This is a genomic window from Flavobacterium filum DSM 17961, assembly GCF_000425465.1.
GTDB lineage: Bacteria > Bacteroidota > Bacteroidia > Flavobacteriales > Flavobacteriaceae > Flavobacterium > Flavobacterium filum.
Genome location: NZ_AUDM01000006.1, coordinates 45,184 through 100,310 on the forward strand (window position 1 = coordinate 45,184; position 55,127 = coordinate 100,310).

Below are 55,127 nucleotides of genomic sequence, written 5' to 3' on the forward strand. Positions count from 1 at the left end.
TTGACGAATTGACGAATTGACGAATTGACGAATTGACGAATTAACATGCTACTCAACACTACCCACAACGACAAAAAAATTATCACTCAAATCAATGATTTAGTTGGAAAACCTTATGGATTATTGGACAATTTTAAATTGAAAGGAATTGGTTCCCCCCGATTAGATATTGTGAAAGCAAGTAATGAAATCGAAAAACTTCTGAACCGAGACAATCATCGAAACTATGGCAATATTGAGCTTCGCCCAAACGGAATTCTTTTTCGGTTCCATACGCGTTTAGAAACATATGCGTTGGTTATTCCTTACTATAAACTGGTTATTTTTAAACCAGGCAACAGCTATACTTTGCACATTGACCAACATTTTGTTAGTTTTGAAGCTTTGCCAACCCATAAATCTATTCATCGTTTTGTTGAAAAAATAATGGATTTTCAACTTAAAAGCAAACCGGATAACTTTGTTGAAATTTCCTAAAATTGAGTTATTATTAGCATAACTTCCATTCAAAACTTTTTAAATACCTTTGTAAAAAAAAGATGGAATTATTCATTTATATATTCGCAGCTTTATTTTCTGTACTTAATCCGTTGGGAGCAGTTCCTATTTTTGTGGGATTAACCCAAGATTATACTAAAGCCGAACGTTCTAGGGTTTCACTTTTAACTGCATTAAACGTTTTTATCATTTTAATCATTTCTTTTTTTATTGGTGAATATGTGTTGAAATTCTTCGGCATTAGTATCGACGCCCTTCGTATTGCCGGTGGTTTAATCATTGTAAGTTCCGGATTTTCATTGCTCACCGGAAACTTCAATAAAACCCGTGGAGTGAACAAAAAAGTAGAAAGCGATGCTCAAACACGTAACCAAATTGCTCTGACTCCATTGGCGATTCCGATGTTGGCAGGACCGGGTTCTATCTCTCTACTAATCGCTTTTTATCAAGATTATACCAAAATCAGCGAAAAAATAATTGCTGTAATTTCCATTTTTGCAGTAGCCATTGTGATTTATTTTATCCTAAAAAGTGCTCACTATCTTTCCAGAATTTTAGGAGCTTCCGGAATTGTTGTGATTTCCAGAATTATTGGCTTTATTGTAATTGCCATTGGCGTGCAATATATTAGTAGTTCCATCGTCAATATCTTTAAACAAATTTAACGAGTGTTCAATCGCTTTTCTGATTACCTTTAAAAAAAAAAGCGAGATGAAAATACTGCTTACAGGAGCAAACGGTTATGTAGGTAGAAGACTCCTTCCGGAATTATTATCACAAAACCACGAAATCATTTGTGCGGTTCGCGATAAAAACCGTTTGGGTTTAGATAAAGCGACACTGCAATCCGTGACCATCTGGGAAGTCGATTTTTTAGAAGAAGTGTCATACGAAAATATACCCCAAGACATCGATGTAGCGTATTACTTGATTCACTCCATGTCAGCCTCTACAGAAGTGTTTGATACGATGGAAGCAAAAGCCGCCGAAAATTTTAACCACTACATGAAGCATATCGGCGTAAAACAAGTAATTTACCTGAGTGGTATTGTCAACAACAATACACTTTCCAAACACTTACAATCCCGCAAAAATGTAGAAGATATTTTATACCAAGGAAACGATAATGTAACCGTTTTAAGAGCCGGAATTATTGTAGGTTCCGGCAGTTCTTCCTTTGAAATCATTCGGGATTTATGTGAAAAATTACCCGTGATGATTACGCCTAAATGGGTACTCACCAAAACACAGCCAATAGCCATACGGGATGTCATTCAGTACCTGATAGGCGTGTTACTGAAAGAAGAGTGTTACAATGAATCGTTTGATATTGGCGGACCCAATGTGCTCACCTATAAACAAATGATGCAATTGTACGCCAAAACCCGAGGATTCAAAAATTGGATTTACACTGTACCGGTTATGACTCCAAAATTATCATCGTATTGGTTGTATTTTGTTACCTCTACTTCCTATAAATTAGCTATGAATTTAGTAGATAGCATGAAAATGGAAGTCGTTTGTAATGACAACCGTTTGCAAAAAATATTGGGCATCAAACCCATTTCCTATACCGATGCTATCAAATTAGCCTTCATTAAAATCGAACAAAACTTGGTCATTTCAAGTTGGAAAGACAGCTTAGTGAGTAGCGAATTTCACCATAACTTATCAGAATTTATCCAAGTTCCTACCTACGGTTGTTTAAAAGATAACCAAAAATTAAAAATAGAAAATCCGGAAAAAGTATTGGAAAATATTTGGACTATTGGTGGCACCAAAGGCTGGTATTATGGCAACTGGATGTGGCAGTTACGGGGATTTATCGATAAATTAGTGGGTGGCGTTGGTTTAAGACGGGGAAGAACCCACCCCACCCATCTGGACAATGGTGATTCACTCGACTTTTGGCGGGTGATTTTAGCCAACAAAGAAGAAAAACGATTACTCTTGTTTGCCGAAATGCGACTCCCCGGCGAAGCATGGCTGGAATTTAGAATTGATGAAAAAAATGTTCTACACCAAATTGCTACCTTTCGTCCCAGAGGACTTTTCGGAAGATTGTATTGGTATAGTTTGGTTCCTTTTCATTTTTTTATTTTCAAAGGAATGATTAAAAATATGGCTCGGGGTTAATCATTAAAAAAATATCTATTTATACTTTGTTTTTCAAAGTACTTTTTTATATTTGCATCAACAATCAAAATAACAAATCCAATGAAAACGAATTTTCAAATTTCACCCAATCAAAGACTATCTGTAATTGTCACAGTAGTAGGCATAATTCTTCTCATCCCTATGATAGCGATGCAATTTACAGACGAAGTAAAATGGACAATTTCTGATTTTATAATAGCAGGTATTTTATTGCTTGGAACCGGTTTAGCTATTGAATTCGTGTTGAGAACCATTCGGTCAACACAAATACGACTTCTACTCTGTGGTTTTATTTTGTTTGTATTATTTTTAGTTTGGGCTGAATTGGCAGTGGGCATTTTTGGTTCACCATTTGCTGGCAATTAAATACCTAAAATAATAGATATATCATTCCCATCCCAATCAAAAAAGCTAAAGGAGCAATACATTGAAGATAAACCGGCTTTAACTTTTCTGCAAAACCCAACGAAAGTTGATGGTGTACTTTTCGGGGAGTGGCATACAAAACCAACGAAGTGACTATCATAATCCATCCGAAAAGTTGGAAAAACAGTGGCAATTTAGTTTCGGGAGCCACATACACCATTGCCATAGCGGGAATCAACCGAATGGTAATTTCACCATAGTTAATCAATGGTGTACTTCCGGCTTTGGCTATCCAACTGCGAAAAAGCAAAGGTCGAATGAACATGATCCCTCCGGCTAAAAGGAAAACAATAGCAAATAGAATGACAATACCTTTTGCAACTACCAAAAACATACATACAAAATTAAATCTCTAATTTTCCTCTGAATCCTCTGGCTGCATAATAAGACTCTGCTCCGTTATGATAGATAAAAACTCTACTAAATCGATTATCGCCAAAAATAGCTCCTCCTTTTTCCCTAATCGAAATGGGTGTGGACAACCAGCTCGAAGTTTTCAAATCAAATGAAGCTAACGTTTGCAATTCTATATAATCTTGCTCAGTCAGTAATTCTATTTTCATTTGTTGACACATCAACTCAACACTTGCCTTGGGCTTATTTTCTTTTCTGGAATGCCATGCTGCTTCATCATAACACAGACTTCTTCTACCAATGGGACTTTCTTTAGAACAATCACAATAGAGTAAGGCATTTGGATTGCTTTTAAAAAAAACAACATCCGGTTCGCCTCCACTCACTTCCATTTGATACAATACTTCCAATTTATCCAGTTGATTCAGCAACTTTGCTTTTACATCATTCCAAGATACACCACTATGCAAATGTTGATTTAAAATGAATCGTTCTTCTAAAATGGAAATAAATGAGGTTCGTGCTGATTCAGTCATCATAGTAAATAAATGATGTTATTTTTTGTGACAACTACACTCGTGATGTTCTTCCAAATACGCAATCGAATCGCGACACATTGCTTCCAAAACAGAAATATCAATATCCGCTAATTTTTTGATATAAATACAGGCTTTTCCCATTTTATATTTCCCAAAGTTTTCCAACAAATGTTTGTTGTCCTCTCTGGGAGAGTAAATATATAAAGAAAATTCAGCCTTTCGAGGAGAAAAACCAAGCATAGGAGCATCGCCTTCATGTCCGCTGGCATACTTGTAGTGGTAACTGCCAAAACCAATAATAGTTGGTCCCCACATTTTGGGTTCAAAACCCGACCATTGCTGCATCAATTCGATAAGCCGAAAACTATCGGCCTTCTTTTGATCATTATCAACAAACGATTGAATAAAATCAGTTACACTGACTTGGGTTGCTGTGGTTTTATTGGTTGCCATAAAAAAGTCTTTTGAACCAAAGATAAAAATTTATTGAATTGAATTTTAATTCGCTAAAGATTTTTGATTTTCGGCATTACCATACAACTTCTTCCGAAACCAAAACGCCAAATTCACCAACGCAATTAAAGCCGGAACTTCTACTAACGGACCTATCACTCCAGCAAATGCTTGACCACTATTGATACCAAAAACACCTATAGCCACCGCAATGGCCAACTCAAAATTATTACCGGTAGCCGTAAACGCAATAGAGGTAGCTTTGGAATAATCGGCTCCAAAATACTTGCCAATGAAAAAACTGATTACAAACATCACCGCAAAATAAATCACTAACGGAATCGCAATTCGGACAACATCCAAAGGAATGTGAACAATCAACTCCCCTTTCAAACTAAACATCAAGACAATCGTAAACAACAAAGCAATCAAGGTGATCGGTGAAATAAACGGAACATATTTCGTTTGAAACCAGTCTTCTCCTTTTATCTTAATCAATACATACCGACTCAAAAAGCCCAAGGCAAACGGAATACCCAAATAAATCCCCACACTCTCCGCTATTTGTCCGATGTGAATATCAATAATAGAACCTTCAAACCCAAAATAGGGTGGCAAAACCGTGATAAAAATATACGCATAAACGCTGTACAACAAGACTTGAAAAATACTGTTTAAAGCAATCAATCCGGCGGCGTATTCTCGGTTTCCATCGGCTAAATCATTCCATACGACAACCATGGCTATGCATCGAGCCAAACCAATCAAAATAACGCCTATCATGTATTCCGGATAACCATTCAAAAAAAGTAAGGCCAAGAAAAACATCAAAACGGGACCAATTACCCAATTCAACAGTAAAGAAGCTCCCAAAACTTTTGTATTCTGAAACACCTCACCCATTTTACTGTAATTCACTTTAGTCAAAGGCGGATACATCATCAAAATCAATCCGATTGCTAAAGGAATATTGGTCGTACCGGAGGAAAACGAATTGATAAATCCGGAAGAACCGGGAATAAAATACCCCACTCCAACACCAATCAACATCGCCAAAAATATCCAAAGCGTTAAATAGCGATCTAAAAAACCTAATTTTTTTCGGTTGACAACGGGGGAACAATTGGTTACTGACATAGTTTTTTATTAAAAATTGAAAAACTTTTTTAACTTCTACTTAAATAATTTTTAAATAAATATTGATGTAATAGAATCCTGTAATGATGAATGTAAGAGCTGCGATAATTCGCATTACTTTTTCAATTTTTGTGATGGTTTTAAAATAGTTACCAAGTTTTTCCATGCTAAAAGCAATCACCAACGCAAAGAAAATAACGGGTAAACCTGTACCAATAGAGAAAACAACAGGTAATATCAAACCTTCACTCGAAGCCAAGGTCATTGGAATTAACATGGCAAAAAACAACGCACCGCTATAAGGACAAAATGCCATGGCAAACAAAGCTCCTAATAAAAATGAGCCGAGTAAACCTTTGGTTTTGAACGTATCAGATAATTTTTCGGTGAAATTTAATCCTTTGATGAAGTTCAACTTTATAACATCCAACATTATTAAACCAATGATTATCAATACATAACCAATATACTTTTCTCCATTTCCTTGAAATAATTTTGCTACTTGAAATTTACTAGCTCCAAAATAAATCAAAGCACCAATTAAGGTATAAGAAAACATTCTTCCTAAAGTGTAAAGCAGTCCACTCAACACTACTTTTCTTTTGTTATTAATGGTCTTGGCAATAAAAGCAGTTGCTGTGATATTTGTCGCCAACGGACAGGGAGCAATGGCAGTGAGTAATCCCAAAGCAAATGCTGCAAGAATAGGAAAGTCTTTATTTTCGGCAAATATTTGAATGAAATCCATAATTATTGGAATGTAGAAATTTCCTTTTGAAGTTCGGTTTTAAACTTTTCGCCTTCGTTTTTGGCATACATAAAAGCCATTTCGGTTAAATCTTTAGTCACTTTAGTTTTGCTATTATACAAGTATAAAGACGTTCCGGTTGCTTCAAATTGTTCTGCAACTTTTGCATTTTTCTCATCGTCAACATTATACAAAACAAACGAAATAGCTTCATTTTTACTAATAGTTTCTCTGCTTAATTTTTCAATATTATTACAAGTTATACAACGATGTTCGGTGTGAAATTGAATCAATTGAATTTCGGTTTGAGCGGTGTTTTTTGTATTTGTATTTGCTTCCTCTTTTACTTCGTTTTTACATGAAATAAATAATAAACTGAGTAACATAATTTTTAAAAATATTTTCATGATAAATTATTTTGATATATATATTTTTAATTTTTGGGATGTAACAACATTTTCTAAATGTCCCATATTCTTTTCAGCATTATCTATAAAATGGGTGTGAATATAATGACCTCTATGGGTAAAAACGCCTTCATGTTCTTTAGAATAAAAACCTAATAATTGACCTTCAACTTTATTTAAATGGAAATGTTTTTTGGCTTTATCATGCAAATCGTGGTTGTGTTCTTTCTCCTCTAATGGCTTTGAAATGATATGATAATCAACCTTATCAAAGCTTCCTACTATTTTAAAAACAAAAGGTTTAGTGGTTTTAATGCCCATTTTTTCGGCCGCACTTTCTATAACGGTTTGCAAATCTTCCTCACTGGAAATGGGTTGATTAATTTCAATTTCATGCCAAGAATTGACATACGAAAATACCGCAAAAGGGGAAAGCACGTTCCAATTGTTTTCAATGATGATCATATTATTTACATCAACAGTTGATGTAAACATTTTTCCATCAATAATGGTTACTTCACCTTGAATCCTACCCAAAGGACAAACAGCATATAAATTCTCTTTTGGAATCGTATCCCAAAGAATATGTGCCGATAAATCTTCACCCATCATCACTTTTTTCATGGCACTGACGGTTTTGATTTCGGTTTCTATTTCTACTGTTTTGACATTTTCAGCCTCCTCAATTTTACCCTCCTTTTTACATGAATATAAGCAGGTGAAGATTGCCGCTAGAATAATAATTTTTGACTTCATTTTTATAAAATTAAATTAAACATATAACCTGAAAGGATGATGAAAAAAGCAACAACCCCAAAGAATATTGCAATCAATTTCCATGTCATCACTTTCTTAAGCATTGTAGCTTCCGGAATCGATAAACCTACAACTGCCATCATAAACGCAATCGCAGTTCCGATAGGGATTCCTTTTTGAACAAAAACTTGAATAATTGGTAATACTCCAGCAGCATTACTATACATTGGAACGCCCAATATAACGGCAATTGGCACTGCAAAAGGATTATCTTTACTTATATAGTTTTCAAAAAAACCTGTTGGTATAAATCCGTGCATCATTGCTCCTATTCCTATTCCGATAATAATGTACCAAAAAACACCTTTGATGATGGAAAGTGCTTCTTTAAAAATGAAAGGCAAACGTTGAGAAAAAGTTTGTTTTTCTTCTTCCAAATCATCTTCTTTGCTTGCATTTGCTAAAACTCCTTGCACCCATGGCGATAAGTATTTTTCTAACTTGAGTTTTCCCAATATAAACCCACCAAACATTCCTAAAATGATACCACTTGAAACATAAATTAAGGTAGCTTTTAAACCAAACATTCCGATAAATAGAGCAATTGCAACTTCATTTACCAATGGTGAAGTAATTAAAAAAGCAAAAGTTACACCAAGTGGAATGCCTCCTTTTACAAAACCAATAAATAACGGAACCGAACTACACGAACAAAAGGGTGTGATGGCTCCAAAAGTGGAAGCAAACAAATATTCTAAACCAAAAAGTTTATTTCGAGAAAGGTAATTTCTGATTTTATCTACCGGAAAATACGAGTTGACAATGCCCATAACCGTTGTGATAAGAAACAATAAGATTAAAATCTTTATCGTATCATAAACAAAAAAGTGAAGTGCATCGCCCAATTTTGAACTTTGAGCAATGGTAAAAACCGAATAAATCAGCCAATCAGAAAGGTCTTGTAGCCAATCAAACATGTTATGAAAGTGCTTCTACAATTTCGGCTTCGCTTGGAACTTTTCCTTTTATTTTCACTATTTCATCTACCACAACTGCTGGTGTAGACAAAATATTATATTCCATAATTTGTTGAATATCTTCCACTTTTTCTACCGTTGCATCAATATTGTTTTTTGCAATTGCATCTTTAACTGCTTGTTCGGTGGCTTTGCATTTTGCACAACCCGTTCCTAAAATTTTAATTGTTTTCATGTTAATTATTTTTAATTTGTGAGAACACAAAACACATTTCGCTGGCAATTTGCAAACTGCGTTCTGCATATTTTTCATTCATAAGTTCCGTTCCGTCAAAAGCTTTTGGGTCATCGTATTTGATGGGAAATCGAACTTCTGCTCCCAAAACCAATGGGCAACCTTCATCCGCATTGTTGCAAGTCATGATGGCTCCAAACCCACTTTTCGGATTAAAATCATCAAAATAGGTTTTGGAAAAACAGATAATCGGATGCTGATTGTCACCGAATTTCACCGCATAAACCGGATTTTCGGTTTCACTTAGTTGCTGAATTTGAAATCCTTGATGCACTAATGTTTCGGCTACTTTGGGAAACATGGCCGTAGCTTCTGTTCCGCCGGAATAGCAAAAAACATTGTTTATCCCAAAATGAAACGCCATCGTTTGTGCCCAAATTTGCGACAAATGACTTCTCCGTGAATTGTGGGTACAAATAAAATTCAATCGAATTTCTTCGTTAGCATCCACTTTTTGTTGAATGTAATCCACTAAGGATTGTAAAACTGGTTTTCGTTCGTTTGGAACATCAATAGATTGGATGTTTTCGATAGTAATTGATAATTTTTCTAACATAAAGATTTAAGGAATAAAATGAAATAAATAGCCCAATAACGAACCGCCTAACACCACAAAAGCACTGTTCAATTTTTTGTAGTTAAATAATAAAACAATACTCAGCACTGCTATCAAAATGGTTTTCCAATCGGTTATGGTTTCTGTTCCCATAGCGATACACACCGAAATAATGATGGCGACCGATGCTACATTTACAGCATCAAGAAAAGAGGAAAACAACTTCGAATTTCTCATTTTTTTCACCAAAGGATTGAGTAACGCTACAAACGCAAACGAAGGAAGAAAAATTCCAATTGTTGCCACAATCGCTCCTTGCAACCCATCAATTTGATAACCAATAAATGTTACAGATGAAAAGACCGGACCCGGCGTAAACTGCCCCACCGCAATGGCATCAATCAATTGCTGACGGGTTAAAAGACCGGTAGCCACTAATTCGGTATCTAAAAAAGCAAACAAAACATATCCGCTTCCATACAAAATAGAACCTATTTTTAAAAAGATCCAAAACAGTTGCGTTTGCGTTGCTGATAAAAAGGGAATCGGAGAAAGGGTCAAAAATGAAAGAGGGACAAAACCGGTAACAGAGTTATTTCTCCTAATATATGCTAAAAACAAGGCTAAAAAACCAGCTCCAAACATCAAGTAAATTTCATATAAACCAAATAATGAACCGATTAACACTACCATTCCAATGAGAGTCAATTCAATTGTTTTGAAGGATTTCTTAGCCAAAGGAAAAATTGCAGCCAATATAATCGCAATGATAGCAGGTTTTATTCCGTACACAAAAGGAGCTACTTCAGGAAGTTGACCATAGGTTTTGTAGAGCCAAGCTAAAATACCGGTAATCAAAACAGCCGGTAAAATAAAACACAATCCGGCGATAATTAATCCTTTCCAACCTCCTTTTTCATGACCAATGTGCATAGTCATTTCTGTACTATTGGGTCCCGGAATAAGGTTGGTGGCACCAATTAAGTCTAAAAAATGTTGCTCAGAAAGCCATTTACGTTTCACAACAACTTCTTGTTGCATCATGGCAATATGAGCAGCCGGACCACCAAATCCGATGATGCCGAGTTTCAAAAAGAGTTTTGCAATGTCTTTTAAGGCTGCTTTATTTTCCATTTTTTCATAATTTTAGCATCAACTGACCAATAACCACTTCCTTTGATAACTAGAAAAATACTTCCTAAAAGCATGGACCAATCTGTTCTACTACCATGCAATAATTCCCAAAATCCTTTTTCTAAAAAAACTTCTGATTTTGTAGTGACTATAGCAACTAACATAATTATAATTAACGGTAAACTTGCAATTCTTGTCATGAATCCTATCAAAACCAAAATTCCACATAAGATTTCAAAAAAACCAACAAAAGATCCTAAAAATTCCGGATCGGGCAATCCTATCTTTTCAAATCTTCCGCTTCCCCGGAGGGCAGGGAAAAGAAATTTTTGTATTCCTTCAGATAAAAAAACAAAACCAACAATAAATCGAATGAGAATTGTTGTTTTTGATAAATCAGTATTTATAATTTTTTTTAGCATAATTTATTTTCTAACGGGTGATTGTCTAACTTCCGGAATCTGAATATTGAAAAAAGGCACTTTTTCCAAAGCATGACATGAATTACAACTTATTGTTAGATGCTGAAAAGCTTGATTAAAATTTTTCAAATCTCTATTTTTCACAACCTCTTGCATTTTTGGTAAATCATAAGTCAAAAAATATTCTGCAGATTTTGATCTCTTGGGTCTTCGTTCCAAACCATTTTTAATTGCTAATTGCATCTTTGTTATTTGATAATCGGCATATTCCCAATTCTCATCTTGACCTGCCCAAAATAGCTCTTGATACCTATAACCCGTTTCTAACATTGCATTATCAAAACCTCTAAAATGATTTTCGATAATCGTAATTTGTTCCGTTTCTGTTCCTTTTATCCATTCTCCTTCTACTGTCTTTGAATGTTTTCCACATCCAAAAAACAAAAAGGGAATTAAAAAACTAATTATTTTATTCATCTTATCGCTTTTTATAATGACAAAAAATAAAATTCTGAACCGTATCAAATGGTGTTTGATGATCTTCAGTTAAGCAATTTTCCAATTCAAATTCTTCTCCAAAAACCGCTTCCATTTTTTCAACTGAATATTGCGTTATCGGTAAACCACTGCATTTTAAAGGTCCCTCTTCTGAGAAAGTGCCAATGATAACCTGTGCATTTTCATTGGTATTTGAAATTACATTCTTTTTGTATTGCTCTATATCATTTGCTGCTGTAAAAAAATGAAACGAAGCCCGGTCATGCCAAACGTCAAATTTATCTTCCGAATTAAAATGCAAACTGTCAGAAACGACAAAAGTGACATTTTTACCTTCCTCTCCTAATCGACTTTTTGCTCGTTCAATGGCGGCGGATGAAATATCAAGCAACGTTAAATTGGTGTAACCCAACTCCAATAAATGATCAATCAAATAGCTGTCGCCACCACCAACATCAATAATTCTGGCCGCTTTGGACACTTTACATGCTTGAATGAATTGAATAGAAGTGGTGGGTTTGGTTTGATACCAACTTACTTCTGTTTCTTGTTTGGTGGAAAATACAGTTTCCCAATGTTGTTTTTTTTCTGTCATTTTCATTACTTTACCACGAAGCACACAAAGGAGACACTAAGTTCACAAAGAATTTATTTTTAATTTTTTTGATTGTTTTTATTCTTTCGATTCTTTTGATTCTTAATTTAACAACACCCCGAATCAGGAGTACAACAAGCGTTAGCTTTTGGTTTCCACTCGCCTATTTTTACTTTTAGTTTTTCCGGTGGAATACCACATTTGTCTTTCGCTAAACAATCGGTTAGTTTGGAAGTCAATATGAAATTGGTTCCGTCAAAATCCAAATCAAATTTACCGATGGTGGCTGCCATTTGGTATTCCACTTCAATGGCTGCATCGGGAAGGTTTAATGTTTTTTCGGATAATTCAATAATATGTAACAGTTTCTCAGGATGCAAACGATGATCGTAATCATTCGCTTCCCAAAGTTGAAAATTAACAACTTCCTCTGAGCGAACTGTTCCACCACAATCGATGAAATGTTTCGTTACTTTTCCCACTTCCGTCACATGAAAATGACCGGGAACCATTTCGCCACTGGGCAATTGAAAAGCAATGGTGGATAATTTTTGTAAGGCTATTTTAATTTCTGATAGTTTCATTTTTTTAATATTTGGTGATTGATAATGGGTAATGGGTGATTGGTTAACAACATTTGTTCTTCAATTTTTGACGAATCGCACCAAAATGATGTTCTATTTTATCAATCGTTTCCGGATTAAGGCAATAGCAAATTGCTGTTCCTTCAATCGTACCTTTGATAATATTGGCATTTTTGAGTTCTTTTAAATGCTGTGAAACCGTGGGCTGAGCCAAAGGCAAAACCTCAACTATATCGCCACAAATACACGTATCTACCGACAATAAATAATCTACAATCGCAATTCTGGCCGGATGAGCCAAGGCTTTGAACAAATTGGCCATTTCATTTTGCTCCACCGAAAAGGATGCTGTTTTTGATGCTCCCATATTATTTTATTATTATATTGCAATATTACGATATTATAATAAAAGAAACAACATTTGATATCCTAATTTTCATTTTTATCAATATACGTATTTCTACGTATGGTACGAATTATTAAAATCACACAACTTTGCCCTATAACTTTTAAATCAATAAAAAATGAAAAATCTACAAAAAGCAATGTTCATGTTAGGATTAGCCCTAACAACTACTTTCTTCTCTTGCAGCAGCGATAGCGACGGAGGCGGAAATGGATTTAGCGGTCCAAGCACAGGAACCTTCGTTAAAGCAAACATCGGTGGCACCAATATGTTAGCCCAAGGTGAATTTGCCAATGGAGGGTATAATGGAGGAAATTTAGTCCTTCAAGGGTTTGATATCAATGGTAAATCGGTGGGCATTCAATTATATGCTAACGATGGCTCATTAGAGGTTGGCACCTATGACATGCACAACGAAAACAATGAAAATTATGTGGGCAGTTTAACCTTAATTGACATCAATACGAGTACTATGGTTACCACTACTTACAATTCATCTATTTGTAGCGACTCTAATGGCACGCTTGAAATTACCGCAATTGACAACACAAAAATAGAAGGGACGTTCAATTTTAAAGGAAAAGAAATTAGGGATGGCGATGATTGTTCCGGCGGAACAAAAAACGTAACCAGTGGTTCATTTAGATTGGTATTGTAGGCTGATTTTTTATTTCTGGAAAAGGCTATTCTTCGGAATAGTCTTTTTTTTATGCATATAATTTATCCTAAAAAAAGTAAAACTGCCAATACACAAAAAATCCAATCAAAACCGTATACGCCAGAAGATTCAGAGTCACCAAACCAATAGACCATTTTCCCCAATTGGATTGCCGAAATAATTGGAAAGTTAAGTACCAAAACGGCAAAATAATCAACAATAACAAATAGGGAAAATAAGAGGTTAAGGTAACCGTCCAACGCGTAGCATCCTGATACGGTGCGGGAAAATAAAAAATCGCCATGTTGGTAACCAACACAAACATGTAATACGTAAACAGTAATCCCAATACAATCAGTATTACAGGCAAAAAACGATAGGACTGAACTGAATTTTTTACCACCATTTGCACCAAGAAAAACAAAGCGGTCACAAAAAACAAGCCCCCAAAACCCACCAACATCAACCCTATTTTCATATTGTTCTGCGGAATTTGATAGGCTTCTAACTGCTTAAATGATTTGTTAGGTGGAAATAATTCGGGTAAAGCAATAATATGATCACCTTTAGCCAATTCGGTTTTTAAATCATACGAAATAGAATGTTCGTAATCATGATAAAAATACAATTGAAAGGTGAGGTCATTCAAATTCCAATTGGAGGTTAAGAGCGTTCCATCTCCAATTTTGAGTCTGGAAACATGCATGGCTTTTGACAATTCTCGGCAATAAGCAAATGAGGTTTCGAATTCTTTTTCAATAAACTCCACGCCATTGCGGTACCTGTCCATTCGAAATGCTTTTTCTTTATCGGTAATAGACGGACAAAAATTAGCAATTACATAGGTTGGTTCGTTCCCAATAGTCAATTGATAGGGTTCTACAATTAAATATTTTCCGGTGGAATCAACATAAATAAAGACATCTTCAATAAAATAACTGTGGTCATATTGACTGTAAAATGCTTTGACTTCTTCAACAGTTTTACATCGTTTTAAAACTTCTTTTAAAAAATTGGTGGGCTCCGTAATCGGTTTTTTATTTCCAGTTGCTTTTTGAACCGGATGATAAGAAGCCAATCGTTCAAAAGCTAAACCCACTTCATTCATACCGGTTTGAGGAGCATAACCATATTTTCCATCCCACCGCGAACCGGTGAACGCCGCACCATAAGTATCAGCTGTTTTAGCCGTTTCAAACCACAAATGAGGCGTTAATCGCCAAGCATCTTCATTACTACCAAAAAATGTCTTTCCGTTTTTAGTGATTTTATAGCCGCTGCAGGCAAAGACTTGATTCACATTTAAAAAAACGAGGAGAACAATACATCCAAAAAGAACAATGTGGCGAAATGAAATCATATTCATATTTTGAAAACCAAACGGCTTATTATTCCATTACAAACAAAAAAAAGAGCGGTATATTGTGTAAGATGAATTGTGTAAGATGACTGGAAACAGTATGGATTGACTTCGAATAGGAGGAAGTTTTGGGATTATATGGTTTGGATGGCCAATGATAAAATTGCTCTAAAAAGCTTTCTTCTTGTTTTTTGAAGTCGATACTTCCTTGAGCCATTTCACTTGTGCTCTTGCTTCTTCTAAAGTAACGGGCGGCTGCTTGGATAGTTGCTCCAAACTCAACTTGGCTCTTTCCTGAAAGGATATTTTGTAGTTCATGCTTCAAGGAGTTTTGACAAATATAAAAAATTGTCGTGAAATGGAGTTGACTATCATACCCTAACCCTCGAAGGATTTTTAACCCTTCGAGGGTTTACCTGAGCTTGAAAGCCACAAAAACTGAATACGATTCACAACAATAACGCCTTACTTCGCATAATTGCTTCTATTTTTAACATACTGTTCAAAGGCTATAGATAGGAAAAGACTTTTTGAAAAAAAAGAAGGTATAAAACAAAAAATCCCCGAAAATTAAATTCTCGGGGATGGTTTATTTCACAAAAATGTCTTTCAACTGTCCGATAATGTTACCACTGCCGGAAACGGTAATTTCACCAATTCTATCAGCAATTTTCTCTACATATTCCATCTCCTTCAATTTCCATAACATTTCGTTGTCCTCCATTAATTTGGCGGTGTTCAACATACTTCTCATGGCAGCAGTTTCCTCTCTTCTCATGATGCTGTTGGCTTGGGCTTTCTTTTCAGCCACTAATACTTGGTTCATGATTTCTTTCATATCACCGGGTAAGATGATATCCCTAATACCGGCATCTAAAATTTTCAAACCCAAGGCTTCACTTCTATCCACAGTTTGCTCTAAAATAGCTTGTGCAATACTGTCTTTTCTGCTCAACAATTCATCTAAGGTAAAACCACCCACAAAGGCTCTTAAGACCAACTGCATCATCACATACAATTGCTTGTCAAACGCTTTGTTTTCCACTAAAGCTTTGGTCATATTCACCAATTGATAGCTCACAAAGAAGTTGATTCTCAAGGTTGCTTTGTCTTTTGTCAACAATTCCTGACCGGAAATTTCCATTTGTTGCATTCGGATGTCGGCTGTTTTAACCTCAACTGCAATAGCATTGTTCCAAAAGTAATAACTACCCGCTTGCAACTCTTTTACAAAAGCACCGTTCACAAACAATAAACCTTTTTCATACTCCATCACCTGAAATCTTCTGGTGTAGGGTCTTAACTTACTGTTTTCCAAAAGTGCTTCATTGACAGCTTCTGTGATGGTTACTTTTGATAAATCCACTTTTATGAAACTGTTTGTTTTGTAACCTTTCCAAAAGGCATATCTACCGGTTGTCAATACTTCACTGAAAATACCGTTTACAAAGTACAACGCAATTTGAGCATCGGCTACTTCCACCACTTCCAACATAGAAGCTAAGGTTTCATTTTGTAGCAAAAGGGTTAATTCGATGGGGGCTACGAAAGATTGTCTCATTTCATACACCCTAATTTCTCTGTTGCCAAAAATCCAGTAGTTGCCTTCTTGCAACACGCTTTCTAATTTTCCGTTTTTAAATACCAAACCCACTTGGTAGGCATTCATTGTAATTTTTCTGATCATTTTGATTTTGTTTTACTGTTATTTTTAACCCCATAATTATTCGGCATAAGGCTCAAATTGCCTGATTGCTATACCGCTTCATTTCTTTTTTTAAACTATGGTTTTCTCTAAATAAGTGAAACGCCTTTATAAGCCCAAAAAACTATGTTACTATGTGGTTAATTCTTCATTAATTGTTTTTACTAATAAAAAACCATTGGTCTATGTCCTCAAAAAAAAGGACGGAATAAAGGAGGTTAGCCCAAGTATTTGAATGGTTTCTGACTTATTTTCCGAAAGAAATAGCTTCTCTTTCAGGCAAAGCAAAAAGCAAAAAAACAGTTGCGAAAACGTCGTCTTCATGCAGGTCTTTTTTGGAGTGTGATGGGTTTACGAATAAACCCATCACCAACAAAGACCAATCGTTTTTTTTCTGTCATTCTTTTGGAGAGTGAATGGAACTCTGAATTACTACATTAATAGTGTAGTGCTCTACCCACTGAGCTAACGCATCGGTATGCGTACGGGAATCGAACCCGCGACAACTGATAGTCTACAAGAGCCTAAATCTTGTGCGTTTGTCCACTCCGCCATACTACTTTTGTAGCAACAGGATTCGAACCTGTGAGACCTTGTCGGCAATTTTTTGGAAAACCACCTAAACCTCCAACTCAAGTTGCACAGTACAACATCATTCGCCTGAGCGAAACGAATACTACAAAGGTGCTATACAGAAACACGCAACAGGACTTGCTTAGTATCCTCTAATTCTAAAATCTTCATTCGTTATTCTTCAATTGTTAATCACATTCAAAGATTTCAAAATCACTACGCAGCTAATTTGCGTAACCTATATTTACAGTAAACCCATCGCTTCTTGATGTGCTTTATCCCGGGCATCAATCGCTCCAAACGGACTCCCTTTAAAATAACCGATGTTTTTAAATCCGTTTTCTTCGGTTATCAAAGATTCTTTTTTCGTAATCGCTCCGGTATATTTTGAACCATAATTACCCGTGATTTGCTTGGTGGCCGGATCTACATCACCCCATTTAGGCGTTTTACCATTATAGATGGGTTCCACAAAATAGATGATACCGGTAATCCTAGACTTCATTAAAAATCTACCTGTTTCATCGGTGTTGGTTAAAAACCGTTTTAAAATGTCTGGTCTCATCACATTACTTATTTAAATTAAACATCAACTTGCGGAATAGATTTGAATCGAACAAATACCTTTAGTGCTTCAAACTAACGTGCAACACCTTGTACACCACTATTCCCATTTTGTACTCTGTAAGGGAATCGAACCCTTATTGCTCGGTAGAAAGCCGAGTGAACTAACCGTTATTCGAACAGAGCTTTGGGTGTTTTCGTTCCGAAGCATCGGAAGAACCCTGTTTTGCTGAACCACAATCAGCCGTTTTACCAAATAAACTAAAAACACCATCAGCGGAGAGCAAAGGAATCGAACCTTCACCACACGAATGTGAATCTGATTAGCAGTCAGACGCAACGAACCACTAGTTGACCTACTCTCCAAGTTTGCGGCTTATACGAGAATCGAACTCGTTTCTCCCGAGAGACAGTCGGGAAGGTTAGCCAGTAACCCCAATAAGCCTGTTCCTTTCTACAGAACTTCATGCGATTTTGGAAGGAGTTGAACCTTCAACCTCCGGGTTAACAGCCCATTGCTCTACCGTTGAGCTACAAAATCATTTTTTTATCTTTCAAAAATTCGTCCCGATAACTATCAGGATCCGCGTTCTTTTTATTGCCACGGATTGGACTGATTTAAACAGATTTAATTTTTCCAATTATTCAATTTTTTTTAATCTGTGTTTAAAATTTAGACATAAAAAAAGCACCTCATCAAAGGTGCTTCGTATCATCACAAGGGAATATACTATCCCAAAGACCTATACTTATGCACCTGTTTATTGCTATCTCCAAACTCCACACTTGGATGAAAACTATTTTTACGCTCTATTTGATTTGAATAACACATATTCTATTTTTTATACTTATTAAACTTTCTTATCAATTCTAAACTCCAAACTCCCATCTCCATACTCCCAACCCCATTCTCAAAATTTCCTCTGCAAAGATAAAGTCAAAAAAAACTAACTTCCAAATAAAATTTTAATTTATTTTATTGATTTTCAATTACTTATGCTTATTTTTTAGACAATAAAAACCTGCTCCGTATTCCTACAGATGAGTTGAAATCGTCAAATGCCTGTCTCTCATTTGGTTACTTTTCAAAACTATAATGCAATCATGAGGTTAGTTGTGAAACATTTTTTTAAATTATTTTTCATTTTTTTCATATTCAATCGGTTATAAAACAAAAAAACGCCCTTTTTGCAAAGGACGTTGGTGTATATAAATGCTTTTTTAGCTAAAAAATCAATTCGTTTTTTCTGTAAAAACCATACCAACGTCCATACATTTACTCGGATTTTGCCCGAATAAACGATCACTTTCTATCGAAAGGATGTACATTTTATGTTGGTTGGTGTTTTTCATGATGGGGCAAATGTAGGGAAAAAAGTTAAAATAAAACAAATGGTCAATTTAGAGTGACTTAATTTTTTCTGATTGACAGATGATTACAATTGTCACCCTTCGCCAAACGTTAACAAATTACTATCGGGATCTAGTAGTGAAAACTCTCGCTGTCCCCAAGGTTTAGTTTCCAAAAACCCATTTGGATGTATTCGTACTTTATTATCCAATAAGGTTTGGTAATAATGATCAATGTTATTTACACGAATGTACACCTGACCGTAATTTTGTTCAGGAACAAGATCTGCAAACAGAAAAAAATGAATTTGAATGTTATCTTTTTCTACCATCAAATAGTCAGGATAATCGTGACTTCCGAAAATTTTGAAACCTAACTTTTCTGTATAATACCGAATGGTGATGGTTTTATTCCGCATGGGTAATTTTGGGTGGATTGCTGTGAGCATAACGTTGATTTTATTTAACTAAAATAGTAATTAACGTGAGTTCAATATAAAAACCAAAGAAACATTCACCATTTTACACGAATTACACTAATTAACACGAATTGAAGATGGAATATTATACCAATAAAATCTGATAAATCAGATTTTAATTCGTGAAACTTAATTGTTAAAAATTATGATTCGTGTAAATTCGTGCAATTCGTGTCTAAATTTAAATATAATTACGTCAAAATCACGTTAATTATATTTTTACTTTTAAACACAAATCAATGGAACACGGACTTCGCCTTTACTTCTTTTTTCGGGTACGAGCGAGACACTCGCACTAGAAGGGGATGTAAATTTAAAAAATGTTTTCCGCCAATGTCAAAAAGGGCAAGTAATCAATCTGCTCCCTTGAATACTCGTTCTTGTATTCATTCATCCACTTCTTAATTTCTTTTTTACTTTCTATTCTAAAATCTTGTTGAAAATTATCTTTAAGTTTTACTTCAAAATAATATTCGGTAATTGAATTCTTTTTTCCTTTTATTTCAGTTTTATGTTTATGTTGAATTGATTCAATTTCACCATAATAAGAAGTCAAGTAAAAAAGTTTTGTTCTCCCACCGGAGTAAATAACAATTTTTGAAGCATTATGTAAATCATAAGGAAAACCAATTAAGTTATTTTGCTTGTCAGTGGAATGAAAATAAAATGTTTTCTGTTTTATCAACTTAGCAATATCTTTACTACGAACATAACCCAACACAACTTTTTCTTTCTCTTTAGGCTCCTCCACCAAATACAACTCCAATTGTTTTTTGGTTTCAAAACCACTGATTTTACTGCGGTAACTTTCGGCTAATGTTGGATTTTCAATTTCTAGTTTTCGGTTTTTACTGATTTCTAAAAATTCAGTTTCCATGTCAATCCCTAAAAATCTGCGATTGGAAAGATTAGCGGCAATTCCGGTGGTAGAACTTCCGGTAAACGGATCTAAAATCCATGCACCGGGTTTAGTAGAAGCTAAAATGATTCGGGTTAAAACGGACAATGGTTTTTGTGTGGGATGTTTACCACAACTTTTTTCCCATTTCGCAATAGCAGGCAACTTCCAAACATCTTTCATTTGTTTGTCGCCGTTGAGTTGCTTCATTAACTCATAATTGTAATAATGGGGTACTTTTTCTTTTTTACGAGCCCAAATAATTAACTCGGCAGAGGGAGATAATGACAACATCTTTAAATCTAAATGAAGTTTAATTACATCAAAAAATTAATTATTAAGTTTTATCTTTAGATTATTTATTTTTGATTCTAAAAATTTTAACACATGCTCTATATTGTTTATTGTTTTATTTTCAAATTCAAAAAAAGTCTTATTCATTAAATTTTCCTGAATTACTCTATTAAATTGTTTTTTTATAAATTTTTGAGATTCAATAAATTTGCTTTTTTGAAAATTTAATAAATCATTCTTAGAAAATAAATCCTCTAAAGTAAAGTTCGACCATTCATTATTTATATCACTTAGTAAGAAAACTCGATCTTCGAGATAAATTCCAAAATTTTCTATGTAGCGTTCCTTTTCATTTTTACCAGATTTATCAGAATCCAAAAGTATAATAAAGGGTTTAGCCCAACCTATATATAGACTAATTAAAGTATCAATATTACCAGAACCTGTGCTAGGTGATAAATTTAAATCATATCTGTTTTTAAAAAGTATTTCATTGAAATAAGTAAGAGTATAAAAGTCATTCTTTCCCTCTAAAAAAATACAGTTTGGTATCATTTCTAGATTACTTGGAACATAATCTAATACATCAAGAACAGGTTGAAAATATGCTGTATTGTGAGGATGTAAAGTAGCAAAATCTCTGTATGGAGTTACAGAAATATTAGTTGCTTTAATATTAAAATCTTCAATATTTTCCAAGTCTAAACCCTCATTTTTAACTACATAAGTACTCTCTAACCAGTTTGGATTAATTAAATGGTGACTATGAGTAGTATAAATTATTTTACAATTTTCTAAAAGATTTTCAAAACTTTTTAATAATTGTTTTTGTGCTAGAGAATGTAAATTAGATGCTGGCTCATCAAATAAAAACATTATGTTTTTTGGTTTATCTTTTCTGAAAGGCCTAAATTGAGTCAACAATAAGAAAGTAAAAAACCAACGAAACCCCATTGATCTTTCATTAATTTGATAAATACCGTCACTTGATTCAATTTGAAATTCAAGATAAACCCCGCCTTCATCTTCATAACAATCAATCAATACACTTGTCTCCTTAATATCTCTTTTAAATATTTGATTCCAAGAACTAAAAACAACATCAGTTACTTTCCTATTCATTTTTTTTAAAAGAGTCTCTAAATTTCTTTTATCGTTTTTATCTTCTTTATTTTTAAATCTTTCTATAATATGCTTTTCAATATTAGTATTATTCTCTAAAGTGTATAAAATATCTTGAATTATTTCTTTGTAGAAAATTTGTTTTTTGTTTCCTTCTTGATTGTCTTCCAAATAAATTTTTGATGGAAAATCAAAAAGAAAATTTGGAAAATATAAAATACTAGGAATTAATGACTTACAAAAAACACTTGCTTTAAAATTATCATCCTCTGTTAACTTTTGAAACTTTTTTCCATTATTTTTTTTTCCCGAAATACCTGACCACTTTGACTCAAGTTTTATAAATCTAGAATTTTCAAATTTAAAATACTTAAAGTAGGTAAGTTTTTTTTTTCGTTCTATAGATTTGAATTGAGTATTTTTTTTTATGTATAACTCAATTTCATTTAAATCATCTTCATCAAGAGAAATATCAACTTCTATAATGACTTCACCATTAAAGTTATCCCTTGTATTTATTGGTATTATATTATTATAATCATCAATTATTGCTCCTGGTAATTCTAAATTATTTATAGACTCATCTTTTTGAGCAAACTGGTTAATCGCTTCTAATATAGTAGTTTTACCACTTTCATTTAATCCGATTAATGTGTAAATATTAGCTTGAGGATTTCTATTTAAATCTATCTCTATGTTTTCAATACCTTTAAAATTCTTGATTCTTATTTTTTCAAATTTCATTTCACAAAATTTATTTTCAAACGTTAATTAAAAGAAAAAATCAAATCTAAGAAAATTAAAACATATTGAGTAATTAACAGTCTCATAATATTTTAAATTCTAATACATCTTCAAAAAAATACATTTTCTACTTTTCTCAATCTCAATACCTTACCAAAAAACAATCGTAAAAATCACACACATTGTGTGTATAACTAATTGATAATGATCTATTTGTGTTTTGATATGTCAAAATTTGATCACATCTTTGTGGCAAATCATACGCAAATGGATGTACGCTTTGAACGAACAGAACACACTACGGTAGAGTGGCTCACTCCTCCCGAACTCGTGAAACAGTTGGGTGCGTTCGACCTTGACCCGTGCACGCCCGTTCATCCGCCGTTTGTGCATGCTACGCATAACTTCACCATTCATGACAACGGACTCGCCCAACCGTGGTTCGGGAGAGTGTACCTCAACCCACCCTATGGCAAAGGCATGGAAAAATGGCTCGAAAAATTGAAAATCCACGGCAACGGCATCGCCCTCATCTTTGCCCGCACCGAAACCAAATGCTTTTTTGACCACATTTGGCACGATGCTCATGCCGTTTTATTCGTAAAAGGAAGAATTAAATTCTACACCACCAAAGGCGAACAAAAAGGAACACCCGGTGCTCCCAGTATTTTTATTGCGTATGGGGAAGAAAATGCAGAGTTGCTCAAGAACTCAGGAATAGCAGGTAAATTTTTATACTTGAAATAACTACACGATTTCATAGCAAATAAATTCAGCAACATTGAATTCAGCATCAATTATCCATTCATTTTCAATCAATAATTTTTTTAAAGCCTCCTCTTTATCGTTTACTTCATCAACGATACCAATGACTTGTAAATTTTCAACGTCACTTCCATTGGGTGAAATGGTTTCCCCTTCAGGCGTAATAAATATAAATTTTTTCATGGCTACATGGATTACAATAAAACTTCATACTGTTGTTGCTCAATAATGGTTTCATATTGCTTATTGACCGCTTCATAATCTAAAAATGAAACTCTATTTTCCTTGTTTAAATAAGCAAATGAGGAATATTTAATTTTTTGCAAGTATTCTTGTTTTCTTTTTTTATCGGCTACAATAATCATTCTTGCATAAAAATCTTGAAGGTCATTAAATTTCACTAAAGAATTTTGAATATCAGTACTGTGCTCCACTTCAAAAAAAGAATGAGGCATTTCACGTTCATTAAACCAAATCACATCAACTGTCGAACTCCTTTTTACAATGGATGGATAGGAATAGCCGGGCAAAACATCTAGCGTACTCAACGTTGCTAATTTTTCGTTTAAAAATAATCTGTTTTTATCTTGACTAGGTACAAACGTTTTGAATCCTCTTAAATTACCAATTTTAATCAATAGTCCTTGATAATACGAATGATTAAATTCTTTGATTTCATTTGAATCTTTATTTTGTTCCGTTTCTTGAATAAAACCTTTGTTTTCCAGTTCATTCTTGAAACTAACTAAACCATATAAACCGGGTTTTATTTTGTAGATATTTTTATCGAGTTGAACAATTCGTCGTATGCTGGCAAAAGGGGTTTTAGTTTTCCACTCGCAGTCTTTAATCGTAAAAACCTCTTGATTCAATTGACCCAAAGTTGCAACACCACCTAATCGCTCCAATGTTTGTATGACTGCCTCGTTTTGCTTCATTTTTTCAAAATTTAATTTTTAATAACAAACGCTTTTATGGATTAAATGTTTGACCTTAAAAAGGTTTTACTTGCATCGGTATCAGTAATTCATTTTTCAATCTTCCCCAAACCTACTACTTTTTACGGTGATTATCAAGTGGAAAAATGTAGTATTTTTTAAGTCCTTAGTGAATAGTCCTTAGTCCTTAGTGAGTAGCCAACAGCAACCATTTACCAATTACCAATTTCCAATTACCAATTACCAACTACCTTACCTTCACCACCCAAACCCCTTTCTCTTCCGTTCGAACGGGGAGAAAAGCTCCATCGGTTTCTTCAAAATAGTGTAGCTCAAGGATATACAATGCCTTTCTAGGCTCAACCTCCACCTTTGGAAATCCATACGATAATCCGGTAGTAAACTGTTGCTCAAAATGCCAACCCCCGGAGTGTAACGTTCCCTCCAACGTGTCCCAATCATACGCCACTACGTGCAAACGAAAACCCACCCACAAAACGCCTTCCGGTAGGGTGATATCAAACAACTCTAATCGGTTGTCTTCTACCTTGTAGCCTAAAGGTAAATGGGTCAACGGGTTAAAAGCATATCCATTCAACTTCTGTATTGCTTCTTCATGAGTCAAAGCAGAAGCCAAGGTTCTTTCTCCACGAGGGTGTTGCGTCTCATATACCAACAGCGAACGCATGTGCTTGGTCAAGGCATTCACCACCGCTAAGTTATTGTGCTTGGGTAAAATCCCTGCCAGTAGCACCCGTAAACCTTTACACGCTTTGGAAACCCGCCCAAACTCACTGGCATTTTTCCGGCAATTGGCATACTTAGCACTGTGCAATAACTCCTTTGACGTAAACCCCGATATTTCGCGTATAATCAGCTCCTCGCCTAACTTGTATAGCACATACTGATCCAATATACGTTTAGGTATCTTCCCCGAATAGGATTTGATTCTTGCCATGGTGTTTTCGTTTAAAAAAGGGTATATTATCATCCCACATCTTAGGGTTGTGGTACTACAAAAATAGGAAAAATAATATATTATTGTAAAATAAATTATATAAATTACTGAATATAAATACATTAATACCAAAAATACAAAAACGGAGCAAAGGAGGTTACAAATCAATTTTCAATTATTTCACAAAAAATAGGCTCAAAAACGAAGAAAGTACTCTTCCGCAACAGCTTGATTTCATTGAGAACAGGCTAATTCAGTACGGTTGCGAGTAGCATTGCACCTTCCTTGGGGATGCTTCGTATTTCCTTCGGGTTTGCTTCGGGTTTGGTTCGGGTTTGGTTCGGGGTTGTGGTACCCTTTGTTGAAGTCGCCTTTTCAAAAAAAGTACCTTTTCCGAAAGAATGTAAAATTGATGTGCTATGAAACCACTAAAATAAGTAAAATACACTTTATTTTGCCTAAAAAACCCCAATCACAATCCAAAAAAAATCCAAACACTTTTTCAAGTATTTGGATCTATAGTCAAATGATCTGTTTATTATTGAAGTGGCAAAAACACCTCCGCCATCATACATCGGGCACTTCCACCTCCACAGGCTTCAATGGTATCCAAATTGGCGTGCAAAATTTCACAATGTTGTTCAATTTTATGAATTTGGGCTTTCGTTAGACTTTGGTATGCCGAATTGCTCATCACTAAATAGCGTTTGTCATCTTTGCCTTTTACCTGCAGCATGTTTCCGGCAAAGTTATTTACTTGGTCTTCGGTGACTAAAATAATGTCTTTCCCGTCGGCTTTCAAATTGTCTAACACCATTTTGCGTTCTTGTTTGTCGTCAATGCAATCCGCACAAATCACAGCAAAAGTCTCGGCAATACACATCATCACGTTGGTATGATACATGTGTTTGCGTTCGCCGTTCACGGTTTGGTAGGCTTCAAATATCACCGGAGCCAAATCAAAATCTTCACAAAACTCGATGAACAATTCTTCATCTGCTCGGGGCGAAAGAGCACAATAGGCTTTTCCGTTATCGCGGTCTAAGACAATACTTCCCGTTCCTTCCAAAAAGAAGCCGTCTTCTTCGGCAGAAGTATAATCCATAATTTCGTTAATCACGAAGCCTTTATCTTCCAAAATATCCAAAATATCTTCCCGACGTTCTGCTCTTCGATTTTCAGCAAACATAGGATACAACGTCACATCTCCATTCTCATGGAAGGAAATCCAGTTGTTGGGAAAAATACTGTCGGGAGTATCCGGGTCAAGCGTATCTTCTACCACAATCACGTTTACGCCTACTTTGCGTAGTTTCTCTACAAAGGCATCAAACTCGTTTTGAGCCTTGGCATTTACCGTTGAAGGAGTGGTGTTTTCTAATACTTTTTGGTAATAATTATTTACGGCCGTTTGCTCGTTCATTCTGAAGGCAACGGGACGGATCATGAGGATGGAATTGGTGGTTTGGTTCATTTTTTTGTGGTGATGGGTGAATGGTGATGGGTGATGGGTTAATGGTAATGGGTAATGGGTTAATGGTAATGGGTAATGGGTTAATGGTGATGGATTAATACTTCATTATTCGTTATTCAACATTCATCGGTTCGTTGTTAAATATGGGTTACTACTTCATTATTCGTTATGCTACATTCATCGGTTCGTTGTTAAATATGGTTACTACTTCAATATTCGTTATGCTACATTCATCGGTTCGTTGTTACATTTTGAAAATCGATTAATGAATATTGATTGTTGAATTATTCATCTAAATTTATAATTTTTGTCTTTTTAAACTACAACCATTTTGCTTCTTCACAGTGGTTGTTGAGAATATTTGTTATTAAATAATTTCAGCCTTTTTGTTCAAAAAAAATATACCAAGTTGTTCGAGAATTGGAATTGTAAAAGATGTAATTGCTCCCGAAATTAGTTAATGTTATTGGTGTTTTTTTGGATGGAAAATTTTTGATATTTTGAAAAATAAAATCGTAAATATCTATTACATACATTTCAGCACTTTCAATAAAGCCAAAATATTCTTTCTTGTATAAAATTTCGATTAAATCGTCCAAATAATTTAACGCTTCATCAGAAATTACAACATTCATTTTGACCAATATTTTCGAATTTTTTCTATCGATCGTTTCTTCGCTTCTTCTAAAGGAATTCCTTTTTTAAATTCTTCGTCAAAATTAAACGTTGCTTTTTGTTTTATCATCGTCAACTCATGCAACATTTTTTCGTCATTTAAATTAGAAATCCAATCGATTAGCTCTTTTTTTGAGGTTACAGTTCCCATAAAACAATATTTTGGAATACCAAATATAACAATTATTTCAATAAAATTATACTATTTACAAATCAACAACATTGTCTGACAACGAATCATAAAGCCTATTGTCTGGTAATTATTATGTTGAAATTTCTTCATTTGAATAATACTTCATTATTCGTTATTCAACATTCATCGGTTCGTTGTTACATTTTGAAAATCGATTAACGAATATAGAATGTAGAATTATTCATTTAAATTTATAATTATTGTCTATTAAAACTACAACCATTTTGCTTCTTCACAGTGGTTGTTGAGAATATTTGTTATTAAATAATTTGAGCCTTTTTGTTCAAAAAAAATATACCAAGTTGTTCGAGAATTGGAATTGTAAAAGATGTAATTGCTCCCGAAATTAGTTAATGCTATTGGTGTTTTTTTGGATGGAAAATTTTTGATATTTTGTTCAACAAAATCTACAATGTTGTCTTTGTATAATTCCGCATTTTCAAGATACGAAAAGTAATCTTCTTTGAAAAGAATAAAAACTAAATGAAATAGAAACTCTTCAACATCCGGTTTATACAGAATATTTACTTTTTCCATGGTAAAGCTTTAAGCCTGTCTGAAAGCCTTTTTTTTAATTCTTCTCCTGTTATTCCTTTTTTAAATTCTTCGTCAAAATTAAACGTTGCTTTTTGTTTTATCATCGTCAACTCTTGCAACATTTTTTCGTCATTTAAATTAGAAATCCAATCGATTAGTTCTTTTTTGGAGGTTGCAGTTCCCATAAAATAAGATTTTGGAATACCAAATATAACAATTATTTCTATAATTTTAAACTATTCACAAATCAACGGTATTCGCAAGTAACGAACGATGATGCCTGTTTCTCGTTAATTATTAAGTTTTGAATTTCTTCAATTGTAAAACACTTCAAAATTCCTTATTCAACCTTCTTCAATTCATTATTATCAAATACAATCATTTTAATTTTGAATATCGATTAACGAATGAAGAATGCAGAACTATTTATCCCTCACCAAAGGCAAAGTCGAACATCTTAAAAGTCCCTCCTGCTTGGCAATTTCTGCATATGGGATTTCTTCTACGGTGAAACCGTTTTCACGAAGCCAGTTGTTTAGGCGGGTGAAATTCTTTTCAGAAACTACTACATCCGGTGCGATGGAAAACACATTGGAATTCATGTTGTACATTTCATCTCGGGTGATGTGAAACAGATTTTCTTTCCCGAAAAGGTTGACTAAAAACACATAATCCGCTTCTTCACGGAAACCGCTTTTGTAGATGATTCCTTTGTTGGTGCCAACGGGTTGAAAGCAACAATCGAGATGCAAGGCATTATCTCTCGCTTCTAATTTCGATTTCACTAAGTCAAACTCTTTTACTTTTTTGTGGGGAAATAGTTGTTTGATGTATTCCACACCTTGCATATTCGTGCGAGCCGTAATGTAATCTTTGTAATCGGAACCTTTGTAGGTGCCAATGAAAATATAATCATTCCACAACATGACATCGCCCCCTTCAATGTGTACTTCCTCCGGCGGACGAACGACTTTTTTCGGGTCGATGTGGTCAATCACGTATTGAATGGCATCCAATTCTTTTTCTCTGTCGGGTAAGATGTTGGCTTTAATAAACACATCATCAATCACAAAACCAATATCACGACTAAAAATTTGGTTATAATTGGGAATAATATCCGGACGGAATACTTCCACGTCGTATTTTTTGAACACTTGATTAAATGCTTCCATTTCGTTGACCATATCGGCTTCAACGGGATAGGTTCCGGCTAGAATGTGTTCAAGTGATTTTGGGTCATAGGCTTCTTCGGCGGTGGGTGTTGGACCATTATTTACGGCGGTTCCTAACACCACAGCCCTCAATCGGGACGTTTCATTTTGAATATGGAGTGGTAGCATATACTTGCTTTTGACTTTTTACAAAGATAAAAAAAGGCTTTCCAAAAGCAATGTTTTTAAAGTATTAATAATTTTGGAGGTTTGATTTTACGATTTCTTAAAAAAAGAAAGCCTTCTTGTAGGAAGGCTTTCTAAAGTAATTTATATTATGACGATTATCTTTTCTCCATCGCAACGAAATCTCTCAACGGATGTCCCACATACACTTGACGTGGTCTTCCGATTGGTTCTTTGTTGATACGCATTTCTTTCCATTGAGCAATCCAGCCCGGTAAACGACCGATGGCAAACATTACGGTAAACATTTCGGTTGGAATACCTAACGCACGGTAAATGATTCCGGAGTAGAAGTCAACGTTTGGATATAAGTTTCTCGCTTTGAAGTAATCGTCTTCTAAGGCTACTTTTTCCAATTGTTTCGCGATATCCAATAATGGATCATCTACGCCAAGAGCGGTTAATACATCATCGGCTGCTTTTTTGATGATGGTTGCACGTGGGTCAAAGTTTTTATACACACGGTGACCAAATCCCATCAAACGGAATGGATCATCTTTATCTTTTGCTTTTAAAACAAACTTGGCTACATCGCCACCGTTTTTGTGAATTTCTTCTAACATTTCCAATACTGCTTGATTGGCTCCACCGTGAAGTGGTCCCCATAAAGCAGAAACACCGGCAGAAATAGAAGCAAACAATCCGGCATGTGAAGAACCAACGATTCTTACGGTTGACGTAGAACAGTTTTGCTCATGGTCAGCGTGAAGGATAAATAACTTATCTAACGCTTGCACCACTACCGGGTCAATTTTATAAGGGCCGGTTGGCAACTCATACATCAAATGCATGAAGTTTTCCACATATCCTTTTGTATTATCATAATAATTCAACGGATAACCCATTGACTTACGGTACGTCCAAGTAGCAATCACCAAGAATTTACCCATGGTTTTGCATACCGCTTCATACATTTCTTTTTCGTTGTGTGGATTAACCGACTTTGGATTAAAAGCAGTTAATGCACTGGTTAACGAAGCTAACACACCCATTGGGTGAGCTGTTTTTGGAAAACCGTCGATGATGTTTTTCATCTCTTCGTTTACCAAGGTATATTTGCGAATATCGTTTTCAAATTTTTCTAATTGCGTTTTGGAAGGTAATTCTCCAAAAATCAACAAATAAGAAACTTCTAAGAAATCGGCTTTTTCGGCTAAATCTTCAATAGAATATCCACGGTAGCGAAGGATTCCTTCTTCACCATCTAAAAAAGTAATTTCACTTTTGCACGAACCGGAGTTTTTATAACCCGGGTCAAGCGTAATCGCACCGGTTAAGGCACGTAATTGTTCGATGTCGATGGCAGGTTCATTTTCACTTCCAACTATTACCGGAAACTCATACTCTTTACCTTCGTACGTTAATATGGCTGTTTTTGACATGATTATATATAAAATTAATAGGTATAAATAATGTTTTTTGCGAAATTACGAAATAAACTAGGATTGTTAAAATTTTATTCGAAACGTTTTCGTTAAATTTAGTATAAAAATTGCTAATTTTCTATACATCCATCAAAACACACAAAAAAACTCACGCATTTTCACACGTGAGTTGCTAACTAAAATTATTTTAAACCACTTATTCTTTCACCAATTTTTCAACTTTAGTTCCTTTGTCCGTATTAATTTTTATAAAATACATACCGTTGGCTCTTGATGAAACATTCAATTCTGAGTGAACATCATTGACCAATTGGGTTTGCAATAATCTACCTTGAATATCATACAATTCAATCGTTTTAATAATCGAGTCATTTTTGATAGTAATAGTTAGCATATCTTTTACCGGATTCGGATAAATGGAAATCAAACTATCTATAACCGGATTAACAACACTCAACGCTTGGAATAAGGTTTCCGCCTGATTTGTAATGATTGGGAAATTATAATCGAAATAAATATTGGCTTTTTTAGCGACCATATCGCCCACTTGAAGTGTTGGTTTGGTTTTCATTTTTAATAAAATGTTTCCATGACCGCCAGATTCCAATTGAATGTTTTCAAAGATGAATTCTATCTTATTTCCATTCATACGAACGTAAGCATCATGAGAAGATGAAAGCATTTGTAACGAATTAGTATCAAATTGATTGGGGTCAATTTCTACTTTTACCACAACATTTTCTGCCGGAGCATTACCGGTATTTTCAAAACGAATGACATAATGCAAATAATTACCAATTTCTGATGGAGGAACCACATCACCTTGCAGACAAGTAATGTCATTTGGATCGTAGGAACCTACAACGGTTTGGTTGAATACAAAGGTATTGTCTTGTACCATTTCATCACCTGCTTGTGGAAGAATGACCGAAGTAAACACTAACACATCATCAATATTTACCGGATTTTCAGGGTCTGTGGGCGGATTAATCTGCATGGAAACCAGAATACTTCTTGATTCAAACGGCATCAAATCAGCATAATCCCATTGCAACCCACCGACTCCCTGAGCAGACGGAGGAGTTGAAGCAGAAAGAAATTGCATCAAATTCTGGTTATAGAAAAAGTTCACGCCGTATTGTTGTGACAATATTTGATTGCCTTTGTTTTTATAAACTATTTTATACACCGCTTCAAATCCGGGACGAGCGGGTGTTACCGGTGCAATCACCACTTCTAAATCGGGATGCACGCCATTGGCAGTGACACAAAAGTCTAACGTAGTACTTGTATTTTCAATTTCATTGATAATTGCAGTACCCGGCTGTGGCGAAACAGAAAAATAAGTAGGGTTTTCTAAAACCGGCGTTAAGGTATAAACACCTTCAGTTGCCGTGTAAAGATTATACACTCCATTGTTATTCGAAAACACGGATGAATTGGTGGTCATAGCATTTAAATCAACTGTTAATCTGAAAAAAGGAATGGAAAAATCGGTTTCTTCACAACCGTTGTTGTTAATATCTAAACGAACATTACCTGTGATAGTATTGTAATCTCCTCCGGGAGTGAATGAGCAAAAGGAATTTACATGACCAATTATATTATTGGAATTCATATAATTTTGTAAAGCCAAAACTTGACTTTCATTTGCACAGACATAAATAGAAGGGTTTCCGTCAAAAAAATAAGACGTCAAACTATTGTTCCCATTTTTAAGATTAAGGTATTCAATTGAATTATTGTAGCATCCAAGTGTAGTAATGTTTGTACACATTGAAACATTAAGTTCCACAAGTTGATTTTCGCTACAACTCAAAAAATTCAAATTTGACAAATCAGACAAATCTAGTGCTGTTAATTGATTATTGGTACAGCTTAAAAATGATATGGCATTACATAAAGAAAGATCAAGATTTGTCAATAAATTTCCTGAACAAGATACTGAAACTAAATTTTCTAACCCTGCAATATTTAGATTACTTAATTGATTATTACCGCAATCTAAATAATTAAGTGTATTACTATTTGAAAGATCTAAATTAGTAATTTGATTAAGTCTACAATCTAAATATTCTAATTGAAACAAGTTAGTTGTATTCAGTTCTTCAATCAAATTGTCTTGGCACATCAATACTTTCATAGTAATAGAATTTTGAATATCTAAAATTGAAATTTGATTTGTACTACAATCCACCTCTATTAAATTCGACAAGCCTGAAACATTCAAAATTGTTAGTTGATTTTCTTGACAATAGAGGTACTCTAAATTTATATTTTGCGTTAAATCTAATTCTGATAATTGAGAATTATAAACATCTAATCTTCTCAAATTTACAAAATAAGAAATGCCCTCTAACGATGTTATAAAACTGTATCCTAAATATAGCGTTTGAATTTGTAACGCTTCACTCACCTGAATTTCCCCATCAGTATTAATATCAATTGCTACACTTTCACCTGCGGCATTTAAAGCGATTTGATTAAAAGGACTAGCTTCTAATAACTTTGCTTTAAAATTCGCATCTGGAATAGTAATTATTTGAGCCTGAACAAAATTTGAGAAAAGAATAAGTAAAAAGAATATCTTTTTCATAACAATAATTTTTATAAAAATAATACTAATGCTTTTAGGGTTTTCAACTGATTTAGTAAATGCATGTTTTCACTTAGAATTCGCTACATCATCTTTAACAACTCCTGCAATCGTTCTTTCTTTCGTTGTGAAATAGGCAAATTGCTGTTATCCGCCATTACCACATATCCTCCATCTTTTTTAATATATGATTTCAAATAGGCCAAATTGATTAAATGCGATTGATGAATGCGTTCAAAACCATGTTCGGTTAATAATTCTTCATATTCTTTTAATGTTTTGGAAATCAAAATCGGTTTATTGTTTTTGATGTAAAACTTGGTGTAATTGTCTTCGCTTTCGCAACGAATAATATCACTGATTTCAAACAAATGAATCCCTTCCGAGGTGGAAAGAGCAATTCGTTTGAAGTTATCTACTTTTCTGCGAATGTTCTCCAATAGCAAATCAATGTGAGCATAATTATCGCTTTTTGACATCACCTCTTTTATCTTTTGAATTACTTTTTGCAATTCATCCGGGTCAACCGGCTTTAATAAAAAATCCAACGCACTAAAGCGAAAGGCTTTGATCGCATATTGTTCATGAGCGGTAATAAAAACTACTTGTGAAGTAATTTTCCCATTGATTTCCGCTAATTTTTCCAATACATCAAAACCGGTTCCGTCGGTTAATTGAATGTCTAAAAACAAAACGTTTGGTTTTAAACGATGAACCACTTCTACACCGGTTTCAACACTATCGGCTTCACCCATGATAAATATATCGGGTGCATATATCGAAAGCATTTGTCGCATTCCGGCTCTTAAGTTGGCATCGTCGTCGATTAGTATGGCTGTTGTCATGTTTTTGTTTTATTTTATGATGAAAATAATTTAAAATTATTTTCTGGGACAACTCGCGAGTTGTCCGTACTATTTTATGTATTGTATAGGTAAATTCAAAACAACCTTCGTTCCTTGAATTTCACCTAACTCATTTTTAATTTCTTTTATTTCCACATTTGCTTTTTGAGCGGTGGAAGCTTCCATCATTTCCAATCGTTTTTTGGTAATATCCAACGCCATTGATTTATGAATGGAGACCAAATGTTCTTTTAACTCTTTTGATTTTTCAATACCAATTCCGTTATCCTGAATGGTACAAATTAAATTCTCATTGCGAATCGAAAATGAAATTTGTATTTGACCGTTTTCTTTTTTGGGAATCAACCCGTGAATGATAGCGTTTTCTACAAAAGGTTGCAAAAGTAGCGGAGGGATAGCCATATCATCTTCAATATCGCTACTTTTTGATATATCAAACGAAAACACATTGTTGAACCGTAGTTGTTCTAATTCCAAATAGTTTTGCAGACTTTCCATTTCCTTGTCAATCGGAATGAGCGATTCTTTTGAATATTCTAACGTTAAACGCATTAGTTTGGAAAATTTGGAAAGATATTTTATGGCGGAATCTGTTCCGTTTTGCACAATAAAACTGGAAATAGAACCCAAACAATTGAATACAAAATGCGGATTCATTTGTAAATGCAACGCTTTTTGTTCGTACTCTGCTAATTCTTTTTGTAAAGTTAAGGTCTTTTTTAACTGTATTCGATTGTATATTAAAAACGCTATTCCGGATAATAATAAAACGAATAAGCCGACAAAAAGGAGTTGAAGTGTTTGGCGTTTGGCTTTTTCGGAAATCAATACTTCTTTTTTTTCTAATTCTTTTTTATGAAGTGCTTCTTTCTTTTCAAAAGCAAAATTCATTTCGGCTTGCACACTTTTTCTGATATTTTGATGGTTTATCAAACTATCTTGAGCTGCTTTGTATAATTTAAAATGTTGTAAAGATTCCTGTGGTTGATTGCTTTTTTCATAAATCGAGCTCAACAATTTTTCTGCCAAAGCAATTCCTTCTAAAACATTCAAATCTTTTGATAATGCTAAAGCTTTTTGGGCATTTGGCAAGGCTTCTTGAAATTTATTTTGCTCAAATAAATAGTCTCCAATATGTAAATACGTATCTGATTTTCCAAACTTATCTCCAATTGAATCAAAGGAAGCAATGGCCAAATTCCAGGATTCCATTGCTTTTTTTGGTTCATTAATTGCTTTGTAATACAATCCTAAATTATTATGCAATTCGCCCAAACCTCTTGCATCCGGATATTTTTCAAACAATCGTAAAGCTTTGGTATAATAGTGCAGAGCTTGATTATAATTTTTTTGTTTTACATGTAGATTGCCAATATTTGTTGTGGTAATGCCAACCGTTCTGTCGCCATTTTTTTCCTGAATTTTTTGAGCTTTAGTAAAATAATCCAGTGCTTTAAAATCTTCTGATTGAGCTCTATATACCACGCCAATATTATTGTACACTCTGGCTAATTTTTCTTCATCCTTGATTTCTTCATAAATGGCAACTGCTTTCAGATAATAGTGCAACGCTTTTGCATAATTACTCTGTTCGGAAAAAACAATTCCTATACTTCCGTAGGTTCTGGCAAGTCCGTTTTTATTTTTAACTTTTTCATCGGTAGTTGAAGCTATTTCATTTTCAAATAAACTTTGAGCTACATAAAATTGATCGAGAGCTTTTATGTATTCACCTTTGATAATGTTAGCAATTCCAATGTTTAGAAACGCAAATCCTTCTTCTGATTTGTATTTTATTTTTTGGGAAAGTTTCAAAGCTTGTTGCCCATAATTTTCCATCTTCTCAGGATTGGATCCTTTATAAGAATCGGAAATTTGATTGAGCAGCTGTACTTTTTCAATATCGGTCTTCGTATTTTGAAGAAGTAAAAGTAAACTGTCCGCTTTTTTCTCTTGTCCAAAAAGGAAAAGATGGCAAAACCAACTCATTAAAACAAAACAAATACGATATTTCATGTTTATAGTATTGTTAAACAAATATAAGTTTTCCTTTTTTGAAACGAAGGTGTAAATGAGTAAATGAAGGTTTTAAATGAGTATATGCAAAAAACCCTTTCGGTTTGCACTGAAAGGGTTAGTAGTTGAAATGAAATTTCTATTATTTTTGTTTAAAAGCTTTTTCGCCAGGGAAGTAAGCCACATTACCTAATTCTTCCTCGATACGCAACAATTGATTGTATTTTGCCATACGATCAGAACGCGAAGCTGAACCGGTTTTGATTTGACCACAGTTTAAGGCCACCGCTAAATCGGCAATGGTATTGTCTTCTGTTTCTCCTGAACGATGCGACATTACTGAGGTATAACCGGCATTGTGAGCCATGTTTACAGCAGCAATTGTTTCTGTTAACGTACCAATTTGGTTTACTTTTACCAAAATTGAATTGGCAATTCCTTTTTGAATTCCTGTAGATAATCGTTGTACATTCGTTACAAATAAATCATCTCCAACCAATTGTACTTTATCACCAATTAAATCGGTTAAATATTTCCAACCCTCCCAATCGTTTTCATCCATACCATCTTCAATAGATACAATTGGATATTTTGCGGCTAATTCAGCTAAATACTCAGCTTGCTCCGCAGATGTTCTGATTTTTCCGGTTTCTCCTTCAAATTTTTTGTAATCGTAGTTTCCGTTTACATAAAACTCAGCTGAAGCACAATCTAACGCTATTTTCACATCATCACCAAAAGTATAACCGGCATTTTCAACGGCTAACTTAATTGAATCTAAAGCATCTTCAGTTCCACCGGCTAAGTTAGGAGCAAAACCACCTTCATCACCCACTGCAGTTGACAAATGACGATCATGCAACACTTTTTTCAAGTTGTGAAATATCTCCGTTCCCATTTGCATGGCATGTGTAAAACTGGTTGCTTTTACAGGCATAATCATAAACTCTTGAAACGCAATTGGAGCATCGGAATGCGAACCACCGTTGATGATATTCATCATTGGAACTGGCAACGTATTCGCCGAAACACCACCAACATAACGGTATAAAGGCATTCCTAATTCGTTAGCCGCCGCTTTTGCAACAGCAAGAGAAACACCAAGAATTGCATTCGCACCTAAATTTGATTTATTAGGTGTTCCGTCTAATTCAATCATCGTTTTATCAATCTGATTTTGTTCAAAAACAGATGTTCCCATGATTTCGTTTGCAATGATTGTATTTACATTTTCTACTGCTTTTAAAACTCCTTTACCCATATAGGCTTTACCACCATCGCGAAGTTCAACGGCTTCGTGCTCTCCGGTTGAAGCTCCTGAAGGAACGGCCGCTCTTCCTAAAATTCCGTTTTCAGTGATAACATCTACTTCAATGGTTGGATTTCCTCTTGAATCAAGAATTTGTCTTGCGTGTACTTTGATAATAATACTCATGATACTGTTTATTTATTATTTTTTGTTACTTTTTTTGAATGATACACAAATTTAAGGATTCTAAATCAGGCAATTTATAAAAATTTGGCAAAGTTATAAACGCAAACGATTTAGTAATAAAGACCTAATTATTGAAAAATAATTAGGTCAATTTCTTTATACTTCATGTAATTTAGCTTTTTTGATGTTGGAAATAAAATCATCAAACAAATAGGAAGAATCATGCGGTCCCGGACTTGCTTCCGGATGATATTGCACAGAGAAGCAGTTTTTTGACTTCATTCGCATGCCGGCTACCGTATTATCATTTAAGTGAACATGTGTTATTTCCATATCCGGATGTTTTTCCAATTCTTCACGAACTACAGCAAATCCATGATTTTGGGAAGTAATTTCTCCTTTACCGGTTATTAAATTTTTAACCGGATGATTAATTCCACGATGTCCGTTGAACATTTTGTAGGTTGAAATACCGTTGGCCAAACCGATTACCTGATGTCCAAGACAAATACCAAAAAGAGGCTGATTGGCTTGAATAACTCCTTTTGCCACTTGAATTGCTCCGGCTAAAGGTTCAGGATCACCGGGTCCGTTTGATAAAAAATATCCATCAGGATTAAAACTTTGTAAATCTGCAAAAGTTGCGTTGTATGGAAATACCTTAATATAACAATCTCTTTTTGCCAAATTGCGTAGAATATTCGTTTTAATTCCTAAATCTAGTGCAGAAATTTTATAAGTTGCATTTTCATTACCAAAAAAATAAGGTTCTTTTGTGGAAACTTTGGATGCTAACTCCAATCCTTTCATATTAGGAACATTTTCCAATTGTTTTTTGAGTTCAGTTACGGCTGTTCCATCAGTACAAATCACGGCGTTTTGAGCACCACTTTCACGAATGTAACTAACTAAAGCTCTTGTATCCACATCAGAAATGGCTATAAGATTTTGTTTTTCAAAATAATCAAACAAACTTCCTGCAGCATCATCTCTGGAATAATTGAAGCTAAAATTTTTACAAACTAATCCGGCAATTTTTATAGAATCAGATTCTACTTCTTGATTATTTACACCATAATTACCAATATGAGCATTGGTGGCCACCATGATTTGACCAAAATAAGAAGGGTCCGTAAAAATTTCTTGATAGCCGGTCATTCCGGTATTAAAACATACTTCTCCAAAAGTAGTTCCGCTAATTCCGATAGATTTTCCATGAAAAATAGTGCCATCTGCTAGTAAAAGAATGGCTGGTTTTCTCGTTGTGTAGTTCATTGTTGTGTGTTGTTTTGCAAATTTAGTTTAATTTCTGAATTTGGGAAAGTTTTTTTCTTAGGTTCTGAGGTTCTGAGGCACTAAGGTTTTGATGATGACTTCTTGTGAAATTCAATATTTTTATGGTTTATTTTTTAGCCCCGATTGCAGCGGTATCCTTTTGTGTAGTTTACGGAACAAAAGATATAGCGGAAAGCGGGAATAAGGTTTCCTGAAAAAGCCCGAACGATTTGCTTCTGAAAAAATCAAAAAAAAAAGGACAAACTCGAAAGTTCATCCTTTTGTATTATTGAATAAATGGTTTCATTATTCAGCAGCTTCGGTATTTTCAGTTGATTCTGCAGCTGGAGCTTCAGGTGCTTTAGCTTCAGGAGCAGTAACTTCTGCTTTCTTCGCTTTCCCACCACGACGGCTTTTTGCTTTTTTCTCTTCTTTTTTACCTCCGTTGTATAGTTCGTTGAAGTCAACTAACTCGATCATAGCCATATCAGCGTTATCTCCCAAACGGTTACCTAACTTGATGATACGAGTATAACCACCCGGACGATCACCAACTTTAGCGGCTACTTCTCTAAACAATTCAGTAACTGCATATTTGTTTCTTAAATAAGCAAAAACGATACGTCTGTTGTGCGTAGTGTCTTCTTTTGATTTTGTTACCAATGGTTCAACAAATTGTTTTAGAGCTTTAGCTTTAGCAACTGTTGTATTGATTCTTTTATGTTCAATTAATGAACAAGCCATGTTAGCCAACATCGATTTTCTATGACCTTGTTGTCTGCTTAAATGGTTTACTTTTTTTCCGTGTCTCATGACGTGTTTTTTAAACCTTCATCTTGCATCTATCCGCTTTGGAGAGCAAAATATGAAGTAAATTTATTCTTTATCTAATTTGTATTTTGACAAATCCATTCCGAAATGTAAGTTTTTGATTGCCACAAGCTCATCAAGCTCAGTCAATGATTTTTTACCAAAATTACGGAATTTCATCAAGTCATTTTTATTGAATGACACTAAGTCACCTAATGTTTCAACTTCTGCCGCTTTCAAACAATTTAAAGCTCTAACCGAAAGATCCATGTCCACAAGTTTAGTTTTTAACAACTGTCTCATGTGTAAAGATTCTTCATCATACGATTCTGTTTGAGCAATTTCATCAGCTTCCAACGTAATTCTCTCATCAGAGAACAACATAAAGTGGTGAATTAAAACTTTTGCCGCTTCTGTTAAAGCATCTTTTGGATTGATTGAACCATCAGTTTTAATTTCAAAAACTAATTTTTCATAATCTGTTTTTTGCTCCACACGGAAATTTTCAATTGCATATTTTACATTTTTGATAGGTGTAAAAATAGAATCAGTGAAAATAGTTCCGATAGCTGCATTTTGCTTTTTATTTTCTTCTGCAGGAACATAACCTCTACCTTTTTCAATTGATAACTCCATGTTGATGTTAACTTTTGAATCAAGGTTACAGATGATTAATTCTGGATTCAACACTTGGAATCCGGAAATAAATTTTTGAAAATCACCGGCAGTTATTTGTTCTTTTCCAGAAAGTGAAATTGTTACAGTCTCATTATCAACATCTTCAATTTGACGTTTGAAACGAACTTGTTTCAAGTTTAAGATAATTTCGGTAACATCTTCAACTACTCCGGGAATGGTAGAAAATTCGTGATCTACACCTTCAATACGAACAGATGTAATTGCATATCCTTCTAGAGCGGAAAGCAAAACTCTTCTTAGTGCGTTACCAACGGTCAATCCGTAACCAGGTTCTAAAGGTCTGAATTCAAACTTACCTTCAAAATCGGTTGAATCGATCATGATAACTTTATCGGGCTTCTGAAAATTAAATATTGCCATAATTACGACTTCTGTCAAATATTATTTGTTGTATAACTCAACGATTAATTGTTCTTTGATGTTTTCTGGGATTTGTAAACGTTGTGGAACAGTTACAAAAGTACCTTCTTTGGTATCGTTATTCCAAGTAATCCATTCGTAAACTTTACTTGAATTCGCTAAAGAACTATTGATGGCTTCAACAGATTTTGATTTTTCACGAACTGCTACTTTATCACCAGGTTTTAAATGATAAGAAGGAACATTCACAATTTCACCATTTACAGTAATGTGTCTGTGTCCAACGATTTGACGTGCAGCTCTTCTTGAAGGAGCGATTCCCATTCTGAAAACAACGTTATCTAAACGAGCTTCACATAATTGTAACAGGATTTCACCAGTTACACCTTTAGAAGCGGCTGCTTTTTCGAATAAGTTTCTAAATTGTTTTTCAAGAATTCCGTAAGTGTACTTCGCTTTTTGCTTTTCCATTAACTGAACTGCATATTCAGATTTTTTACCTCTTCTTTTAGCTAAACCATGTTGCCCAGGAGGGTAATTTCTTTTTTCGAAGGCTTTGTCTTCTCCGAAGATAGCCTCACCAAATTTACGGGCTATTTTAGTTTTTGGACCAGTATATCTTGCCATTTTAAAATTTATTAAAGGTAGTAATTATGAATTCAGGTCTAATCCTTCGATAATCGTACTCTACCTATTGTTATACTTAAACTCTTATGCTCAAAAGAGCAAATTATTAAACTCTTCTTCTTTTTGGAGGTCTACATCCATTGTGTGGAATTGGTGTAACATCAATAATTTCAGTTACTTCGATACCACTATTATGAATAGACCGAATAGCAGACTCACGTCCGTTACCTGGTCCTTTCACATACACTTTTACTTTTTTCAAACCAGCTTCAAGTGCAACTTTTGTACAATCTTCAGCTGCCATTTGAGCAGCATAAGGAGTATTCTTTTTTGAACCTCTGAAACCCATTTTACCGGCAGAAGACCAAGAAATTACTTCTCCTTTTTTATTTGTCAAAGAAATAATGATGTTGTTAAAAGTTGCATTAATATGAGCTTCTCCCGTTGATTCAACGATAACTTTACGCTTTTTTGTTATAGTCTTAGCCATATTATTTATTATTTAGTTGCTTTTTTCTTGTTAGCAACAGTTTTTCTTTTACCTTTTCTAGTTCTAGAATTGTTTTTCGTTCTTTGTCCTCTTAATGGAAGACCAGATCTATGACGAATACCTCTGTAGCAACCAATGTCCATTAAACGTTTGATGTGAAGAGATACTTCTGAACGTAATTCACCTTCTATTTTGTAATAAGAAACTGCATCACGAATTGCACCGATTTCATCATCGTTCCAATCTTGAACTTTTTTGTCTTGACTAACTTGAGCTTTCTCTAAAATCTCAATAGCTCTGCTTTTACCAATTCCGAAGATATAGGTTAAAGCAATAACTCCTCTTTTGTTTTTAGGTATATCTACCCCTGCGATTCTTGCCATAATTATCCTTGTCTTTGTTTAAATCTAGGATTCTTTTTGTTAATAACGTACAATCTACCTTTTCTGCGTACAATAACGCATTCGGCACTTCTTTTCTTTACTGATGCTCTAACTTTCATTGTGAAATAGCTTTAATATCTATAAGTAATTCTTGCTTTTGTCAAATCATAAGGGCTCATTTCCAATTTTACTTTATCACCAGGTAATAATTTGATATAATGCATACGCATTTTACCGGAAATGTGAGCGATCACAATATGACCATTTTCTAATTCTACACGGAACATTGCATTTGATAATGCTTCAATAATTGATCCGTCTTGTTCTATTGCTGATTGTTTTGCCATAAAAATTAAGCTACCGCTTTTCTATTTTTACCACTTTTCATTAAACCATCATAATGTCTATTCAACAAATAAGAATTTATCTGTTGCATAGTATCAATTGCAACTCCAACCATGATTAATAAAGATGTACCTCCAAAAAACATACCCCAATTTTGTTGTACACCCATTAGATTTACTACGAAAGCAGGGAACACTGCAATCAAAGCTAAAAATAAAGAACCAGGGAAAGTTATCAAGGACATAATTCTATCTAAGTAATCAGAAGTTTCAATACCTGGTCTAATTCCAGGAATAAAACCACCACTTCTCTTTAAGTCATCAGCCATTTTATTAGTTGGTACTGTAATTGCGGTGTAAAAATACGTAAAAACTATGATTAATAACGCAAAAACTAAATTATACCAAAACCCAAACATATCACTGAAAGCAGTTGTTACAGACTGAGCGGCTTCAGTTGAAGAAAGCCCAGCTACAGCAGCAGGAATAAACATAATTGCTTGAGCAAAAATAATTGGCATAACACCAGATGCATTAAGCTTGAGTGGAATAAATTGTCTATTACCACCCATCATGTCTTGTTCAAAATCTCCTCCGGCAGTTCTTCTTGCATACTGTACAGGTATTTTTCTAACGGCCATTACTAAAAGTATACTAGCAATAATGACTAATAACCAAAGAATGATTTCAAATACCAACAATACTAGTCCACCATTGTCTTGTGTTACAGTTGAAACAAATTCTTGTAAAAATGCTTCAGGTAAACGAGCAATGATTCCAACCATAATTAATAGTGAAATACCATTTCCAATACCTTTATCTGTAATTTTTTCTCCTAACCACATGGCAAAAATAGTACCAGTAACTAAAATTACAACCGCAGAGAAAAGGAATGAAAATGAATTGAATCCTAATAAAAATGCTTCTGATGGTAATGTTCTGTATAAATTATAAATATATCCAGGACCTTGTACCAATGTAATAGCGATGGTTAACCAGCGTGTAATCTGATTAATCTTTTTTCTTCCGCTCTCACCATCTTTTTGAAGTTTTTGAAGATAAGGAACAGCAATTCCCATCAATTGAACTACAATAGAGGCTGAGATGTAAGGCATGATTCCTAAAGCAAATACTGACGCTTGTGAAAATGCACCACCGGTAAACATGTTTAAAATTGAACCAATACCTTGATCCGTTTGAGTAGCCAAACCACCCAATTTTGTAGCATCTATACCTGGTAAGGTAACCTGTGCTCCAAAACGATAAACAAGAAGTAATCCTAGTGTTACGAGAATTCTATTCTTTAATTCTTCTATTTTCCAAACGTTTCCGAGAGCTTCAAAAAATTTCTTCATACAGACATTAAATTATAAAGTTACAGCTTCTCCACCTGCTGCTTCGATAGCCGCTTTAGCAGTTGCTGTAAATTTGTGAGCAGTTACTTTTAATTTAGCTTTTAATTCACCACGACCTAAAACTTTTACTAATTCATTTTTGGTGGCTAAACGGGTATCAATCAATACAGCGAAATCTACTGTATCGGTTACAATACCATTATCAACTAAACTTTGTAAGGTATCAAGGTTAATTCCTTGGTATTCTACTCTGTTAATGTTTTTAAATCCAAACTTAGGTACACGTCTTTGAAGAGGCATTTGTCCTCCTTCAAAACCAATCTTTTTAGAATAACCTGAACGAGATTTTGCTCCTTTGTGACCTCTTGCGGAAGTGCCACCTTTACCGGAACCTTCTCCTCTACCTACTCTTTTATTTTGATTATGTGTTGAACCTTCAGCAGGTTGTAAGTTACTTAAATTCATTTTGAATAATATTATTTAGCTTCTTCAACAGAAACTAAGTGTTTAACTTTATTTACCATACCAAGGATAGCAGATGAATTTTCATGCTCTACTACTTGTCCTAATCTTTTAAGGCCTAAAGCAACCAAAGTTCTCTTTTGTGTTTGAGGACAATTGATTTGACTTTTTACTTGTTTTACTAAAATCTTTGACATAATTTCCTTGTATATTAACCTTTAAATACTTTCTCTAAAGAAATTCCTCTTTGTTTAGCTACTGTATGAGCACTACGCATTTGCAATAATGCATCAAAAGTTGCTTTTACCACGTTATGTGGATTTGAAGAACCTTGAGATTTTGATAATACATCATGAATACCAACTGATTCTAATACCGCACGTACAGCACCACCGGCAATAACCCCGGTACCGTGAGAAGCTGGCATCAAGAAAACACGAGCACCACCAAATTTACCTTTTTGTTCGTGAGGAACTGACTGACCACTCAAAGGAATTCTAACTAAATTTTTCTTTGCATCTTCTACTGCTTTAGCAATAGCCTCAGAAACATCTTTAGATTTTCCTAATCCGTGTCCAACTACTCCGTTTTCATCACCTACAACAACAATTGCAGAAAAGCCAAAAGCTCTACCTCCTTTTGTTACTTTGGTAACACGATTTACACTTACCAAACGATCTTTTAATTCAAGACCACTAGGTTTTACTAACTCTACATTTTTGTATTGACTATACATAATATCTTAGAATTTAAGTCCGGCAGCTCTCGCTCCTTCTGCTAATGATTTAATACGACCGTGGTATAAATAACCCCCTCTATCGAAAGTTACTGTTTCAATACCAGCTTTCAATGCTTTTTCAGCAATTAATTTACCAACAGCGTTAGCTACTTCAACGTTTGTACCTTTAGCATCAACACCTTTATCTCTAGAGGATGCTGCTAAGATAGTAACTCCATTTAAGTCATCTATCAACTGTGCGTAGATTTCTTTATTGCTTCTGAATACAGAAAGTCTTGGGTTTGTAGCAGTTCCGCTTACAATCTTTCTTATTCTGAACTTAATTCTCTGTCTTCTTTCAGATTTTGTTAACGACATAATCTTAATTTTTAAGCTGATTTACCTGCTTTTCTTCTTAATACTTCACCAACGAATTTAACTCCTTTTCCTTTGTAAGGCTCAGGACGACGGAAACCTCTAATTTTAGCGGCAACCTGACCTAGAAGTTGTTTATCGTGAGAGGTTAATTTAACGATTGGATTTTTACCTTTTTCAGAAATTGTTTCTAATTTAACTTCAGGAGCAATTTCTAAAACGATATTGTGCGAGAAACCTAAAGCAAGATCTAATTTTTGACCTTGGTTTGAAGCTCTATATCCAACCCCAACTAACTCTAATTCTTTCGTAAAACCGGTTGAAACACCATTAATCATGTTACTGATTAATGCTCTGTATAAACCATGTTTTGATCTATGATCTTTGTGGTCAGAAGATCTTTCCACAATTACTTGACCATCTTCAATTTTAACACTAACATCTGAAAAGTCTTGTGTTAACTGACCTAACTTTCCTTTTGCTGTAACTACTCCTTCATTCACCTCTACAGTTACACCGGCAGGAATTACAATTGGATTTTTACCTATTCTTGACATTGTTTAGTGTTTTATTAGTATACGTAACAAATAACTTCTCCTCCAACATTTAATTGTTTAGCTTGCTTTCCGGTCATTAAACCTTTAGAAGTGGAAACAATTGCAATACCTAATCCATTAAGGATTCTTGGAAGTTCTGATGAACCAGCATATTTACGTAAACCTGGTTTACTAATTCTTTGGATATCTCTGATTACAGGCTCTTTAGTATCTTTATCATACTTTAAAGCAATTTTGATGGTTCCTTGAACTGAACTATCATCAAATTTGTAACTTAAGATATATCCTTGATCGAATAAAATCTTTGTGATTTCTTTTTTAAGATTAGAAGCTGGAATCTCTACCACTTTGTGGTTAGCTTTTACAGCATTTCTAACTCTCGTTAGATAATCGGCAATAGGATCTGTATACATATGTATCGATTTGCGGTAACGGTTTTCAATAAAAACTATTTCTATTGAACCTGAAACCAATTAAAAATAATTTACCAACTAGATTTTTTAACACCAGGGATTAAACCTTGGTTTGCCATTTCACGGAAAGTTACACGTGAAATACCGAATTGTCTCATGTACCCTCTTGGTCTTCCTGTTAATTTACAACGATTGTGTAAACGAACCGGAGAAGCATTTCTTGGTAATTTTTGTAGGCTTTCATAATCTCCAGCTTCTAATAAAGCTTTTCTTTTTTCAGCATACTTATCTACCGCTTTTTGTCTTTTTACCTCACGGGCTTTCATTGATTCTTTAGCCATAACTTAATTCTTTTTAAAAGGTAATCCTAATTCTGCTAATAATGATTTTGCTTCTTTATCAGTTTTGGCAGTAGTTACAAAAGTAATATCCATACCGGCAATTTTGTTTACTTTATCAATATCAATTTCAGGGAAAATGATTTGCTCCAAAACACCAAGGTTATAATTACCTCTACCATCAAAACCAGTTGCTTTAATACCATTAAAGTCTCTTACACGAGGTAAAGAAGATGTAATCAATCTATCTAAAAACTCATACATTCTTTCTCCACGTAAAGTTACTTTAGCACCAATAGGCATTCCTTTTCTTAATTTAAAAGACGCAACGTCTTTTTTAGAAATAGTAGCTAAAGCTTTTTGACCTGTGATTTTAGTCAATTCGTCCACTGCATAATCAACCAATTTCTTGTCTGAAACAGCAGCTCCAACACCACGGCTAACAACGATTTTTTCCAATTTAGGAACTTGCATTACGTTTTTGTAACCGAACTCTTCTTTCAAAGCAGGGATAACTCTGCTTTTATATTCTTCTTTTAGTCTAGGGATATAAGCCATTACTATAATACTTGATTAGATTTTTTTGAAAATCTTACTTTCTTATCTCCTTCTACTTTGAAACCAACTTTAGTTACTTTTTTTGACTTAGGGTCAATTAAAGAAAGGTTGGAAATTTGAATAGGAGCTTCTTTTTTCACGATTCCTCCTTGAGGGTTTTTTGCACTTGGTTTAGTGTGAACTGAAACCATGTTTGTACCTTCAACGATCGCTTTATTAGCGTCAACAAAAACACGCAAAACTTTACCTTCAGTACCTTTATGGTCTCCGGCAATTACTCTTACGATGTCTCCTGATTTAATTTTTAACTTTGTCATCATTAATCGATTTAAAGCACCTCAGGTGCTAATGATACAATTTTCATGAATTGTTTTTCACGAAGTTCTCTTGCAACCGGACCAAAAACACGAGTTCCTCTCATTTCACCTGCAGCGTTTAACAATACACATGCGTTATCGTCAAAACGGATGTAAGATCCATCAGCTCTTCTCACTTCTTTTTTAGTACGTACAACAACTGCAGTAGAAACAGCACCTTTCTTTACGTTACCGTTTGGTGTTGCATCTTTAATTGACACTACAATTTTATCTCCAACAGAGGCATAACGACGTTTCGTTCCTCCTAAAACACGTATAGTCAAAACTTCTTTTGCTCCTGTGTTATCTGCTACTTTTAATCTAGATTCCTGTTGTACCATAATTACTTCGCTCTTTCAATGATTTCAACTAATCTCCAACATTTTGATTTACTTAAAGGACGCGTTTCGCTAATTCTTACCGTATCTCCAATGTTACAGTCATTTGTTTCGTCGTGTGCAACATATTTTTTTGTTTTTAACACGAACTTACCATATAATGGGTGTTTCACTTTTTTAGTTTCAGAAACAACAATAGATTTCTCCATTTTGTTACTAGTTACTACACCAATTCTCTCTTTTCTTAAATTTCTTTTTTCCATCTTTCAGCTAGCTTACAATTATTGTAACTCTCTTTTACTTAGCTCAGTGTTTAATCTCGCAATTACTCTTCTCATTGTTCTAATTTGAAGAGGGTTTTGAATTGGAGAAATAGTATGAGTCGTTTTTAGATCGGCATAAGTTTTTTTAGACTGACTAAGTTTTTCTTGTAACTCAGCTACAGATAGACTTATAATTTCTGATTGTTTCATAATGAATATAAGATTATGCTTCGAAATCTCTAGCAACAACAAATTTAGTTTTTACGGGTAGTTTTTGAGCGGCCAAACGCAATGCTTCTTTTGCAACTGCTAATGGCACTCCACCAACTTCAAACATGATTCTTCCGGGTTTAACAACGGCAGCCCAATATTCAACTGCACCTTTACCTTTACCCATACGTACTTCAAGAGGTTTCTTAGTGATTGGTTTGTCTGGGAAAATTTTGATCCATAATTGACCTTCTCTTTTCATAAAACGAGTAGCTGCGATACGTGCTGCCTCAATCTGGCGAGAAGTTAAAAAAGCTGAATCCATTGATTTGATTCCAAACATACCGTTAGAAAGCATGTGACCTCTTTGAGAATCACCTTTCATTCTACCTTTTTGTACCTTACGATACTTTGTTCTTTTAGGCTGTAACATTTTCTTTTAATTTAAAAAATTACTTTCTTTTACGAGAATTTGATTTCCCATTTGGCTTTCCTCCTTTTGGAGCATCACCACCTTTTCCACTACCTGTAGCTTGTTTTTTATCCATACCTACAAGTGGAGAAAGATCTCTCTTTCCGTAAACTTCACCTTTCATGATCCACACTTTGATACCCATTCTACCATAAGTAGTATGTGCTTCAGCCAAAGCATAATCAATATCGGCTCTGAAAGTTGATAGAGGAATTCTTCCTTCTTTGAAACCTTCTGAACGTGCCATTTCAGCTCCATTCAAACGACCGGAAATCAAAACTTTAATACCTTCTGCATTCATACGCATTGCTGCTGCGATAGCCATTTTAATAGCTCTTCTGTATGAAATACGGCTTTCGATTTGACGAGCAATGCTAGTTGCAACTAAATAAGCATCTAACTCAGGTCTTTTGATTTCAAAGATGTTAATTTGAACCTCTTTGTCCGTAATCTTTTTAAGTTCTTCTTTCAACTTGTCTACCTCTTGACCGCCTTTTCCGATAATAATACCAGGTCTTGCAGTAGTGATAGTAACGGTTACAAGTTTTAAAGTTCTCTCAATGATTACTTTTGATACACTAGCTTTTGATAAACGAGCATGAATATACTTTCTGATTTTATAATCTTCGGCAATTTTATCACCGTAATCATTTCCACCATACCAGTTTGAATCCCATCCTCTGATGATACCAAGTCTGTTTCCAATTGGATTTGTCTTTTGTCCCATCTTATTTATTAATTGCTTTGTGTGTTATTACTAGCTCCAAGCACGATTGTTACGTGGTTAGAACGCTTTCTAATTCTGTGTGCACGACCTTGAGGAGCAGGACGAAGTCTTTTTAACATCATTCCTCCATCTACTCTGATCTCTTTTACAAATAAAGCTGCTTCTTCAATACTTGCATCTGCATTTTTAGATTGCCAATTGGCAATTGCAGATAACAATAATTTTTCTAATTTTCTAGAAGCTTCTTTTTGACTAAATCGTAATACATTTAGTGCTTTTTCCACTTTCTGACCTCTTACCAAGTCTGCTACCAAGCGCATTTTTCTAGGTGAAGTAGGGCAGTTATTCAATTTCGCGAAAGCTATCGACTTATTAGCCTCTTTTCTCGCATCTGCTGTTTCTCTTTTACGAACTCCCATTGCTTCTTATTTTTTACCTTTATTTTTAGCACCTGCATGACCTCTAAATGATCTTGTTGGTGAAAACTCTCCTAATTTGTGTCCTACCATGTTTTCTGTTACATAAACCGGTACAAACTGACGACCATTGTGTACTGCGATTGTTTGTCCAACGAAATCCGGAGTAATCATTGAAGCTCTTGACCAAGTTTTGATCACAGCTTTGTTTGATTTCTCAACGTTTTCAAGAACTTTTTTATCTAATTTGTAATGTACAAATGGACCTTTTTTTAATGAACGTGCCATGTCTATCTAATTATTTCTTTCTGCGTTCAACAATATACTTATTACTTGGGCTAACTTTAGAACGAGTTCTATAACCTTTTGCAGGTAAACCTTTTCTAGAGCGTGGGTGACCTCCAGAAGAACGTCCTTCACCACCACCCATTGGGTGATCTACAGGGTTCATTGCAACTGGTCTTGTTCTTGGTCTTCTTCCTAACCATCTTGATCTACCTGCTTTTCCAGATACAATCAACTGATGATCAGAATTCGAAACCGCACCAATAGTAGCCATACATGTTAACAAGATAAGTCTTGTTTCACCAGAAGGCATTTTGATAGTAGCATATTTTCCATCTCTTGCCATTAACTGAGCAAACGTACCAGCCGAACGAGCAATGATTGCTCCTTGACCCGGACGCAACTCAATACAAGAGATAACTGTTCCTAGAGGAATTTTACTTAATGGTAAAGCATTTCCGATTTCCGGACCTGCATTTTCACCTGAAACAACAGTTTGACCAACACTTAATCCGTTTTGAGCAATAACATATGCTTTTGCTCCATCAGCATAACTTAATAATGCAATAAATGCTGTTCTGTTTGGATCATATTCAATTGATTTAACAACAGCAGGAACTCCCGCTTTTGTTCTTTTGAAATCAATCATACGATACTTTTGTTTGTGACCACCGCCTGTGTAACGCATGGTCATTTTTCCTTGACTATTTCTACCTCCTGAGTTTTTTTTCGGTGCCAATAATGACTTTTCCGGCTTATCAGTTGTAATGGCGTCAAAACCATTCACAACTCTAAAACGCTGACCCGGGGTAATAGGTTTTAATTTTCTAACTGACATTACTTATTAGATATTGTTATAAAAATCAATTGTTTCTCCTTCTTGCACTTCTACAACTGCTTTTTTATAAGCATTTGTTTTAGCACTAATCATACCGCTTTTAGTGTACTTTACAGAACGATCCGGTCTTACATTCATGGTATTAACTGCAACAATATTTACTCCATAAGCTGCTTCAATAGCATTCTTAATCTGAATTTTGTTTGCTTTTCTATCTACCACGAAACCATAACGATTGTTAAGCTCACTTTGCTTAGTGATTTTTTCTGTTATGATAGGTTTAATTATGATACTCATAGCCTATTATTTACTTAAATTTTGTTCAATTCCTTCTAAAGAACTCTCTAAAAGCACAACTTTATTTGCATTCAAAATAGCGTAAGTACTTAATTCAGAGTTAGTTACAACATTAGAAGCCTTCAAATTGCGTGACGACAAATATACATTTTTATTTGAATCACCCAACACAAATAAAGATTTTTTATTCTCTAATCCTAAGGCATTCAATATTGTAATAAATTTCTTAGTGCTTGGAGTCTCAAAATTAAAATCTTCTAAAACGATTAAATCTGATTCATTTACTTTTTGCGAGAAAACAGATTTACGAGCTAATCTTTTTAATGTTTTGTTTAATTTAAAAGAATAACTTCTTGGTCTTGGTCCAAAAACAGTACCTCCACCTTTGAACAATGGGTTCTTAACACTACCCGCACGAGCAGTACCTGTACCTTTTTGTTTTTTAATTTTACGAGTACTACCAGTTACTTCTGCTCTTTCTTTTGCTTTGTGCGTTCCTTGTCTTTGATTAGCCAAGTATTGCTTTACATCAAGATAAACAGCATGTTTGTTAGGCTCGATAGCGAATACATCGTCAGAAAGTTGAACTTTTCTGCCGGTATCTTTTCCGTTGATATCTAAAACTTTTACTTCCATTACTTCTGAATGATTACATAAGAGTTTTTGTGTCCAGGAACACATCCTTTAACAAGTAATAGATTTTTGTCTGCTACTACTTTTAAAACTCTAAGGTTTTGAATTGTTACATTGTCTCCTCCAGTTCTTCCTGCCATACGCATTCCTTTGAATACTCTTGATGGATAAGAAGAAGCTCCTACAGAACCTGGTGCTCTTAAACGGTTATGTTGACCATGAGTAGCTTGTCCAACACCACCAAATCCGTGACGTTTCACTACCCCTTGAAAACCTTTACCTTTAGAAACACCTTGTACATCAACAAATTCTCCTTCGTTGAATAGATCTACCGTGATTAAATCACCTAATTTATACTCTTTTTCAAATTCTTGAAATTCAACGACTTTTTTCTTAGCAACAGTACCTGCTTTTTTAAAGTGACCTATAGCCGCTTTTGTAGCATGTTTCTCTGCTTTGTCATCGAAACCAAGTTGAAACGCTTGATACCCGTCAACCTCTTTGGTTCTGACTTGGGTAACGACACAAGGACCAGCTTCAATTACAGTACAAGGAATATTTTTCCCGTTCTCATCGAAAATACTAGTCATGCCGATTTTTTTACCAATTAACCCAGACATATTAAACTATTTATAAATGATTAAAAATTCTCTTTTTGTTTTGTATTATGACAAGAGTATTAAGCATTAAGAGAATGTCTTAATACTTAATACTTTCATCTTTGTACATTTATCACACTTTGATTTCAACTTCAACACCACTTGGCAACTCTAATTTCATTAGAGCATCAATGGTTTTAGAAGAAGAAGAATAGATATCTAACAATCTTTTGTATGAACTCACTTCAAACTGCTCTCTCGCTTTTTTGTTAACGTGTGGAGAACGTAAAACAGTGAATATTTTTTTGTGCGTTGGTAATGGAATTGGCCCTGTTACCACGGCTCCGGTACTTTTTACCGTTTTTACGATTTTTTCAGCTGATTTATCAACCAACATGTGATCGTAAGATTTTAATTTTATTCTGATTTTTTGACTCATTTTCGTTAAAATTAAGCGTTACCTTTTGCTTTTTTAATTACTTCTTCTGAGATATTAGAAGGAGTTTGTTCATAATGTGAGAATTCCATTGTTGAAGTTGCTCTACCTGAAGACAAAGTTCTTAAAGTAGTAACATAACCAAACATTTCAGAAAGCGGAACAAAAGCTTTAATTGTTTTTGCACCAGCTCTATCTCCCATGTCGTTTACTTGACCTCTTCTTCTGTTCAAATCTCCAACAATATCACCCATGTTTTCTTCTGGAGTGATTACTTCAATTTTCATGATTGGCTCAAGAATTACAGCTCCAGCAGCTTTAGCTACTTCTTTGTAACCCATTTTAGCAGCCAATTCGAAAGAAAGTGCATCCGAATCCACAGGGTGGAAAGACCCGTCTAACAAAGTAACTTTTAAACTATCAACAGTATATCCGGCTAAAGGACCTTGCTTCATTGCTTCTTTGAAACCTTTTTCAACAGCAGGAATATATTCTTTTGGAACGTTACCTCCTTTTACTTCATTGACAAACTGTAATCCAACTGGTGTTTTTCCATCTACTTCATCAGCAGGCTCTAAACGGAATACAATATCTCCAAATTTACCACGTCCACCAGATTGCTTTTTATAGGTCTCTCTGTGTTGAGCAGATTTAGTGAAAGCTTCTTTGTATTCAACTTGTGGTTCACCTTGGTTAACTTCAACTTTGAATTCACGTTTCATACGATCAACTAAGATATCTAAGTGTAACTCACCCATACCAGAGATGATTGTTTGACCTGAAGCCTCATCCGTTCTAACTGTAAACGTTGGATCTTCTTCAGCTAATTTAGCTAAAGCCATACCCATTTTATCTACGTCAGCTTTTGTTTTAGGTTCAATTGCAATACCAATTACCGGATCAGGGAATTTCATTGACTCAAGGATAATTGGGTGTTTTTCATCACACATTGTATCTCCAGTCTTGATATCTTTAAATCCTACTGCTGCACCAATATCTCCAGCCTCAATAAATTCGATTGGATTTTGTTTATTAGCGTGCATTTGATAGATACGAGAAATTCTTTCTTTGTTTCCAGAACGTGTATTCAAGATATATGAACCTGCATCTAAACGACCTGAATAAGCACGGAAGAAAGCTAAACGACCAACATAAGGGTCAGTAGCAATTTTAAATGCCAAAGCAGCAAACGGCTCCTTTGGATCAGGACGACGCATAATTTTCTTTTGGTCTTCTTCTAATAAATCAGCATCATCAGGGTGAATTCCTTCAATACCTTCTTTATCTAAGGGAGATGGTAAATATTTACAAACTGCATCTAACATAAACTGAACTCCTTTGTTTTTAAAAGAAGATCCAGCAATCATAGGAATGATAGCCATGTCAATTGTAGCTGCACGTAATGCATTGTTGATTTCCTCCTCAGTGATTGAGTTTTCATCTTCCATATACTTATCAAGAAGATTCTCATCATACGTTGCAATCTCTTCAATAAGTTTAGAACGATATTCTTTAACTTCATCAACCATATCAGCTGGAATGTCAACAATATCAAAGGTAGCTCCTTGT

73 protein-coding genes, 3 tRNA genes and 1 pseudogene (1 of these 77 running past the window's edge) are annotated in these 55,127 nt (G+C 34.6%); 6 read left to right on the forward strand and 71 right to left on the reverse strand.

Annotation, left to right across the window (positions count from 1 at the left end):
- The first annotated feature begins 45 nt into the window (after positions 1-45).
- From H601_RS0103690 to H601_RS0103705, 4 genes are all read left to right on the forward strand, one after another.
- A complete protein-coding gene (locus tag H601_RS0103690; protein ID WP_026710249.1) occupies positions 46-477 on the forward strand; it encodes a hypothetical protein in 432 nt (143 codons plus the stop codon).
- Positions 478-539: 62 nt separating this feature from the next.
- Entirely contained in the window at positions 540-1,163 is a 624-nt protein-coding gene (locus H601_RS0103695) for a MarC family NAAT transporter (RefSeq protein WP_026710250.1), read from the forward strand.
- A gap of 46 nt (positions 1,164-1,209) precedes the next feature.
- Positions 1,210-2,634, forward strand: coding sequence for an SDR family oxidoreductase (locus tag H601_RS0103700; protein ID WP_026710251.1), 1,425 nt, complete (start codon positions 1,210-1,212; stop codon positions 2,632-2,634).
- 81 nt (positions 2,635-2,715) lie between these two features.
- Positions 2,716-3,021: a hypothetical protein gene (locus tag H601_RS0103705; RefSeq protein WP_026710252.1), complete on the forward strand. Its 306-nt coding sequence runs from the start codon at positions 2,716-2,718 to the stop codon at positions 3,019-3,021.
- 4 nt (positions 3,022-3,025) lie between these two features.
- Here the strand turns inward: H601_RS0103705 and H601_RS0103710 are convergent, their stop codons facing one another.
- From H601_RS0103710 to H601_RS0103785, 16 genes are all read right to left on the reverse strand, one after another.
- Positions 3,026-3,415, reverse strand: coding sequence for a hypothetical protein (locus H601_RS0103710; RefSeq protein ID WP_026710253.1), 390 nt, complete (start codon positions 3,413-3,415; stop codon positions 3,026-3,028).
- Between the two features lie 10 nt (positions 3,416-3,425).
- Positions 3,426-3,974: a DUF4256 domain-containing protein gene (locus H601_RS0103715; RefSeq protein WP_211223533.1), complete on the reverse strand. Its 549-nt coding sequence runs from the start codon at positions 3,972-3,974 to the stop codon at positions 3,426-3,428.
- A 15-nt stretch (positions 3,975-3,989) separates the two neighbouring features.
- A complete protein-coding gene (locus H601_RS0103720; protein ID WP_026710255.1) occupies positions 3,990-4,427 on the reverse strand; it encodes a DUF1801 domain-containing protein in 438 nt (145 codons plus the stop codon).
- Between the two features lie 45 nt (positions 4,428-4,472).
- Positions 4,473-5,564: an ACR3 family arsenite efflux transporter gene (gene arsB, locus H601_RS0103725; RefSeq protein ID WP_026710256.1), complete on the reverse strand. Its 1,092-nt coding sequence runs from the start codon at positions 5,562-5,564 to the stop codon at positions 4,473-4,475.
- 40 nt (positions 5,565-5,604) lie between these two features.
- Positions 5,605-6,312 (reverse strand): aromatic aminobenezylarsenical efflux permease ArsG family transporter, encoded by a 708-nt coding sequence (locus H601_RS0103730; RefSeq protein WP_026710257.1) that lies wholly within the window; start codon positions 6,310-6,312, stop codon positions 5,605-5,607.
- Positions 6,313-6,314: 2 nt separating this feature from the next.
- Positions 6,315-6,719 carry a nitrophenyl compound nitroreductase subunit ArsF family protein gene (locus H601_RS0103735; RefSeq protein WP_026710258.1) on the reverse strand — a complete coding sequence of 135 codons (405 nt, stop codon included), beginning with the start codon at positions 6,717-6,719 and terminating at the stop codon, positions 6,315-6,317.
- Positions 6,720-6,725: 6 nt separating this feature from the next.
- Positions 6,726-7,475 (reverse strand): acetolactate decarboxylase, encoded by a 750-nt coding sequence (locus tag H601_RS0103740; RefSeq protein WP_026710259.1) that lies wholly within the window; start codon positions 7,473-7,475, stop codon positions 6,726-6,728.
- A 2-nt stretch (positions 7,476-7,477) separates the two neighbouring features.
- Positions 7,478-8,452, reverse strand: coding sequence for a permease (locus tag H601_RS0103745; protein WP_026710260.1), 975 nt, complete (start codon positions 8,450-8,452; stop codon positions 7,478-7,480).
- A 1-nt stretch (position 8,453) separates the two neighbouring features.
- Positions 8,454-8,687: a thioredoxin family protein gene (locus H601_RS0103750; protein ID WP_026710261.1), complete on the reverse strand. Its 234-nt coding sequence runs from the start codon at positions 8,685-8,687 to the stop codon at positions 8,454-8,456.
- Position 8,688: 1 nt separating this feature from the next.
- Positions 8,689-9,303, reverse strand: coding sequence for an arsenate-mycothiol transferase ArsC (locus tag H601_RS0103755; RefSeq protein WP_026710262.1), 615 nt, complete (start codon positions 9,301-9,303; stop codon positions 8,689-8,691).
- A gap of 6 nt (positions 9,304-9,309) precedes the next feature.
- On the reverse strand, positions 9,310-10,437 hold the full coding sequence (chrA, locus tag H601_RS0103760) for a chromate efflux transporter (RefSeq protein WP_026710263.1): 1,128 nt from the start codon (positions 10,435-10,437) through the stop codon (positions 9,310-9,312).
- The gene (locus H601_RS0103765) at positions 10,416-10,859 is read right to left on the reverse strand and encodes a DoxX family protein (RefSeq protein WP_026710264.1); all 444 of its coding nucleotides are present in this window, start codon (positions 10,857-10,859) and stop codon (positions 10,416-10,418) included. The genes chrA and H601_RS0103765 overlap by 22 nt, the downstream gene beginning before the upstream one ends.
- Before the next feature lie 3 nt (positions 10,860-10,862).
- A complete protein-coding gene (locus H601_RS0103770) occupies positions 10,863-11,336 on the reverse strand; it encodes a hypothetical protein (RefSeq protein ID WP_026710265.1) in 474 nt (157 codons plus the stop codon).
- A 1-nt stretch (position 11,337) separates the two neighbouring features.
- Complete coding sequence (locus H601_RS0103775) at positions 11,338-11,952, reverse strand: class I SAM-dependent methyltransferase (RefSeq protein ID WP_026710266.1); 615 nt, start codon at positions 11,950-11,952, stop codon at positions 11,338-11,340.
- Positions 11,953-12,059: 107 nt separating this feature from the next.
- Positions 12,060-12,536: a DUF6428 family protein gene (locus tag H601_RS0103780; protein ID WP_026710267.1), complete on the reverse strand. Its 477-nt coding sequence runs from the start codon at positions 12,534-12,536 to the stop codon at positions 12,060-12,062.
- Between the two features lie 43 nt (positions 12,537-12,579).
- Positions 12,580-12,903, reverse strand: coding sequence for an ArsR/SmtB family transcription factor (locus H601_RS0103785; RefSeq protein WP_026710268.1), 324 nt, complete (start codon positions 12,901-12,903; stop codon positions 12,580-12,582).
- A gap of 157 nt (positions 12,904-13,060) precedes the next feature.
- On the opposite strand from H601_RS0103785, the gene H601_RS0103790 reads away from it, so the two are divergent.
- A complete protein-coding gene (locus H601_RS0103790; RefSeq protein WP_026710269.1) occupies positions 13,061-13,600 on the forward strand; it encodes a DUF6252 domain-containing protein in 540 nt (179 codons plus the stop codon).
- A gap of 67 nt (positions 13,601-13,667) precedes the next feature.
- Here the strand turns inward: H601_RS0103790 and H601_RS0103795 are convergent, their stop codons facing one another.
- From H601_RS0103795 to H601_RS0103845, 10 genes and pseudogenes are all read right to left on the reverse strand, one after another.
- The gene (locus H601_RS0103795; protein WP_156900338.1) at positions 13,668-14,960 is read right to left on the reverse strand and encodes a hypothetical protein; all 1,293 of its coding nucleotides are present in this window, start codon (positions 14,958-14,960) and stop codon (positions 13,668-13,670) included.
- Positions 14,961-14,988: 28 nt separating this feature from the next.
- A complete protein-coding gene (locus H601_RS16455; RefSeq protein WP_156900339.1) occupies positions 14,989-15,285 on the reverse strand; it encodes a hypothetical protein in 297 nt (98 codons plus the stop codon).
- Between the two features lie 264 nt (positions 15,286-15,549).
- Positions 15,550-16,647, reverse strand: coding sequence for a slipin family protein (locus tag H601_RS0103805; protein ID WP_026710271.1), 1,098 nt, complete (start codon positions 16,645-16,647; stop codon positions 15,550-15,552).
- A gap of 501 nt (positions 16,648-17,148) precedes the next feature.
- Positions 17,149-17,218 (reverse strand) — tRNA-Leu (locus tag H601_RS16460).
- Positions 17,219-17,482: 264 nt separating this feature from the next.
- Positions 17,483-17,803 carry a hypothetical protein gene (locus tag H601_RS0103820; RefSeq protein ID WP_035655512.1) on the reverse strand — a complete coding sequence of 107 codons (321 nt, stop codon included), beginning with the start codon at positions 17,801-17,803 and terminating at the stop codon, positions 17,483-17,485.
- Between the two features lie 276 nt (positions 17,804-18,079).
- Positions 18,080-18,167, reverse strand: a tRNA-Ser gene (locus tag H601_RS16465).
- A gap of 104 nt (positions 18,168-18,271) precedes the next feature.
- Positions 18,272-18,343, reverse strand: a tRNA-Asn gene (locus H601_RS0103825).
- A 904-nt stretch (positions 18,344-19,247) separates the two neighbouring features.
- Positions 19,248-19,601 carry a bleomycin resistance protein gene (locus H601_RS0103835; RefSeq protein ID WP_026710273.1) on the reverse strand — a complete coding sequence of 118 codons (354 nt, stop codon included), beginning with the start codon at positions 19,599-19,601 and terminating at the stop codon, positions 19,248-19,250.
- Positions 19,602-20,421: 820 nt separating this feature from the next.
- Positions 20,422-20,805 (reverse strand): annotated as a pseudogene (locus H601_RS16470) (DNA-methyltransferase); the annotation flags it as partial.
- A 54-nt stretch (positions 20,806-20,859) separates the two neighbouring features.
- Positions 20,860-22,689, reverse strand: coding sequence for an AAA family ATPase (locus tag H601_RS0103845; RefSeq protein ID WP_026710274.1), 1,830 nt, complete (start codon positions 22,687-22,689; stop codon positions 20,860-20,862).
- 225 nt (positions 22,690-22,914) lie between these two features.
- On the opposite strand from H601_RS0103845, the gene H601_RS0103850 reads away from it, so the two are divergent.
- Positions 22,915-23,436: a DNA N-6-adenine-methyltransferase gene (locus tag H601_RS0103850; protein ID WP_211223534.1), complete on the forward strand. Its 522-nt coding sequence runs from the start codon at positions 22,915-22,917 to the stop codon at positions 23,434-23,436.
- On the opposite strand, the gene H601_RS0103855 is transcribed toward H601_RS0103850, so the two are convergent.
- The 45 genes from H601_RS0103855 to fusA form a co-directional block, all read right to left on the reverse strand.
- On the reverse strand, positions 23,437-23,637 hold the full coding sequence (locus H601_RS0103855; protein WP_026710276.1) for a hypothetical protein: 201 nt from the start codon (positions 23,635-23,637) through the stop codon (positions 23,437-23,439).
- A gap of 11 nt (positions 23,638-23,648) precedes the next feature.
- Entirely contained in the window at positions 23,649-24,392 is a 744-nt protein-coding gene (locus H601_RS0103860) for a hypothetical protein (RefSeq protein ID WP_026710277.1), read from the reverse strand.
- A 247-nt stretch (positions 24,393-24,639) separates the two neighbouring features.
- The gene (locus tag H601_RS0103865; protein ID WP_156900340.1) at positions 24,640-25,350 is read right to left on the reverse strand and encodes a hypothetical protein; all 711 of its coding nucleotides are present in this window, start codon (positions 25,348-25,350) and stop codon (positions 24,640-24,642) included.
- 538 nt (positions 25,351-25,888) lie between these two features.
- Positions 25,889-26,824 (reverse strand): citrulline utilization hydrolase CtlX, encoded by a 936-nt coding sequence (ctlX, locus tag H601_RS0103875; RefSeq protein ID WP_026710279.1) that lies wholly within the window; start codon positions 26,822-26,824, stop codon positions 25,889-25,891.
- Positions 26,825-27,201: 377 nt separating this feature from the next.
- Positions 27,202-27,459 (reverse strand): hypothetical protein, encoded by a 258-nt coding sequence (locus tag H601_RS15195; RefSeq protein WP_035655513.1) that lies wholly within the window; start codon positions 27,457-27,459, stop codon positions 27,202-27,204.
- Positions 27,456-27,650, reverse strand: coding sequence for a hypothetical protein (locus tag H601_RS0103885; RefSeq protein WP_026710280.1), 195 nt, complete (start codon positions 27,648-27,650; stop codon positions 27,456-27,458). The genes H601_RS15195 and H601_RS0103885 overlap by 4 nt, the downstream gene beginning before the upstream one ends.
- Before the next feature lie 255 nt (positions 27,651-27,905).
- Complete coding sequence (locus H601_RS0103890) at positions 27,906-28,229, reverse strand: hypothetical protein (protein WP_026710281.1); 324 nt, start codon at positions 28,227-28,229, stop codon at positions 27,906-27,908.
- On the reverse strand, positions 28,217-28,414 hold the full coding sequence (locus tag H601_RS0103895) for a hypothetical protein (protein WP_026710282.1): 198 nt from the start codon (positions 28,412-28,414) through the stop codon (positions 28,217-28,219). The genes H601_RS0103890 and H601_RS0103895 overlap by 13 nt, the downstream gene beginning before the upstream one ends.
- A 237-nt stretch (positions 28,415-28,651) precedes the next feature.
- Positions 28,652-29,569, reverse strand: a complete 918-nt coding sequence (locus H601_RS0103900; RefSeq protein WP_026710283.1) for a dimethylarginine dimethylaminohydrolase family protein — start codon at positions 29,567-29,569, stop codon at positions 28,652-28,654.
- 155 nt (positions 29,570-29,724) lie between these two features.
- Positions 29,725-31,008, reverse strand: coding sequence for a citrate synthase (locus tag H601_RS0103905; protein WP_026710284.1), 1,284 nt, complete (start codon positions 31,006-31,008; stop codon positions 29,725-29,727).
- A 199-nt stretch (positions 31,009-31,207) separates the two neighbouring features.
- Positions 31,208-33,607 carry a DUF7619 domain-containing protein gene (locus H601_RS0103910; protein WP_026710285.1) on the reverse strand — a complete coding sequence of 800 codons (2,400 nt, stop codon included), beginning with the start codon at positions 33,605-33,607 and terminating at the stop codon, positions 31,208-31,210.
- Positions 33,608-33,690: 83 nt separating this feature from the next.
- Positions 33,691-34,452: a LytR/AlgR family response regulator transcription factor gene (locus H601_RS0103915; protein ID WP_026710286.1), complete on the reverse strand. Its 762-nt coding sequence runs from the start codon at positions 34,450-34,452 to the stop codon at positions 33,691-33,693.
- Between the two features lie 69 nt (positions 34,453-34,521).
- Positions 34,522-36,489: a tetratricopeptide repeat-containing sensor histidine kinase gene (locus H601_RS0103920; protein ID WP_026710287.1), complete on the reverse strand. Its 1,968-nt coding sequence runs from the start codon at positions 36,487-36,489 to the stop codon at positions 34,522-34,524.
- A 142-nt stretch (positions 36,490-36,631) separates the two neighbouring features.
- The gene (gene eno, locus H601_RS0103925) at positions 36,632-37,924 is read right to left on the reverse strand and encodes a phosphopyruvate hydratase (RefSeq protein WP_026710288.1); all 1,293 of its coding nucleotides are present in this window, start codon (positions 37,922-37,924) and stop codon (positions 36,632-36,634) included.
- 156 nt (positions 37,925-38,080) lie between these two features.
- Positions 38,081-39,199 carry a glutamine-hydrolyzing carbamoyl-phosphate synthase small subunit gene (gene carA / locus H601_RS0103930; protein ID WP_026710289.1) on the reverse strand — a complete coding sequence of 373 codons (1,119 nt, stop codon included), beginning with the start codon at positions 39,197-39,199 and terminating at the stop codon, positions 38,081-38,083.
- A gap of 306 nt (positions 39,200-39,505) precedes the next feature.
- Positions 39,506-40,012 (reverse strand): 50S ribosomal protein L17, encoded by a 507-nt coding sequence (gene rplQ, locus H601_RS0103940; protein WP_026710290.1) that lies wholly within the window; start codon positions 40,010-40,012, stop codon positions 39,506-39,508.
- Between the two features lie 63 nt (positions 40,013-40,075).
- Entirely contained in the window at positions 40,076-41,068 is a 993-nt protein-coding gene (locus H601_RS0103945) for a DNA-directed RNA polymerase subunit alpha (protein WP_026710291.1), read from the reverse strand.
- A gap of 21 nt (positions 41,069-41,089) precedes the next feature.
- The gene (gene rpsD, locus H601_RS0103950; protein WP_026710292.1) at positions 41,090-41,695 is read right to left on the reverse strand and encodes a 30S ribosomal protein S4; all 606 of its coding nucleotides are present in this window, start codon (positions 41,693-41,695) and stop codon (positions 41,090-41,092) included.
- A gap of 106 nt (positions 41,696-41,801) precedes the next feature.
- Entirely contained in the window at positions 41,802-42,185 is a 384-nt protein-coding gene (rpsK, locus tag H601_RS0103955) for a 30S ribosomal protein S11 (RefSeq protein ID WP_026710293.1), read from the reverse strand.
- 8 nt (positions 42,186-42,193) lie between these two features.
- The gene (gene rpsM / locus H601_RS0103960; RefSeq protein WP_026710294.1) at positions 42,194-42,568 is read right to left on the reverse strand and encodes a 30S ribosomal protein S13; all 375 of its coding nucleotides are present in this window, start codon (positions 42,566-42,568) and stop codon (positions 42,194-42,196) included.
- Between the two features lie 2 nt (positions 42,569-42,570).
- Complete coding sequence (ykgO, locus tag H601_RS16290; RefSeq protein WP_084139925.1) at positions 42,571-42,687, reverse strand: type B 50S ribosomal protein L36; 117 nt, start codon at positions 42,685-42,687, stop codon at positions 42,571-42,573.
- Between the two features lie 12 nt (positions 42,688-42,699).
- Positions 42,700-42,915: a translation initiation factor IF-1 gene (infA, locus tag H601_RS0103965; protein ID WP_026710295.1), complete on the reverse strand. Its 216-nt coding sequence runs from the start codon at positions 42,913-42,915 to the stop codon at positions 42,700-42,702.
- A 5-nt stretch (positions 42,916-42,920) separates the two neighbouring features.
- A complete protein-coding gene (gene secY / locus H601_RS0103970; protein ID WP_026710296.1) occupies positions 42,921-44,267 on the reverse strand; it encodes a preprotein translocase subunit SecY in 1,347 nt (448 codons plus the stop codon).
- A 12-nt stretch (positions 44,268-44,279) separates the two neighbouring features.
- Positions 44,280-44,732: a 50S ribosomal protein L15 gene (rplO, locus tag H601_RS0103975; RefSeq protein WP_026710297.1), complete on the reverse strand. Its 453-nt coding sequence runs from the start codon at positions 44,730-44,732 to the stop codon at positions 44,280-44,282.
- An 11-nt stretch (positions 44,733-44,743) separates the two neighbouring features.
- A complete protein-coding gene (rpmD, locus tag H601_RS0103980) occupies positions 44,744-44,926 on the reverse strand; it encodes a 50S ribosomal protein L30 (protein WP_026710298.1) in 183 nt (60 codons plus the stop codon).
- A 14-nt stretch (positions 44,927-44,940) separates the two neighbouring features.
- A complete protein-coding gene (rpsE, locus tag H601_RS0103985) occupies positions 44,941-45,465 on the reverse strand; it encodes a 30S ribosomal protein S5 (protein WP_026710299.1) in 525 nt (174 codons plus the stop codon).
- A gap of 6 nt (positions 45,466-45,471) precedes the next feature.
- Positions 45,472-45,825 carry a 50S ribosomal protein L18 gene (gene rplR, locus H601_RS0103990; RefSeq protein WP_026710300.1) on the reverse strand — a complete coding sequence of 118 codons (354 nt, stop codon included), beginning with the start codon at positions 45,823-45,825 and terminating at the stop codon, positions 45,472-45,474.
- An 11-nt stretch (positions 45,826-45,836) separates the two neighbouring features.
- Complete coding sequence (gene rplF / locus H601_RS0103995) at positions 45,837-46,379, reverse strand: 50S ribosomal protein L6 (RefSeq protein WP_026710301.1); 543 nt, start codon at positions 46,377-46,379, stop codon at positions 45,837-45,839.
- 14 nt (positions 46,380-46,393) lie between these two features.
- Positions 46,394-46,792 carry a 30S ribosomal protein S8 gene (rpsH, locus tag H601_RS0104000; protein WP_026710302.1) on the reverse strand — a complete coding sequence of 133 codons (399 nt, stop codon included), beginning with the start codon at positions 46,790-46,792 and terminating at the stop codon, positions 46,394-46,396.
- A 71-nt stretch (positions 46,793-46,863) separates the two neighbouring features.
- Positions 46,864-47,133: a 30S ribosomal protein S14 gene (rpsN, locus tag H601_RS0104005; protein WP_026710303.1), complete on the reverse strand. Its 270-nt coding sequence runs from the start codon at positions 47,131-47,133 to the stop codon at positions 46,864-46,866.
- Between the two features lie 3 nt (positions 47,134-47,136).
- The gene (gene rplE, locus H601_RS0104010) at positions 47,137-47,688 is read right to left on the reverse strand and encodes a 50S ribosomal protein L5 (RefSeq protein WP_026710304.1); all 552 of its coding nucleotides are present in this window, start codon (positions 47,686-47,688) and stop codon (positions 47,137-47,139) included.
- Positions 47,689-47,690: 2 nt separating this feature from the next.
- Entirely contained in the window at positions 47,691-48,005 is a 315-nt protein-coding gene (gene rplX, locus H601_RS0104015; RefSeq protein WP_026710305.1) for a 50S ribosomal protein L24, read from the reverse strand.
- 11 nt (positions 48,006-48,016) lie between these two features.
- Complete coding sequence (rplN, locus tag H601_RS0104020) at positions 48,017-48,385, reverse strand: 50S ribosomal protein L14 (RefSeq protein WP_007803649.1); 369 nt, start codon at positions 48,383-48,385, stop codon at positions 48,017-48,019.
- Positions 48,386-48,387: 2 nt separating this feature from the next.
- A complete protein-coding gene (gene rpsQ, locus H601_RS0104025) occupies positions 48,388-48,645 on the reverse strand; it encodes a 30S ribosomal protein S17 (protein WP_026710306.1) in 258 nt (85 codons plus the stop codon).
- Positions 48,646-48,663: 18 nt separating this feature from the next.
- Positions 48,664-48,855 (reverse strand): 50S ribosomal protein L29, encoded by a 192-nt coding sequence (gene rpmC, locus H601_RS0104030; protein ID WP_026710307.1) that lies wholly within the window; start codon positions 48,853-48,855, stop codon positions 48,664-48,666.
- Between the two features lie 13 nt (positions 48,856-48,868).
- Positions 48,869-49,288, reverse strand: coding sequence for a 50S ribosomal protein L16 (gene rplP, locus H601_RS0104035; protein WP_026710308.1), 420 nt, complete (start codon positions 49,286-49,288; stop codon positions 48,869-48,871).
- Positions 49,289-49,307: 19 nt separating this feature from the next.
- Positions 49,308-50,054: a 30S ribosomal protein S3 gene (gene rpsC, locus H601_RS0104040; RefSeq protein WP_026710309.1), complete on the reverse strand. Its 747-nt coding sequence runs from the start codon at positions 50,052-50,054 to the stop codon at positions 49,308-49,310.
- Between the two features lie 8 nt (positions 50,055-50,062).
- The gene (gene rplV / locus H601_RS0104045) at positions 50,063-50,473 is read right to left on the reverse strand and encodes a 50S ribosomal protein L22 (RefSeq protein ID WP_026710310.1); all 411 of its coding nucleotides are present in this window, start codon (positions 50,471-50,473) and stop codon (positions 50,063-50,065) included.
- 6 nt (positions 50,474-50,479) lie between these two features.
- Positions 50,480-50,758, reverse strand: a complete 279-nt coding sequence (gene rpsS / locus H601_RS0104050; RefSeq protein WP_026710311.1) for a 30S ribosomal protein S19 — start codon at positions 50,756-50,758, stop codon at positions 50,480-50,482.
- 10 nt (positions 50,759-50,768) lie between these two features.
- The gene (rplB, locus tag H601_RS0104055; RefSeq protein ID WP_026710312.1) at positions 50,769-51,593 is read right to left on the reverse strand and encodes a 50S ribosomal protein L2; all 825 of its coding nucleotides are present in this window, start codon (positions 51,591-51,593) and stop codon (positions 50,769-50,771) included.
- 6 nt (positions 51,594-51,599) lie between these two features.
- A complete protein-coding gene (gene rplW / locus H601_RS0104060; protein WP_026710313.1) occupies positions 51,600-51,890 on the reverse strand; it encodes a 50S ribosomal protein L23 in 291 nt (96 codons plus the stop codon).
- Positions 51,891-51,896: 6 nt separating this feature from the next.
- A complete protein-coding gene (rplD, locus tag H601_RS0104065; RefSeq protein WP_026710314.1) occupies positions 51,897-52,526 on the reverse strand; it encodes a 50S ribosomal protein L4 in 630 nt (209 codons plus the stop codon).
- On the reverse strand, positions 52,526-53,143 hold the full coding sequence (rplC, locus tag H601_RS0104070; protein WP_026710315.1) for a 50S ribosomal protein L3: 618 nt from the start codon (positions 53,141-53,143) through the stop codon (positions 52,526-52,528). Before rplC ends, rplD begins: the two co-directional genes overlap by 1 nt.
- A 112-nt stretch (positions 53,144-53,255) precedes the next feature.
- Positions 53,256-53,561 carry a 30S ribosomal protein S10 gene (rpsJ, locus tag H601_RS0104075; RefSeq protein WP_026710316.1) on the reverse strand — a complete coding sequence of 102 codons (306 nt, stop codon included), beginning with the start codon at positions 53,559-53,561 and terminating at the stop codon, positions 53,256-53,258.
- A gap of 11 nt (positions 53,562-53,572) precedes the next feature.
- Positions 53,573-55,127 carry the 3' portion of an elongation factor G gene (fusA, locus tag H601_RS0104080; RefSeq protein ID WP_026710317.1) on the reverse strand. 602 nt of this gene lie beyond the right edge of the window, so 1,555 of the gene's 2,157 nt are visible here — the last part of the coding sequence; its start codon lies beyond the right edge, outside the window; the stop codon is at positions 53,573-53,575.

What these genes read in the sequence shown, in the direction of transcription:
- H601_RS0103690 (WP_026710249.1), top strand. Translation starts at nt 46, where the DNA reads ATGCTACTCAACACTACCCACAACGACAAAAAAATTATCACTCAAATC.
- H601_RS0103695 (WP_026710250.1), top strand. Translation starts at nt 540, where the DNA reads ATGGAATTATTCATTTATATATTCGCAGCTTTATTTTCTGTACTTAAT.
- H601_RS0103700 (WP_026710251.1), top strand. Translation starts at nt 1,210, where the DNA reads ATGAAAATACTGCTTACAGGAGCAAACGGTTATGTAGGTAGAAGACTC.
- H601_RS0103705 (WP_026710252.1), top strand. Translation starts at nt 2,716, where the DNA reads ATGAAAACGAATTTTCAAATTTCACCCAATCAAAGACTATCTGTAATT.
- H601_RS0103710 (WP_026710253.1), bottom strand. Translation starts at nt 3,415, where the DNA reads ATGTTTTTGGTAGTTGCAAAAGGTATTGTCATTCTATTTGCTATTGTT.
- H601_RS0103715 (WP_211223533.1), bottom strand. Translation starts at nt 3,974, where the DNA reads ATGATGACTGAATCAGCACGAACCTCATTTATTTCCATTTTAGAAGAA.
- H601_RS0103720 (WP_026710255.1), bottom strand. Translation starts at nt 4,427, where the DNA reads ATGGCAACCAATAAAACCACAGCAACCCAAGTCAGTGTAACTGATTTT.
- arsB (WP_026710256.1), bottom strand. Translation starts at nt 5,564, where the DNA reads ATGTCAGTAACCAATTGTTCCCCCGTTGTCAACCGAAAAAAATTAGGT.
- H601_RS0103730 (WP_026710257.1), bottom strand. Translation starts at nt 6,312, where the DNA reads ATGGATTTCATTCAAATATTTGCCGAAAATAAAGACTTTCCTATTCTT.
- H601_RS0103735 (WP_026710258.1), bottom strand. Translation starts at nt 6,719, where the DNA reads ATGAAAATATTTTTAAAAATTATGTTACTCAGTTTATTATTTATTTCA.
- H601_RS0103740 (WP_026710259.1), bottom strand. Translation starts at nt 7,475, where the DNA reads ATGAAGTCAAAAATTATTATTCTAGCGGCAATCTTCACCTGCTTATAT.
- H601_RS0103745 (WP_026710260.1), bottom strand. Translation starts at nt 8,452, where the DNA reads ATGTTTGATTGGCTACAAGACCTTTCTGATTGGCTGATTTATTCGGTT.
- H601_RS0103750 (WP_026710261.1), bottom strand. Translation starts at nt 8,687, where the DNA reads ATGAAAACAATTAAAATTTTAGGAACGGGTTGTGCAAAATGCAAAGCC.
- H601_RS0103755 (WP_026710262.1), bottom strand. Translation starts at nt 9,303, where the DNA reads ATGTTAGAAAAATTATCAATTACTATCGAAAACATCCAATCTATTGAT.
- chrA (WP_026710263.1), bottom strand. Translation starts at nt 10,437, where the DNA reads ATGGAAAATAAAGCAGCCTTAAAAGACATTGCAAAACTCTTTTTGAAA.
- H601_RS0103765 (WP_026710264.1), bottom strand. Translation starts at nt 10,859, where the DNA reads ATGCTAAAAAAAATTATAAATACTGATTTATCAAAAACAACAATTCTC.
- H601_RS0103770 (WP_026710265.1), bottom strand. Translation starts at nt 11,336, where the DNA reads ATGAATAAAATAATTAGTTTTTTAATTCCCTTTTTGTTTTTTGGATGT.
- H601_RS0103775 (WP_026710266.1), bottom strand. Translation starts at nt 11,952, where the DNA reads ATGACAGAAAAAAAACAACATTGGGAAACTGTATTTTCCACCAAACAA.
- H601_RS0103780 (WP_026710267.1), bottom strand. Translation starts at nt 12,536, where the DNA reads ATGAAACTATCAGAAATTAAAATAGCCTTACAAAAATTATCCACCATT.
- H601_RS0103785 (WP_026710268.1), bottom strand. Translation starts at nt 12,903, where the DNA reads ATGGGAGCATCAAAAACAGCATCCTTTTCGGTGGAGCAAAATGAAATG.
- H601_RS0103790 (WP_026710269.1), top strand. Translation starts at nt 13,061, where the DNA reads ATGAAAAATCTACAAAAAGCAATGTTCATGTTAGGATTAGCCCTAACA.
- H601_RS0103795 (WP_156900338.1), bottom strand. Translation starts at nt 14,960, where the DNA reads ATGATTTCATTTCGCCACATTGTTCTTTTTGGATGTATTGTTCTCCTC.
- H601_RS0103805 (WP_026710271.1), bottom strand. Translation starts at nt 16,647, where the DNA reads ATGATCAGAAAAATTACAATGAATGCCTACCAAGTGGGTTTGGTATTT.
- H601_RS0103820 (WP_035655512.1), bottom strand. Translation starts at nt 17,803, where the DNA reads ATGAGACCAGACATTTTAAAACGGTTTTTAACCAACACCGATGAAACA.
- H601_RS0103835 (WP_026710273.1), bottom strand. Translation starts at nt 19,601, where the DNA reads ATGCTCACAGCAATCCACCCAAAATTACCCATGCGGAATAAAACCATC.
- H601_RS0103845 (WP_026710274.1), bottom strand. Translation starts at nt 22,689, where the DNA reads ATGAAATTTGAAAAAATAAGAATCAAGAATTTTAAAGGTATTGAAAAC.
- H601_RS0103850 (WP_211223534.1), top strand. Translation starts at nt 22,915, where the DNA reads ATGTCAAAATTTGATCACATCTTTGTGGCAAATCATACGCAAATGGAT.
- H601_RS0103855 (WP_026710276.1), bottom strand. Translation starts at nt 23,637, where the DNA reads ATGAAAAAATTTATATTTATTACGCCTGAAGGGGAAACCATTTCACCC.
- H601_RS0103860 (WP_026710277.1), bottom strand. Translation starts at nt 24,392, where the DNA reads ATGAAGCAAAACGAGGCAGTCATACAAACATTGGAGCGATTAGGTGGT.
- H601_RS0103865 (WP_156900340.1), bottom strand. Translation starts at nt 25,350, where the DNA reads ATGGCAAGAATCAAATCCTATTCGGGGAAGATACCTAAACGTATATTG.
- ctlX (WP_026710279.1), bottom strand. Translation starts at nt 26,824, where the DNA reads ATGAACCAAACCACCAATTCCATCCTCATGATCCGTCCCGTTGCCTTC.
- H601_RS15195 (WP_035655513.1), bottom strand. Translation starts at nt 27,459, where the DNA reads ATGAATGTTGTAATTTCTGATGAAGCGTTAAATTATTTGGACGATTTA.
- H601_RS0103885 (WP_026710280.1), bottom strand. Translation starts at nt 27,650, where the DNA reads ATGGGAACTGTAACCTCAAAAAAAGAGCTAATCGATTGGATTTCTAAT.
- H601_RS0103890 (WP_026710281.1), bottom strand. Translation starts at nt 28,229, where the DNA reads ATGGAAAAAGTAAATATTCTGTATAAACCGGATGTTGAAGAGTTTCTA.
- H601_RS0103895 (WP_026710282.1), bottom strand. Translation starts at nt 28,414, where the DNA reads ATGGGAACTGCAACCTCCAAAAAAGAACTAATCGATTGGATTTCTAAT.
- H601_RS0103900 (WP_026710283.1), bottom strand. Translation starts at nt 29,569, where the DNA reads ATGCTACCACTCCATATTCAAAATGAAACGTCCCGATTGAGGGCTGTG.
- H601_RS0103905 (WP_026710284.1), bottom strand. Translation starts at nt 31,008, where the DNA reads ATGTCAAAAACAGCCATATTAACGTACGAAGGTAAAGAGTATGAGTTT.
- H601_RS0103910 (WP_026710285.1), bottom strand. Translation starts at nt 33,607, where the DNA reads ATGAAAAAGATATTCTTTTTACTTATTCTTTTCTCAAATTTTGTTCAG.
- H601_RS0103915 (WP_026710286.1), bottom strand. Translation starts at nt 34,452, where the DNA reads ATGACAACAGCCATACTAATCGACGACGATGCCAACTTAAGAGCCGGA.
- H601_RS0103920 (WP_026710287.1), bottom strand. Translation starts at nt 36,489, where the DNA reads ATGAAATATCGTATTTGTTTTGTTTTAATGAGTTGGTTTTGCCATCTT.
- eno (WP_026710288.1), bottom strand. Translation starts at nt 37,924, where the DNA reads ATGAGTATTATTATCAAAGTACACGCAAGACAAATTCTTGATTCAAGA.
- carA (WP_026710289.1), bottom strand. Translation starts at nt 39,199, where the DNA reads ATGAACTACACAACGAGAAAACCAGCCATTCTTTTACTAGCAGATGGC.
- rplQ (WP_026710290.1), bottom strand. Translation starts at nt 40,012, where the DNA reads ATGAGACACGGAAAAAAAGTAAACCATTTAAGCAGACAACAAGGTCAT.
- H601_RS0103945 (WP_026710291.1), bottom strand. Translation starts at nt 41,068, where the DNA reads ATGGCAATATTTAATTTTCAGAAGCCCGATAAAGTTATCATGATCGAT.
- rpsD (WP_026710292.1), bottom strand. Translation starts at nt 41,695, where the DNA reads ATGGCAAGATATACTGGTCCAAAAACTAAAATAGCCCGTAAATTTGGT.
- rpsK (WP_026710293.1), bottom strand. Translation starts at nt 42,185, where the DNA reads ATGGCTAAGACTATAACAAAAAAGCGTAAAGTTATCGTTGAATCAACG.
- rpsM (WP_026710294.1), bottom strand. Translation starts at nt 42,568, where the DNA reads ATGGCAAGAATCGCAGGGGTAGATATACCTAAAAACAAAAGAGGAGTT.
- ykgO (WP_084139925.1), bottom strand. Translation starts at nt 42,687, where the DNA reads ATGAAAGTTAGAGCATCAGTAAAGAAAAGAAGTGCCGAATGCGTTATT.
- infA (WP_026710295.1), bottom strand. Translation starts at nt 42,915, where the DNA reads ATGGCAAAACAATCAGCAATAGAACAAGACGGATCAATTATTGAAGCA.
- secY (WP_026710296.1), bottom strand. Translation starts at nt 44,267, where the DNA reads ATGAAGAAATTTTTTGAAGCTCTCGGAAACGTTTGGAAAATAGAAGAA.
- rplO (WP_026710297.1), bottom strand. Translation starts at nt 44,732, where the DNA reads ATGAATTTAAGTAACTTACAACCTGCTGAAGGTTCAACACATAATCAA.
- rpmD (WP_026710298.1), bottom strand. Translation starts at nt 44,926, where the DNA reads ATGTCAAAGATTTTAGTAAAACAAGTAAAAAGTCAAATCAATTGTCCT.
- rpsE (WP_026710299.1), bottom strand. Translation starts at nt 45,465, where the DNA reads ATGTATAGTCAATACAAAAATGTAGAGTTAGTAAAACCTAGTGGTCTT.
- rplR (WP_026710300.1), bottom strand. Translation starts at nt 45,825, where the DNA reads ATGTCGTTAACAAAATCTGAAAGAAGACAGAGAATTAAGTTCAGAATA.
- rplF (WP_026710301.1), bottom strand. Translation starts at nt 46,379, where the DNA reads ATGTCAAGAATAGGTAAAAATCCAATTGTAATTCCTGCCGGTGTAACT.
- rpsH (WP_026710302.1), bottom strand. Translation starts at nt 46,792, where the DNA reads ATGTATACAGATCCTATTGCCGATTATCTAACGAGAGTTAGAAATGCT.
- rpsN (WP_026710303.1), bottom strand. Translation starts at nt 47,133, where the DNA reads ATGGCTAAAGAATCAATGAAAGCCCGTGAGGTAAAAAGACAAAAAGCG.
- rplE (WP_026710304.1), bottom strand. Translation starts at nt 47,688, where the DNA reads ATGGCTTATATCCCTAGACTAAAAGAAGAATATAAAAGCAGAGTTATC.
- rplX (WP_026710305.1), bottom strand. Translation starts at nt 48,005, where the DNA reads ATGACAAAGTTAAAAATTAAATCAGGAGACATCGTAAGAGTAATTGCC.
- rplN (WP_007803649.1), bottom strand. Translation starts at nt 48,385, where the DNA reads ATGGTACAACAGGAATCTAGATTAAAAGTAGCAGATAACACAGGAGCA.
- rpsQ (WP_026710306.1), bottom strand. Translation starts at nt 48,645, where the DNA reads ATGGAAAAAAGAAATTTAAGAAAAGAGAGAATTGGTGTAGTAACTAGT.
- rpmC (WP_026710307.1), bottom strand. Translation starts at nt 48,855, where the DNA reads ATGAAACAATCAGAAATTATAAGTCTATCTGTAGCTGAGTTACAAGAA.
- rplP (WP_026710308.1), bottom strand. Translation starts at nt 49,288, where the DNA reads ATGTTACAGCCTAAAAGAACAAAGTATCGTAAGGTACAAAAAGGTAGA.
- rpsC (WP_026710309.1), bottom strand. Translation starts at nt 50,054, where the DNA reads ATGGGACAAAAGACAAATCCAATTGGAAACAGACTTGGTATCATCAGA.
- rplV (WP_026710310.1), bottom strand. Translation starts at nt 50,473, where the DNA reads ATGGGAGTTCGTAAAAGAGAAACAGCAGATGCGAGAAAAGAGGCTAAT.
- rpsS (WP_026710311.1), bottom strand. Translation starts at nt 50,758, where the DNA reads ATGGCACGTTCATTAAAAAAAGGTCCATTTGTACATTACAAATTAGAT.
- rplB (WP_026710312.1), bottom strand. Translation starts at nt 51,593, where the DNA reads ATGTCAGTTAGAAAATTAAAACCTATTACCCCGGGTCAGCGTTTTAGA.
- rplW (WP_026710313.1), bottom strand. Translation starts at nt 51,890, where the DNA reads ATGAGTATCATAATTAAACCTATCATAACAGAAAAAATCACTAAGCAA.
- rplD (WP_026710314.1), bottom strand. Translation starts at nt 52,526, where the DNA reads ATGGAAGTAAAAGTTTTAGATATCAACGGAAAAGATACCGGCAGAAAA.
- rplC (WP_026710315.1), bottom strand. Translation starts at nt 53,143, where the DNA reads ATGTCTGGGTTAATTGGTAAAAAAATCGGCATGACTAGTATTTTCGAT.
- rpsJ (WP_026710316.1), bottom strand. Translation starts at nt 53,561, where the DNA reads ATGAGTCAAAAAATCAGAATAAAATTAAAATCTTACGATCACATGTTG.